General features: G+C 41.5%; 59 protein-coding genes and 5 pseudogenes. 24 read left to right on the top strand and 40 right to left on the bottom strand.

What is annotated here, in order from left to right; all coding sequences use genetic code 11:
* Positions 1-165: 165 nt before the first annotated feature.
* Genes PGU50_RS14810 through PGU50_RS14800 form a run of 3 tightly spaced genes read right to left on the bottom strand, consistent with a single transcriptional unit; the run spans position 166 to position 1,343 of the window.
* On the bottom strand, positions 166-369 hold the full coding sequence (locus tag PGU50_RS14810; RefSeq protein ID WP_270247294.1) for a hypothetical protein: 204 nt from the start codon (positions 367-369) through the stop codon (positions 166-168).
* Positions 370-403: 34 nt separating this feature from the next.
* Positions 404-961: a hypothetical protein gene (locus PGU50_RS14805; RefSeq protein WP_270247293.1), complete on the bottom strand. Its 558-nt coding sequence runs from the start codon at positions 959-961 to the stop codon at positions 404-406.
* Positions 933-1,343, bottom strand: a complete 411-nt coding sequence (locus PGU50_RS14800; RefSeq protein ID WP_270247292.1) for a hypothetical protein — start codon at positions 1,341-1,343, stop codon at positions 933-935. Before PGU50_RS14800 ends, PGU50_RS14805 begins: the two co-directional genes overlap by 29 nt.
* 774 nt (positions 1,344-2,117) lie before the next feature.
* Here PGU50_RS14800 and PGU50_RS14795 point away from each other — a divergent pair.
* Both PGU50_RS14795 and PGU50_RS14790 read left to right on the top strand, forming a co-directional pair.
* A complete protein-coding gene (locus PGU50_RS14795) occupies positions 2,118-2,627 on the top strand; it encodes a peptidylprolyl isomerase (protein WP_117836398.1) in 510 nt (169 codons plus the stop codon).
* A gap of 68 nt (positions 2,628-2,695) precedes the next feature.
* Positions 2,696-3,778 carry a P1 family peptidase gene (locus PGU50_RS14790; RefSeq protein WP_117836400.1) on the top strand — a complete coding sequence of 361 codons (1,083 nt, stop codon included), beginning with the start codon at positions 2,696-2,698 and terminating at the stop codon, positions 3,776-3,778.
* A gap of 592 nt (positions 3,779-4,370) precedes the next feature.
* On the opposite strand, the gene PGU50_RS14785 is transcribed toward PGU50_RS14790, so the two are convergent.
* The gene (locus PGU50_RS14785) at positions 4,371-4,802 is read right to left on the bottom strand and encodes a hypothetical protein (RefSeq protein WP_055297459.1); all 432 of its coding nucleotides are present in this window, start codon (positions 4,800-4,802) and stop codon (positions 4,371-4,373) included.
* A gap of 47 nt (positions 4,803-4,849) precedes the next feature.
* Positions 4,850-6,094, bottom strand: a complete 1,245-nt coding sequence (locus tag PGU50_RS14780; protein WP_270247291.1) for a BTAD domain-containing putative transcriptional regulator — start codon at positions 6,092-6,094, stop codon at positions 4,850-4,852.
* Between the two features lie 189 nt (positions 6,095-6,283).
* Here PGU50_RS14780 and PGU50_RS14775 point away from each other — a divergent pair, with 189 nt between their 5' ends.
* The 7 genes from PGU50_RS14775 to PGU50_RS14745 are packed head-to-tail and all read left to right on the top strand — an operon-like array spanning position 6,284 to position 11,161.
* The gene (locus PGU50_RS14775) at positions 6,284-7,255 is read left to right on the top strand and encodes a transglutaminase-like domain-containing protein (protein ID WP_270247290.1); all 972 of its coding nucleotides are present in this window, start codon (positions 6,284-6,286) and stop codon (positions 7,253-7,255) included.
* A 58-nt stretch (positions 7,256-7,313) separates the two neighbouring features.
* Positions 7,314-8,366 carry a type II secretion system F family protein gene (locus PGU50_RS14770; RefSeq protein WP_243263205.1) on the top strand — a complete coding sequence of 351 codons (1,053 nt, stop codon included), beginning with the start codon at positions 7,314-7,316 and terminating at the stop codon, positions 8,364-8,366.
* A 12-nt stretch (positions 8,367-8,378) separates the two neighbouring features.
* Positions 8,379-8,738 carry a hypothetical protein gene (locus PGU50_RS14765; RefSeq protein WP_270247289.1) on the top strand — a complete coding sequence of 120 codons (360 nt, stop codon included), beginning with the start codon at positions 8,379-8,381 and terminating at the stop codon, positions 8,736-8,738.
* Positions 8,728-9,216 carry a DUF4860 domain-containing protein gene (locus PGU50_RS14760; RefSeq protein ID WP_270247288.1) on the top strand — a complete coding sequence of 163 codons (489 nt, stop codon included), beginning with the start codon at positions 8,728-8,730 and terminating at the stop codon, positions 9,214-9,216. Before PGU50_RS14765 ends, PGU50_RS14760 begins: the two co-directional genes overlap by 11 nt.
* Positions 9,217-9,230: 14 nt before the next feature.
* Positions 9,231-9,629, top strand: a complete 399-nt coding sequence (locus PGU50_RS14755; protein WP_055261849.1) for a hypothetical protein — start codon at positions 9,231-9,233, stop codon at positions 9,627-9,629.
* A 4-nt stretch (positions 9,630-9,633) separates the two neighbouring features.
* A complete protein-coding gene (locus PGU50_RS14750; RefSeq protein ID WP_008371201.1) occupies positions 9,634-10,086 on the top strand; it encodes a hypothetical protein in 453 nt (150 codons plus the stop codon).
* A 19-nt stretch (positions 10,087-10,105) separates the two neighbouring features.
* Positions 10,106-11,161 (top strand): type IV pilus twitching motility protein PilT, encoded by a 1,056-nt coding sequence (locus PGU50_RS14745; RefSeq protein WP_055297463.1) that lies wholly within the window; start codon positions 10,106-10,108, stop codon positions 11,159-11,161.
* Positions 11,162-11,227: 66 nt separating this feature from the next.
* Here PGU50_RS14745 and PGU50_RS14740 read toward each other — a convergent pair whose 3' ends face one another.
* The 4 genes from PGU50_RS14740 to PGU50_RS14725 all read right to left on the bottom strand — a co-directional run bounded on the left by PGU50_RS14740 (position 11,228) and on the right by PGU50_RS14725 (position 14,480).
* Positions 11,228-11,575 (bottom strand): Hpt domain-containing protein, encoded by a 348-nt coding sequence (locus tag PGU50_RS14740; protein ID WP_195250141.1) that lies wholly within the window; start codon positions 11,573-11,575, stop codon positions 11,228-11,230.
* Positions 11,576-11,716: 141 nt separating this feature from the next.
* Positions 11,717-13,132: a hypothetical protein gene (locus PGU50_RS14735; protein ID WP_118199467.1), complete on the bottom strand. Its 1,416-nt coding sequence runs from the start codon at positions 13,130-13,132 to the stop codon at positions 11,717-11,719.
* Positions 13,129-13,521, bottom strand: coding sequence for a GntR family transcriptional regulator (locus tag PGU50_RS14730; protein ID WP_173699481.1), 393 nt, complete (start codon positions 13,519-13,521; stop codon positions 13,129-13,131). The genes PGU50_RS14735 and PGU50_RS14730 overlap by 4 nt, the downstream gene beginning before the upstream one ends.
* 179 nt (positions 13,522-13,700) lie before the next feature.
* On the bottom strand, positions 13,701-14,480 hold the full coding sequence (locus PGU50_RS14725) for an HD domain-containing protein (protein ID WP_270247287.1): 780 nt from the start codon (positions 14,478-14,480) through the stop codon (positions 13,701-13,703).
* A 316-nt stretch (positions 14,481-14,796) separates the two neighbouring features.
* On the opposite strand from PGU50_RS14725, the gene PGU50_RS14720 reads away from it, so the two are divergent.
* Entirely contained in the window at positions 14,797-15,492 is a 696-nt protein-coding gene (locus PGU50_RS14720; protein ID WP_195250144.1) for an Rpn family recombination-promoting nuclease/putative transposase, read from the top strand.
* A gap of 136 nt (positions 15,493-15,628) precedes the next feature.
* On the opposite strand, the gene PGU50_RS14715 is transcribed toward PGU50_RS14720, so the two are convergent.
* A complete protein-coding gene (locus tag PGU50_RS14715) occupies positions 15,629-15,790 on the bottom strand; it encodes a hypothetical protein (RefSeq protein ID WP_173826232.1) in 162 nt (53 codons plus the stop codon).
* A gap of 265 nt (positions 15,791-16,055) precedes the next feature.
* Positions 16,056-16,550 carry a GNAT family N-acetyltransferase gene (locus tag PGU50_RS14705; RefSeq protein ID WP_008371216.1) on the bottom strand — a complete coding sequence of 165 codons (495 nt, stop codon included), beginning with the start codon at positions 16,548-16,550 and terminating at the stop codon, positions 16,056-16,058.
* A gap of 166 nt (positions 16,551-16,716) precedes the next feature.
* Between PGU50_RS14705 and PGU50_RS14700 the strand changes: the two are divergent.
* Positions 16,717-18,315: pseudogene (locus tag PGU50_RS14700) on the top strand (AAA-like domain-containing protein).
* A gap of 117 nt (positions 18,316-18,432) precedes the next feature.
* Here PGU50_RS14700 and PGU50_RS14695 read toward each other — a convergent pair.
* From PGU50_RS14695 to PGU50_RS14680, 4 genes are all read right to left on the bottom strand, one after another.
* Entirely contained in the window at positions 18,433-19,857 is a 1,425-nt protein-coding gene (locus PGU50_RS14695; RefSeq protein ID WP_270247285.1) for a glycoside hydrolase family 32 protein, read from the bottom strand.
* Between the two features lie 111 nt (positions 19,858-19,968).
* Entirely contained in the window at positions 19,969-21,921 is a 1,953-nt protein-coding gene (locus PGU50_RS14690; RefSeq protein WP_270247284.1) for a PTS beta-glucoside transporter subunit IIBCA, read from the bottom strand.
* 175 nt (positions 21,922-22,096) lie between these two features.
* Positions 22,097-23,146 carry a LacI family DNA-binding transcriptional regulator gene (locus PGU50_RS14685; protein ID WP_055297474.1) on the bottom strand — a complete coding sequence of 350 codons (1,050 nt, stop codon included), beginning with the start codon at positions 23,144-23,146 and terminating at the stop codon, positions 22,097-22,099.
* A 175-nt stretch (positions 23,147-23,321) separates the two neighbouring features.
* Complete coding sequence (locus PGU50_RS14680; RefSeq protein ID WP_270247282.1) at positions 23,322-24,557, bottom strand: MFS transporter; 1,236 nt, start codon at positions 24,555-24,557, stop codon at positions 23,322-23,324.
* A 191-nt stretch (positions 24,558-24,748) separates the two neighbouring features.
* On the opposite strand from PGU50_RS14680, the gene glsA reads away from it, so the two are divergent.
* Complete coding sequence (glsA, locus tag PGU50_RS14675) at positions 24,749-25,699, top strand: glutaminase A (RefSeq protein WP_118218649.1); 951 nt, start codon at positions 24,749-24,751, stop codon at positions 25,697-25,699.
* Positions 25,700-25,764: 65 nt separating this feature from the next.
* On the opposite strand, the gene PGU50_RS14670 is transcribed toward glsA, so the two are convergent.
* Complete coding sequence (locus tag PGU50_RS14670) at positions 25,765-26,409, bottom strand: type IV pilin protein (protein WP_270247281.1); 645 nt, start codon at positions 26,407-26,409, stop codon at positions 25,765-25,767.
* A gap of 155 nt (positions 26,410-26,564) precedes the next feature.
* On the opposite strand from PGU50_RS14670, the gene PGU50_RS14665 reads away from it, so the two are divergent.
* Positions 26,565-27,899, top strand: a complete 1,335-nt coding sequence (locus tag PGU50_RS14665; protein ID WP_270247280.1) for a D-serine ammonia-lyase — start codon at positions 26,565-26,567, stop codon at positions 27,897-27,899.
* Positions 27,900-28,069: 170 nt separating this feature from the next.
* On the opposite strand, the gene PGU50_RS14660 is transcribed toward PGU50_RS14665, so the two are convergent.
* From PGU50_RS14660 to PGU50_RS14630, 7 genes are all read right to left on the bottom strand, one after another.
* Positions 28,070-28,300, bottom strand: a complete 231-nt coding sequence (locus tag PGU50_RS14660) for a hypothetical protein (protein WP_055155952.1) — start codon at positions 28,298-28,300, stop codon at positions 28,070-28,072.
* On the bottom strand, positions 28,288-28,854 hold the full coding sequence (locus PGU50_RS14655; RefSeq protein WP_195479580.1) for a DUF3990 domain-containing protein: 567 nt from the start codon (positions 28,852-28,854) through the stop codon (positions 28,288-28,290). Before PGU50_RS14655 ends, PGU50_RS14660 begins: the two co-directional genes overlap by 13 nt.
* Positions 28,847-29,071, bottom strand: coding sequence for a DUF3791 domain-containing protein (locus PGU50_RS14650; RefSeq protein ID WP_003864584.1), 225 nt, complete (start codon positions 29,069-29,071; stop codon positions 28,847-28,849). Before PGU50_RS14650 ends, PGU50_RS14655 begins: the two co-directional genes overlap by 8 nt.
* A 55-nt stretch (positions 29,072-29,126) precedes the next feature.
* Positions 29,127-29,555 carry a hypothetical protein gene (locus PGU50_RS14645; protein ID WP_117558053.1) on the bottom strand — a complete coding sequence of 143 codons (429 nt, stop codon included), beginning with the start codon at positions 29,553-29,555 and terminating at the stop codon, positions 29,127-29,129.
* A gap of 69 nt (positions 29,556-29,624) precedes the next feature.
* On the bottom strand, positions 29,625-29,831 hold the full coding sequence (locus tag PGU50_RS14640) for a helix-turn-helix domain-containing protein (protein ID WP_005341250.1): 207 nt from the start codon (positions 29,829-29,831) through the stop codon (positions 29,625-29,627).
* 346 nt (positions 29,832-30,177) lie between these two features.
* Positions 30,178-31,908: an ABC transporter ATP-binding protein gene (locus PGU50_RS14635; RefSeq protein ID WP_270247279.1), complete on the bottom strand. Its 1,731-nt coding sequence runs from the start codon at positions 31,906-31,908 to the stop codon at positions 30,178-30,180.
* 2 nt (positions 31,909-31,910) lie between these two features.
* Positions 31,911-33,659 carry an ABC transporter ATP-binding protein gene (locus PGU50_RS14630; protein ID WP_117824030.1) on the bottom strand — a complete coding sequence of 583 codons (1,749 nt, stop codon included), beginning with the start codon at positions 33,657-33,659 and terminating at the stop codon, positions 31,911-31,913.
* 352 nt (positions 33,660-34,011) lie between these two features.
* Between PGU50_RS14630 and PGU50_RS14625 the strand changes: the two genes are divergently transcribed.
* Complete coding sequence (locus PGU50_RS14625; protein WP_195250153.1) at positions 34,012-34,860, top strand: LysR family transcriptional regulator; 849 nt, start codon at positions 34,012-34,014, stop codon at positions 34,858-34,860.
* A gap of 133 nt (positions 34,861-34,993) precedes the next feature.
* Here the strand turns inward: PGU50_RS14625 and PGU50_RS14620 are convergent, their stop codons facing one another.
* Positions 34,994-36,178: a sensor histidine kinase gene (locus PGU50_RS14620; protein WP_270247278.1), complete on the bottom strand. Its 1,185-nt coding sequence runs from the start codon at positions 36,176-36,178 to the stop codon at positions 34,994-34,996.
* Positions 36,175-36,912, bottom strand: coding sequence for a response regulator transcription factor (locus PGU50_RS14615; protein ID WP_173826228.1), 738 nt, complete (start codon positions 36,910-36,912; stop codon positions 36,175-36,177). Before PGU50_RS14615 ends, PGU50_RS14620 begins: the two co-directional genes overlap by 4 nt.
* Before the next feature lie 45 nt (positions 36,913-36,957).
* On the opposite strand from PGU50_RS14615, the gene PGU50_RS14610 reads away from it, so the two are divergent.
* Genes PGU50_RS14610 through PGU50_RS14600 form a run of 3 tightly spaced genes read left to right on the top strand, consistent with a single transcriptional unit; the run spans position 36,958 to position 38,962 of the window.
* Positions 36,958-37,098 carry a CD1871A family CXXC motif-containing protein gene (locus PGU50_RS14610; RefSeq protein ID WP_020435933.1) on the top strand — a complete coding sequence of 47 codons (141 nt, stop codon included), beginning with the start codon at positions 36,958-36,960 and terminating at the stop codon, positions 37,096-37,098.
* Positions 37,091-37,978, top strand: coding sequence for a 4Fe-4S binding protein (locus tag PGU50_RS14605; RefSeq protein ID WP_117558043.1), 888 nt, complete (start codon positions 37,091-37,093; stop codon positions 37,976-37,978). The genes PGU50_RS14610 and PGU50_RS14605 overlap by 8 nt, the downstream gene beginning before the upstream one ends.
* A gap of 42 nt (positions 37,979-38,020) precedes the next feature.
* Entirely contained in the window at positions 38,021-38,962 is a 942-nt protein-coding gene (locus PGU50_RS14600) for a TlpA disulfide reductase family protein (RefSeq protein WP_117558041.1), read from the top strand.
* 180 nt (positions 38,963-39,142) lie between these two features.
* On the opposite strand, the gene PGU50_RS14595 is transcribed toward PGU50_RS14600, so the two are convergent.
* Both PGU50_RS14595 and PGU50_RS14590 read right to left on the bottom strand, forming a co-directional pair.
* Entirely contained in the window at positions 39,143-40,219 is a 1,077-nt protein-coding gene (locus tag PGU50_RS14595) for a M42 family metallopeptidase (protein ID WP_270247277.1), read from the bottom strand.
* Between the two features lie 12 nt (positions 40,220-40,231).
* Positions 40,232-40,993 (bottom strand): creatininase family protein, encoded by a 762-nt coding sequence (locus tag PGU50_RS14590; RefSeq protein WP_117824036.1) that lies wholly within the window; start codon positions 40,991-40,993, stop codon positions 40,232-40,234.
* A 416-nt stretch (positions 40,994-41,409) separates the two neighbouring features.
* Here PGU50_RS14590 and PGU50_RS14585 point away from each other — a divergent pair, with 416 nt between their 5' ends.
* The 3 genes from PGU50_RS14585 (at position 41,410) to PGU50_RS14575 (ending at position 44,542) form a co-directional block, all read left to right on the top strand.
* Positions 41,410-42,168: a GntR family transcriptional regulator gene (locus PGU50_RS14585; protein ID WP_270247276.1), complete on the top strand. Its 759-nt coding sequence runs from the start codon at positions 41,410-41,412 to the stop codon at positions 42,166-42,168.
* A gap of 202 nt (positions 42,169-42,370) precedes the next feature.
* Positions 42,371-44,131: a diguanylate cyclase domain-containing protein gene (locus PGU50_RS14580; protein WP_270247275.1), complete on the top strand. Its 1,761-nt coding sequence runs from the start codon at positions 42,371-42,373 to the stop codon at positions 44,129-44,131.
* A 279-nt stretch (positions 44,132-44,410) separates the two neighbouring features.
* A complete protein-coding gene (locus PGU50_RS14575; protein ID WP_270247274.1) occupies positions 44,411-44,542 on the top strand; it encodes a hypothetical protein in 132 nt (43 codons plus the stop codon).
* Between the two features lie 34 nt (positions 44,543-44,576).
* Here the strand turns inward: PGU50_RS14575 and PGU50_RS14570 are convergent, their stop codons facing one another.
* The 4 genes and pseudogenes from PGU50_RS14570 to PGU50_RS14555 all read right to left on the bottom strand — a co-directional run bounded on the left by PGU50_RS14570 (position 44,577) and on the right by PGU50_RS14555 (position 46,570).
* Positions 44,577-45,638: a Fic family protein gene (locus PGU50_RS14570; protein ID WP_270247272.1), complete on the bottom strand. Its 1,062-nt coding sequence runs from the start codon at positions 45,636-45,638 to the stop codon at positions 44,577-44,579.
* Positions 45,639-45,749: 111 nt separating this feature from the next.
* On the bottom strand, positions 45,750-45,875 hold the full coding sequence (locus PGU50_RS14565) for a hypothetical protein (protein WP_270247271.1): 126 nt from the start codon (positions 45,873-45,875) through the stop codon (positions 45,750-45,752).
* Between the two features lie 173 nt (positions 45,876-46,048).
* A pseudogene (locus tag PGU50_RS18200) lies at positions 46,049-46,192 on the bottom strand (ATP-binding protein); the annotation flags it as partial.
* Between the two features lie 165 nt (positions 46,193-46,357).
* Entirely contained in the window at positions 46,358-46,570 is a 213-nt protein-coding gene (locus tag PGU50_RS14555) for a helix-turn-helix domain-containing protein (protein ID WP_004846074.1), read from the bottom strand.
* Between the two features lie 110 nt (positions 46,571-46,680).
* Here PGU50_RS14555 and PGU50_RS14550 point away from each other — a divergent pair, with 110 nt between their 5' ends.
* The gene (locus PGU50_RS14550) at positions 46,681-47,058 is read left to right on the top strand and encodes a hypothetical protein (protein WP_117824040.1); all 378 of its coding nucleotides are present in this window, start codon (positions 46,681-46,683) and stop codon (positions 47,056-47,058) included.
* Between the two features lie 71 nt (positions 47,059-47,129).
* Positions 47,130-48,527, top strand: a complete 1,398-nt coding sequence (locus tag PGU50_RS14545; protein WP_118199486.1) for a hypothetical protein — start codon at positions 47,130-47,132, stop codon at positions 48,525-48,527.
* 113 nt (positions 48,528-48,640) lie between these two features.
* On the opposite strand, the pseudogene PGU50_RS14540 reads toward PGU50_RS14545, so the two are convergent.
* The 6 genes and pseudogenes from PGU50_RS14540 to PGU50_RS14515 all read right to left on the bottom strand — a co-directional run.
* Positions 48,641-49,132: pseudogene (locus tag PGU50_RS14540) on the bottom strand (site-specific integrase); the annotation flags it as partial.
* A 160-nt stretch (positions 49,133-49,292) separates the two neighbouring features.
* Positions 49,293-49,481, bottom strand: a pseudogene (locus PGU50_RS14535) (helix-turn-helix domain-containing protein); the annotation flags it as partial.
* A complete protein-coding gene (locus tag PGU50_RS14530) occupies positions 49,468-49,710 on the bottom strand; it encodes a hypothetical protein (protein WP_055262107.1) in 243 nt (80 codons plus the stop codon). The gene PGU50_RS14530 and the pseudogene PGU50_RS14535, both read right to left, overlap by 14 nt.
* Positions 49,711-49,985: 275 nt before the next feature.
* Positions 49,986-51,428: a glycoside hydrolase family 32 protein gene (locus tag PGU50_RS14525; protein ID WP_270247270.1), complete on the bottom strand. Its 1,443-nt coding sequence runs from the start codon at positions 51,426-51,428 to the stop codon at positions 49,986-49,988.
* A gap of 21 nt (positions 51,429-51,449) precedes the next feature.
* Entirely contained in the window at positions 51,450-53,369 is a 1,920-nt protein-coding gene (locus PGU50_RS14520; protein WP_270247269.1) for a PTS beta-glucoside transporter subunit IIBCA, read from the bottom strand.
* A gap of 193 nt (positions 53,370-53,562) precedes the next feature.
* Positions 53,563-54,552 carry a LacI family DNA-binding transcriptional regulator gene (locus PGU50_RS14515; protein WP_227084569.1) on the bottom strand — a complete coding sequence of 330 codons (990 nt, stop codon included), beginning with the start codon at positions 54,550-54,552 and terminating at the stop codon, positions 53,563-53,565.
* A gap of 303 nt (positions 54,553-54,855) precedes the next feature.
* Between PGU50_RS14515 and PGU50_RS14510 the strand changes: the two genes are divergently transcribed.
* Positions 54,856-55,092 (top strand): DUF6061 family protein, encoded by a 237-nt coding sequence (locus PGU50_RS14510; protein WP_117824044.1) that lies wholly within the window; start codon positions 54,856-54,858, stop codon positions 55,090-55,092.
* A gap of 159 nt (positions 55,093-55,251) precedes the next feature.
* On the opposite strand, the pseudogene PGU50_RS14505 reads toward PGU50_RS14510, so the two are convergent.
* Positions 55,252-55,617: pseudogene (locus tag PGU50_RS14505) on the bottom strand (FtsX-like permease family protein); the annotation flags it as partial.
* A 6-nt stretch (positions 55,618-55,623) separates the two neighbouring features.
* Between PGU50_RS14505 and PGU50_RS14500 the strand changes: the two are divergent.
* Positions 55,624-56,064, top strand: coding sequence for a CpXC domain-containing protein (locus tag PGU50_RS14500; protein WP_243014524.1), 441 nt, complete (start codon positions 55,624-55,626; stop codon positions 56,062-56,064).
* Positions 56,065-56,170: 106 nt separating this feature from the next.
* Here the strand turns inward: PGU50_RS14500 and PGU50_RS14495 are convergent, their stop codons facing one another.
* Positions 56,171-56,380, bottom strand: coding sequence for a DUF6219 family protein (locus tag PGU50_RS14495; protein WP_270247268.1), 210 nt, complete (start codon positions 56,378-56,380; stop codon positions 56,171-56,173).
* 70 nt (positions 56,381-56,450) lie between these two features.
* Entirely contained in the window at positions 56,451-57,053 is a 603-nt protein-coding gene (locus PGU50_RS14490; RefSeq protein ID WP_055271744.1) for a Type 1 glutamine amidotransferase-like domain-containing protein, read from the bottom strand.
* Positions 57,054-57,320 lie beyond the last annotated feature (267 nt).

Genomic DNA, 57,320 nt, shown 5'->3' with positions numbered 1-57,320 from the left:
ATGGATAATTCCTTACTGGCTGTAAGGGATATTAACCATAAATATATTGTAGTAGAAAGAATAAAATTTTTCTATAGAATTAAAAAGAAAAATCCCATGCCGGATGACAGGAAAAGATGAATTGCATCTTAGCTTGTGATCGGACATGGGATTTATGTTTTGGGATTATTCAATGCCGAATTCTTTTAATAGTTTCTTTTGGTATTCGATGTCTTCTGCGGCGCGTTCCAGATCGTTGTAGCGTTTGGCTTTTAGGAGATATTTGGTTAATTGGTTTAATTCTGCTATTATTTCAGCTCTACCTTCCTCTCTGGCATCTTCCTTCAAGGTTTTCTCATATAAGTCTTTATCATATGTCGTTAAGATCATATTTGTTACCTCCCTTTGGCATAACGTAGATAATTTACTTAGTATCATTCGATTCAATGCCAAATTCTTTTAATAGTTTCTTTTGATATTCGATATCTTCGGTAGCACGTTCGAGGTCATTGTAGCGCTTGGATTTTAAGAGATATTTGTTTAGCTGATTTAGATATTCCATACCTTCTTCTCTGCCTTCCACTTTGCCTTCTTCTCTGCCTCTAGCGCGTCCTTCCATAAGTCCTTCTTCTCTACCTTCTTCTCTGGCATCTTCCTTCAAGGTTTTCTCATATAAGTCTTTGTCATATGTCGTCAGGATCATATTTGTCACCTCCGCTCGATGTTTCTTGAGAAAATCTGCCAACACATCCTGGTGAATACAGGTATCAATTGCTTTTTCTAATGCATCTTCCACAGAAGGTTCCGACTGTATATATTCCCTGACACATTGGACAAATATGGAATATTCTTCAAGCCTTCTGCAGTGCTTCATCAGTTCCTGATTGTGACCATAGTTGATGTTCAACATGGTTGCGGTGCATTCCAGGCAAGGTGCATCGTTATCTGTATTTTCAAAGCAGTCTGAAAGCCTTAACTCCATGGAATCTGGCTGGTTTTTTGTACCATTGTAAAAGACAATATATTTCGGCTAGATTATTATCTGCAACATACCCTTCATATAACCGGGAGAAATAAAAGACTCCGCGAAGCGGCATGTTTGGATTAAAAGTGCTTTGATGTTCATACAGATTCATGGTTCCGCCGACCAGAAAGGACACATCATTTTTCATGGACAGATAAAGGACATCTTCCAATGTGTTTACTTCCAGGTCATCAGGATTCTGATAGTCTGTGTGGTTGATCGCATTATAAAGCTGCAGCAGATCTTCTTTGTTATTAAAGATCATTCTCCATAACCGGTCCTTATACTGCCGGTTGTGGGGGTGTTTGCTATGGCGAGATTTTTTCTTTTGTCTTCTCATTGCTTACCTCCATTATAATAGAAAACAGTTCATAAGTAAATTCGCCATATCTTTCTACAATCAAAGAAGTCATATATGATATATGATTCGATTTTCTACATACGCCTATTCAAATGGTACTGGAGTCTTTTGTGAAAAGCAATTAAGAAAGAATAAAATTTTCTATAGAATAAAAAAGAAAAATTCCATGCCGGATGACAGGAAAAGATGAATTGCATCTTAGTTTGTGATCGGACATGGGATTTATGTTTTGGGATTATTCAATGCCTAATTCTTTTAATAGTTTCTTTTGATATTCGATATCTTCGGTAGCACGTTCGAGGTCGCTGTAATATCGAAACAAGTTCTTTTTGACCTTTTAGCCTTACATTCCGAAATAATTTTGTACTCTTCATTCTGTATTCCTCTTTTTATTTTTGTTATGTTGTCATTTATTCTTTACGCACAAATCATAGTATCCGGTCAGAATACAGTCAATAAAATGCAAAATCACCATTTTTATTTTATTCTGGCGTACAAAAAAGTCAAATCACTTTGTTTGTTACACACAAACAGAAACCTGAAAGGTGTAAAAATCTCTTGCAAGTATATCGCAGTAAAATGATGGTAAATTCAATTATACCGGGAAAGAAGAACCAACCTGGTCGAAGTAGGATTTGGGCGGTAACTTCCACTTTGAGTATTTCAGCAAAAGCTGTATAATGAAATACAAAGAGGGACATACACGGGTGGGTTGACCCTCGAAAAAAATAATGAGATAAAGGAAATATGAAAATGAATCAAAAACCAATCATCGAAATAACTGTAAATGAGAATGCTGTGATACACTTTGAATTATGGCCGGAAATTGCACCGATTGCCTGCGCAAGTGTTATGCGACTCGCAGAGAAGAGAATATTTGACGGAAGAGCCATTGAACGTTTGGAACCGGGATTTGTCCTTCAGCCACTGTTTTTTGATGGTGTTGATCCACAAATCGATATCATGATCAAACCAGAATTTAAAACCAATCCTGAAAATGCCAAAATTACTTTTCATCGGGGGATTGTTGCCATGGCAGGAGATCCAGAGAACAGTTCCGGCAGCCAGTACTATATCACCCTTGCTGCCTCCGAGAGATTGAATGGTAATTTCACCGTAATCGGAAAAGTGATCGATGGCTGGGATGAGATTGAACGACTGGAACATGTAGAAGTAGAAGAAGCCATTGAACCGCAGTCAGGATTTGTCTATCACAGACCGGTAAAAACAGAGATGATCACGAAAGTCAGACTCATAAAATGAAATATTAAATCATTCAACGGAGAAAATGTGCTATACTGAAATCAGCATGTATTGAAAAATACAACAAAATCCAAGGAGGAAACCAAAATGGGGCAAAAAGGATTCGGGACTTTGGAATTGTACCCGGAAGAGTAAAAACAGGAGAAAGGAATGCAATTACGGACGTGCCTGGTATACGGGTAGGGCATTGTACGGTGAAGACAGAAGAAAATCATACTGGTGTAACCGTGATCGTTCCTGGACCGGACAATGCATTTGCCAAGCACTATACGGCAGCTGCATACATTCATAATGGATTCGGAAAAAGTGCCGGTGTTGTGCAGGTTGAGGAGCTGGGGACCCTCGAGACACCGATTGCTCTTACCAATACGTTAAATGTCGGAAAGGTTTTGGATGCAATGGTTGAGATCGTGATTGAACAGTGCCGGAAGGATGGAATAGAACCTCAGAGTATCAATCCGGTCGTAGGCGAGTGCAATGACTGTCGGATCAATCATATCCAGAAACGTGCAATTGGTGAAAAAGAAGTGCGCGAGGCTTTTGCATTAGCATCGGAAGAATTCGAAGAAGGTGATGTAGGTGCCGGTGCCGGTACGACCTGCTATGGCATGAAGGGTGGAATCGGTTCTGCATCCCGCGTGATCACGATTGGAGAAAAAGAATACACCATCGGTGTTCTGGTTCAGTCAAACTTTGGTGCAACGAAAGATTTTGTACTGAATGGCGAAGCTGTTGGTCCTAAAATTCTGGAATGGAAACAGGAAAAGAGTGATATGGCTGCATCTGAAGAAGATAAAGGTTCTATTATGAGTATTCTGGCTACAGACCTTCCATTGACAAGTCGTCAGCTCAAACGGATTCTGAAAAGAACCGGTGTTGGTATCGCACGAACCGGTGGTTATACAGGTCATGGCAGTGGGGAGATTATGATTGGATTTACGACTGCAAACAGAATCCCATCCGGCTATGAGGAGGAACTTGTGCAGATATCAGCAATTCCGGAAAACATAATCGACCGTGCTTTCCTTGCTGCGGCAGAAGCAGAGCAGGAGGCAATCTTGAATTCCATGACTGCCGCAAATCAGACACGTGGAATAGCAGGCGAACTGTATTACAGCCTTGCGGAATATCTTGAGGATAGAGAAAACTAAAGACTGGACGAAAGAATAAGTGCAATTAAAAAGAAAGGGGCTGTGAAATAAGTCCCTAAAAGAAATAGGACCATTCGTTCATGCGAAAGGTTCTATTTTTGTGGTAAAATTAACTTGCGATGAAAACTTTACACAATAATTATTGTAATTCAAAACAAGGATATTTCTTTTCTTATTATCTGTTACTTTTCTGCTATCTCAATCACTTATAAAAAGTTGCTCTACAATTCTCCATAACCGGTCCTTATACTGCCGGTTGTGGGTTTGTTTGCTATGGCGAGATTTCTTCTTTTGTTTTCTCATTGTTTACCTCCATTATAATAGAAAACAGTTCATAAGTAAATTCGCCATATCTCATGTTTCATGTAGATATATAATTTTTTCTACAATCAAAGAATTCATATATCATATATGATTCGATTTTCTACATACGCCTATTCAAATGGTACTGGAGTTTTTTGTGAAAAGCAATTAAGAAAGAATAAAATTATAAGATAATTAAAAGGCACCGTCCGATCACATCCCGTGATCAGACAATGCCTGTATAATTCTTATTCATTCATGTAATGATATCTCACACAATGCCATTCCTTTAAACTAATGCATTGCTGAGAATTTTAAGCAGTTCAAGTACGCTTACAAACTGTTGTGTAGAGTTACCTTCAATCCAGCGGACGATGCCCTGCCAGGATGAATTCTGGCGGTATCTGACATTGAGAAAGAAAGTCCCTTTTTGTCCACGATTCTCGATGAAATCTTCCGGTGACTGTACTTTATCAAGCCGGTCAACACCTGAAAACTGGGTTGAAGTGAAAGAACGTGCGCTGGTGGATGCCTGTGGAAATTCGAGTCTGTCGAAGAAATCATCAGCTAATTCGATCAGCTGAAGGATATTGGTGAATTTCCAGGGTTCTTTGCTGTAGCAGTGATAAATCCGACCGGACAGCTCTCCATCATTAATATTATCAATACACATGTTAATAAAGTTTGGTGCATACCAACTGATTTGATAGCTTTGTTCCATAAATTATCTCCATTTCTGCCCTGCTGCGAAGATAACATGATTGCAGCTTACCAGGTTTTATTCTCAGTATTGAACTGAATCGGTGAATCTTGCCGGTCTACTTCGGCTACAGAGGACACGAAGTAGTCCAGGTACTGCTTCCAGCTTTTATGCTCTCTGGAGAAGTATCTCTGGATTCTGTCGAAAATCATGCTGCAGTTCTCTTTATTCGTACCAACGAGAAGTATCAGAAACTGTGATGGGCTGTATTTGGTAAAGGAGTCCCCTTTACGCAGACACTGCTGGATCGTATTCTGAAGCTCACCTGAAAGAACTTCAAGCTTGTCCGGCTTGTCCATCGGCATTCCTTTTCCGTTGGTGATGCTACATAACATTAAGTATACGGACTGTCCGTTCCTCTCAATGATTCGGGAAACGAGACGGTAACTGTCACGGAAACTTGGCAGGCTGCAGTAAAAAGCACCGCCGCGTACATCGTCCTCTTTCAGACGGTCCTTGATGTCGCCGAGTTCCTGTGGTTTGTAGTTAAGGCGGCTGCTCATCTGCTCGAACTGCTGCATCATATGTTCAGAAGGGCGGATTCCAAGCTCTTCGAAAAATAATTTGGCAGTGTTCTCATATTCCTGTACAGCATCCTTATAGCGGTTCAATGCCATATAGCAGTCGATGCGGACGGATTGCCATTCATCGAACGGATATAACTGGCATGCCGGCTCACAGAAACGAAGTGTCTCTTCATAATCTCCGCGTTCAATCAGAAGCTTACAGAGCTCCTGAAGGGATTCGGAATAAATATTCTTATATTGGACGCTTTCAACAAGAACCCATTCATCTCCCGAAAGCTCCGGAAGAAATTCCCCACGGTACATCAGACAGATCTTCTTAAGAAGTGCCAGCTTTTTTACCTTATCGGTACACGTCTGCACGTCTTTTGACAGAACCTTAAACTGATGTGCATCAACTTCGGTCGGCATCGGAGCATCCCATCGATAAATACCTTTTTTGATGTTGATATAATCATGACTCGGAAGTCCGGCATCTACGATGATCTTTTTAAGACGGTGTGCGGTTACCCGAAGGTTGTTGGCAGCATCGGCAAGTTCTTCTCTTCCGTACAGTTCATCAAGAAGCTTATCTCTGGAGATACCGGTATCGCCATGGTAGAGTAATATCTGCAACAATTTCATTGCTTTTGTCGTTGTGTTGCGTCCGAATGATACGGGAATTTCTCCGTAGCTTGCTGAGAATCCTCCGAATAAACGAACCTTTAAGACAGGTAAATGATCACTCATAAATTAACCCCCAATTTTACTATTGTGATGGTTTATAACTGATTTCTATTGTAATGGTCTTTGATTTCTTTGTCAAATAAATTAAAGCATATTAGACCAAATAACTTCTTTTAATGTTTTGATTATGCTATAATTTTTCTAGTTGAGTTTTTGGGACTGTTTCACTGTGGAAAAGAAAGGAGGAATTCTGTGCGGCAGAACGATTTATATGAACAAAAAAGACGCTGGCAGAGGATTTTTCTTTTCTTTTTTCTGCTATTTCTGACAGGTGTACTGATACCTGGCGGATGTGCATCGGAGGGGAAAAAAAGCCAGTCCGGGAAAAAGGGGGATCCGAGAGATTCGTCGGCGCAGGTGCTTCAGACGGAGGCTTCCGGTGAAGTGACATATGGAAATGACCTGGTTGTACTGGATGCATCCCATACGGCAGATGGCTATGTGATGATCTGTTATAATGGAAGTAATGAAAAAGTCAAGCTCCAGGTGACATCCCCGGATGGCACAGAGTATACCTATTCGGTTACGGTTGTTGGTGATTATGCGGTTTATCCGCTTCCGGGCGGGAATGGTTCTTATAAGGTAACACTTCTGGAGAGTGTGTCTGTAGATGACAATCTGTATGCGGTAAGCTTTACCCAGGATCTGGACGTACAGATCACAGATGAATTTGCCCCGTTTTTGCATCCGAATTATTATGTGAATTTCACGGCAGATTCCAAGTGTGTAAAAAAGGGCGAGAGCCTTGCAGGAAAGGACTGCTATTCGGATCTGGATGTGGTAACGCAGATTTATAATTTTGTAATTAAAAATATTTCCTATGATAAAAAGAAAGCGGAGAATGTTCCGTATGGGTACACACCGAACCCGGACGAGACACTGGATACCGGGAAAGGAATCTGTTTTGATTATGCGGCGCTGATGTCGGCAATGCTCCGGTCGCAGCGGATCCCGACGAAGCTGGAGGTTGGCTATTCCGGTGATGTGTATCATGCATGGATCAGCTGTTATGTTGATGAGATCGGCTGGGTGGATAACATCATTGAATTTGACGGAAAGAACTGGTCGATCATGGATCCGACACTTGCTGCAAACAACAGTGCTTCGGATGTGAAGAAGTATGTGGGAAATGGAAAGAATTATGTCACAAAGTATACCTATTAGATAAAAGGAAGCTGAATAAGAAGAATGTGGCAGGAATATGAAAAGGAGGATGGCATATATGGAAAAGCGGACACAGCAGGGGAAGCTTACGAATCTGGAAATTGCTTCGTTCTGCAGTGAAATGGCAATGATCCTGAAGTCCGGGATTTCTTCCCTGGAGGGAGTTGATCTTCTTCGGGAGGATGCGCAGACGAAGGCAGAAAAAGAGCTGCTGGATGAGATTTATCAGTCAGTGATGGATACGGGCAGGCTGGATCAGGCGCTGGAAGAGACGAAAGTATTTCCGGAGTATCTGATCCGTATGACGCAGATCGGAGAAGAGACAGGAACTTTAGATGAAGTAATGGAATCTCTGGCGGAGCATTACGACCGTGAGGAAGCAATCAGGAGAAGTGTCCGGAGTGCCATCTCCTACCCTCTTCTGATGATCGGGATGATGCTGGTGATCATTATCATTTTGATGACAAAGGTTATGCCGGTATTTGATCAGGTGTTCCGCCAGTTTGGTCAGGAAATGACCGGATTTTCAAGAGGGATCTTGCTTGCAGGCAATGCTCTTTCCAGATATTCGGCGGTGTTTGCGGTACTTTTGGCGGTGATCGTCTGTGCGGGTATTTATTTTACAAAGACAGAGAGCGGCAGAAAGAAACTGTATCACATCGGATCCGGGTTTGCATTTTCAAGGGAGCTGAAGGATAAGCTGTCGGCATGCCGGTTTGCCGGAGGAATGTCACTGGCACTGAAAAGCGGACTGACTCCGGAACAGGGAATGGAATTTTCAGAGAACCTGATCGAGGATGATGATTTTCGGAAGAAAGTAGCAGAATGCAAAGCGGATATGGAAAATGGAACGGATATCGCAGAGGCACTGGTGAAAGCCGGAATCTTCACAGGTGTTTATGCGCGGATGACATCCATTGCCGGGAAAGCCGGAATGATGGATGAGATGATGGGAAGGATTGCCGATGAGTGTGAGGAGGAAGTGGATGAAAAGCTTTCTTCGATGATTGCAGTTCTGGAACCGACTCTGGTGATCATCCTGTCGGTGATCGTCGGAACGATCCTTCTGTCGGTTATGCTTCCGCTTCTTGGAATTATGTCAGGACTTTAGGAGGCATATGCTATGTGGAGAAAAGAACGGGAACGGTTTTATCACGGAAAACGGCAGCGTCCACTTCGGAATTTCTGTCTGTCCCTTCTGCTGTTTGTATGTATCTGCAGTGCTTTTTTCAGTGGTTTTGAAAGGCTTTCGGACACAGCAAGACGCAGGCAGAAAGAAAGTCTGGAAAATGCACTCTGGCGCGGTGTGACGCAGTACTATGCGCTGGAGGGACACTATCCGGAGACGCTTGATGATCTGACAGAAAACTGTGGGATCCAGTATGACAAGAAGCAGTTTTTTATTGATTATCAGATTGCCGGTGCCAATATTCTTCCGGACATTACGGTAATCGAACGAGGAGGAAACGGACATGAATCGTAGAAATGAAAAAAAGCATGTGATTGATTTCCTTTTTCCTCTTGCAGTCTTTTTTGTGCTGGCGGCATCATCGGTCGCAATTGTGGTTCTTGCATCGGGGTTTTACAGCCGGCAGGTGAAGGCCTCGTCGGATTCCTATTCGGGACGGACGGCACTTGCCTATGTGACGGAGAAAATGCACCAGAATGATGAAAATGGTGCGATAGCAGATGGAACTTTCGATGGGGAAAATGCTCTCGTGATCCGGCAGCGTTATGATGAGAAGGATTATGTGACATATCTGTATGCGTATGATGGATACTTAAGAGAGCTTTTTATCCGGGATGGAACGGAAGCAAAAGCATCCGATGGACGGAAGATCCTGGCAACAAAGGACTTCGAGGCTAAGGAAACTTCAGATGGGATTTTTCATCTGTATTGTGAAAATGAAGACGGGAAAAAGACAGATACATTTGTCAGTGTGAAGAGCGCTGCAAGATAGATTGGAGAAGATTTATGGAACGGACACCGGCAAAGCGTTCCAGCCTGTTTTTGCTGGAACTGATGATTGCAATTTTATTTTTCTGCCTTGCTTCGGCGGTGTGTGTGCAGATTTTTGTGAAGGCGCACACGACTAGCCGCGAGACACAGGAACTGAATACGGCGCTTGAGAAGGTTTCCGGGTATACAGAGCTTTTTCTTGCGGATGCGCTGACGGAGGACACGGAGGTCTTCTATGACGCAGACTGGCAGGAATGCAGTAAGGATGAGGCTTCGTATGAGATTGTGATCCGGGTGGAGCCGGATGGAAAGCTTTTGCATGGAACATTTACGGTGCAGCGCCTGTCCGGAGAACAGCCGGAAGAAATCTATTCGGTGGAAACAGACCGGATGACAGGCACGGAAAGGGAGTGACAGGATGAAGAGAAAGAAACGGGGATCATACCCGGGGATTCAGATCGGAACGTCGTACCTGCTTGTGATCTTTGTAATCCTGTGTCTGGTGACATTTGCCACACTCTCACTGTCAAGTGCAAAAAGGGATCAGAGTTATAGTCAGCAGCTTGCCGGCCGGGAAACGGCGTATTGTGAGGCAAATGCAAAAGCGGCGCAGATCATGGCGCAGATCGATGATGCATTTGCAAAAGAGGATCCTGTATTTGCGATTCGGCAGATTGAGGGCGTGACAGCTGAAGAAGACGGAGCGAATCTGGATATTTCCTATGTGGTTCCGGTCACGGACAGTCAGAATCTGGAAGTCGAGATCCTGGCAGATCCGGTAAAGGGAACGCAGAAGGTTGTAAAATGGAAAGAGTCAGCATCTGAGAAATGGGAAGAAAAGTCAACACTTCCGGTCCTTGGAAGTGACTGACGCGAAAGGAGTTTGAGCTATGGATATCATTGTACTGCTTCAGCAGGCAGTTTTAAATCATGCATCGGATATATTTGTTGTAGCAGGTCTTCCGGTTTCTTATCGGGCAAATGGAAGAATCTGCAGGGAGAAGGAAGAAAAGCTGATGCCGCCGCAGACGAAAGAATGCGTTGAGGAATTATATAAGCTGGCAGGAGGACGGGACATCCGGGTTCTTGAAGAAAAAGGAGATGATGATTTTTCTTTTGCTGTTCCGGGACTTTCGAGATTCCGTGTCAGTGCGTACAAACAGAGGGGGGCGCTCTCAGCCGTTATCCGTGTGATCACATTTGAACTGCCGGAGCCGAATGAGATCGGGATTCCGGACCCTGTGATGAGCTTTTATAATCTGTCAAAAGGACTGGTGCTTGTGACGGGCCCGGCGGGAAGTGGAAAATCTACTACGCTTGCCTGTCTGGTGGATAAAATCAATCATTCAATGGAAAAGCATATCATTACGCTGGAAGATCCGATCGAGTATCTGCACCGGCATGATAAAAGTATTGTAAGCCAGAGAGAGATCAATGTGGATACGGAAAGCTACGTCAATGCGCTACGTGCTTCGCTTCGGCAGAGCCCGGATGTGATCCTGCTTGGTGAAATGCGTGATTATGAGACGATCGATGTGGCAATGACAGCAGCGGAAACCGGGCATCTGGTATTTTCTACCCTGCATACGATCGGAGCAGCAAATACGGTTGACCGTATCATTGATGTATTTCCGGCAAACCAGCAAAGGCAGATTGCAGTTCAGCTGTCCATGGTATTGCAGGCTGTAATTTCACAGCAGCTTGTGCCGACAGTGGATGGAAAACAGGTCCCGGTATTTGAGATCATGACGATCACTCCGGCGATCCGCAATATGATCCGCGACAATAAGGTTCCGCAGATTGATGGAGTCGTGTATTCGTCTAATAAAGAAGAAATGCATTCGATGGATTTTGGTCTTCTGAATCTGTATAAAGATGGGAGGATCACGGCGGAGACGGCTCTCTCCTATGCATCAAATCCGGAAATGCTGAAGAAAAAGTTATAGAAAAACATAACAGGAAGGGGCTGCGGTGAAGCAGTCTCTTCCTGTTTATCGTCAGTGTTTTAAGATTTAGTCAAGGGCTGCAATTGCTTCGATCACGATATCATACTGTTTTTTGACATCGGCGATCAAACCGTCAAGGTTGTCGTATTCCTGGCTGCGGAGCTTTTCGGTCAGAGCACTGCTGACATTGTAAAGTGCAGTAAATCCAAGGTTTACGGCAACACCTTTTAAGGTATGCATTGCACGAAATGCGGTTTCGTAGTCCTTTTTAGCCCAGGATTCTTCAAATAAAGCCATATTGTTGTCCTGCGGAAATTTGAGGACAAATTTGCGTACCATATTTTCATTCATAAACCGGTGAAGAATATCATTATAATCGCCACCAATTTTTACATAACATTCTTGAAGTGTCATTGTCTACAGTCCTTTCTGAACTTTTTTATCTTTGTGAAATTCGTATATTTTTGCCCCCAACATTTTAACATGATTGTAGCATGACGCGTTACGCTTTACAAGATATTTCGTATTATGCATTGTCATGGTAATGAAAAAGGCTTATTTATTCGAAGAAATTGCATCATTTAACTGATTGTACCATTTTTTAGTCTGTGCTTCGTTGCTGCTGTTCAGAAAAATGGTGGTATCTGTTGTCTTTATCTGAAGAACCGGAGGATGTTCAATCCAGATATACATCTGGCAATGTCCGGTTTTGCTGCCACGGAAATTACCGAGAAGTTTGCTGTTATCTTCGGAGCCATCAGACCGGTAGAATTTTTCATCCGGCAGATTGTCCAGAAGAGTTACTGATTCCACATCGGCAAGAGCAAAGGTTGCTGTTTTGTAGCCGGATGTAATAGAATACTGGGCAGCATTTTCCGTCAGGCGGATCGGTGTAAAATCGATCCGGATACAGAGGATACACATCCAGAGGAGAAGAAGCCCGGTGCCGACGAGCATTCCTCCGGTGACATATTTTGCAGAAGGGTGTCCGTAGTTCAGAGAATAATTCATGCTGTTCACACGGTCCTGTACAAAATACCGTTTGTCATTTGGATTGTTGTACCAGCCTTTCCGCCAGTAATAGTCATCATCAATATAAAATGGTGTGCTGTCCTGGGAGAGAATCCGCTCTTTTTCCTTACGCAGCCAGAAAAACATGATCAATATGATGGCAGCCGGTATCAGTTCGAGGAAAATGTAGATGCCCATTCCAACTCCGCCAATCCAGTTGCTGGATGCAATATCCCGGATGATCCCGAGATAGGCGCCGGTATTGCAAATGTTGGAGACAAAAAGGAATATGGTGTATAAACGCTTTTCCAGTGCATTGATCTGCAGGTTGATCTGTGAATTTTCACTGTAAATTTTGTTTGGCATATGGGCGAATAAATAGCCGGTACCCATGTAAGCTGCCGCGACAAGAATTGTGCAGAGAAGCATGACTCTTCCATCACTTTCGGTCAGCAGATAAGTACGGACCTGCGGGAAAAACAGAGGGATCAGAATCACTGCAGCCGGGATCAGATGCAGCTTTGCCGGCAGTATCTTTTTCGCAATTTGTGAGGAAGTGCGGGTATCCACTGCAGCGGACACATCTGCATTTGCTGAGCTGATCCATCCATTTTTCTGCTTAATGTCGTATACTTTCTGGTGATAATGATAGACACGGAGGATGGTAAGAAGGCAGAATTCTACGAACCACAGTGTCCATACGGTAATAAAAATAGAAAAGTAAGTAAAGCAAAGCAGGCATACCGCAATTCCTGCAAGCATGTTCCACAAATAAAACTGGCGGTTGCGCTTTTTATAAAGCTGGAGAAGCTCTTTTACGTCGGGATGTTCAAGTTCAGATTTAGGAATATGGACTCCCATCAGCATTCCTTCCCGGTAGTTTGCAATATTTCCATAGACTCCGGCAAAGATGCCGACCATGGAAATGTCTGTAATTAAAAATATAATCAGCATCATCATTTCGCTGTTACCTCCATTTCGTTAAATGCTCTCTGGCAGAGTTCCAGGAAGTCTGCCAAAGTCATGCCGTGGAACTTTGCTTCTGCGCTTAAAAGTTCCAGTTCATCTGTCAGCTTTTCGTCAAAGCGGTTATCTTGTGGAGCAGAGGAAGTGGGATAACAGATGGTTGTTCCCTTACGGCGGTCTGTCTCGAGAAAGCCTTCTGTTTTCAAAAGCTGGTAAGCTTTGCTGACGGTCATGGTGTTGATACCGAGATCGGTTGCCATCTGGCGGACGGTCGGAAGCGATTCCCCCGGCTCAAATTCCCCTCGCCCGATCCCTTTGACAATCTCGTTGCGCAGCTGAAGGTAGATCGGGATTTCGGACTGCATGTTGATCTTGATGATCATATATCGGCATCTCCTTTCTGTGGGATTTGATTGTATTATATCACATAATACAAATAATACAATAGGAGGATGAAAAAAACAGGAAAATGATGTACACGCTTTCAAGGTGCAAATAAATCTTAGAATTTGTTTTCCTGAAAGCGCATATGTCAGTTCATTGATTTCGTGAACTAAGAAGGTTAAGATAACCGATTGCCTGTATGTGAGTTAATAAACTTCTGCATATAAGTCCGAATTTTTTCCATTTGCTTTTTTGTAGAAGGATTGCTATATGGAATCCTGTCAATAATGCGGTTTAAGTAGTCATTTTCCGCTATAATATCAAAGCTTTCTTTGAAGTTAATGTCAAAGAAATAGACGATATAAGATACCCAGTAATCCATCTGGGTGACGCGGTCTGCGGAAAGGATACATTTATTTTCAAACACTGTTTCGTATACCTTTTGGGTTATATTCTGTGTACCGAGTTCTCCTTCAGAAACGTTAATAAAGGTGCTTGTGGAGTCTACGAGCTTTACCCGGCAGTTGTCCAGCTTGTCCTCATCACGGATCAGTTTTGCGTGTAAAAGTGTCTGCGGATCTGAGATCTCAGGGAGTTCATAATCGCTGTGGTGGGCGATTGCAGTGTAAATGATGGAGTCCCATTTGTCATCCGGAAGAAAGCGGCGGATCATGCCTTCATCAAAAAGCACCTTTACACCGTAAGCAGCGTGATCCATTGTGCCAGGCTCAAAGCTGTCGTAGCGCTTTAACTGCTCAAAACGCCCGATGTCGTGAAGGAGTGCAATCAGCCTTGCAAGGTCGGTGTCTTCGGCTGAAAGATGCATCCTTCCGGCAAGCTCTTCTGCCTGCTTTACAACGCCGTAGGTGTGGATGATTTTTAATTTTATGCGGTCATTTTCGCGGTCGTATCCGTTAAGGTAAGATTCAAATTCTTGTTGTGCGAGTTGGTAGTACATGAAGTTAAACCTCCTGGAAATATATGGTTAGTGATTAAAAGATTTATGAATATGATAACACAAATTTTATTATTTTTTAATTGCTTCTGCCAAGAGAAACCAGTATTATTTGAAATAAGGCGAATGTAGAAAATTAAATCATATATATATATGAGTGTATTTATTGTAGATAAAATTTTATATCTACACGAAACATGAGTTATGACGAATTTACTTATTAACCTTTTTCGATTATAATGGAGGCAGAAATGAGAAAACAAAAGAAAAAGATTCGTCATAACAAACAAACTCATAACCGGCAATATAAAGACCGATTATGGAGAATGATGTATCCTTTCTGGTGGGTGGTACAATGAATCTGTATGAACATCAAAGTACCTTTAATCCCAATATGCCACTACGTGGCGTGTTCTATTTCGGAAGGCTATATCAGGGATATGTAGCAAAGAATGATCTGGATATATACGGAGAAAAAAGACTACGGCTCCCGATACCGAAGTACATTGTTTTTTATAATGGAACAAAGGATGAACCAGATTCAATGGAATTAAAGTTGTCTGATTGTTTTGAAGCGACAGATGATGAAAAATCGTGTCTGGAATGTACAGCGATTATGCTGAATATCAATTATGGTCACAATCAGGAGCTGATGCATCAGTGCAGACGGCTTGAGGAGTATGCAATATTTGTGCGATGTGTCAGGGAATATATGCAGTTGGAAGATACAATGGAAGATGCGGTTTCTAAAGCAATGGATGCCTGTATCAGGCAGAATGTGTTGACGGATTTTTTGAAGAAACATCGAGCGGAGGTGTTGGAAATGATTTTGACAACATATAATAAAAAATTGCATGAGAAGACGTTGAGAAGAGAAGGGCGTGATGAAGGGATACAAAATATCAATCGACTGAACGGATATCTGTTAGCAGATAAAAGATACAGTGATTTAGAACGCTCAACAAAAGATACCGAGTATCAGGAAAAACTCCTGAAAGAATATGGAATAGAGTAAAATAAGAATCCCGTGTCAGATGTCAGGAGAAACTGTAAGTTACTTTCTCCTGCGCCGGACACGGGAATTTTCTTTTTTATAATTGCGGATTTCTTCTGCAATCTGTGTATAGTCCCGCTCAAAAAGCTCCTTTTATTTATGAATGAAAAATAGATTCTACTTTTTTCTGGTAGTCGTATAATTTGTCAATGTAGACATGAATGATTGTCTGACAGCAATTTGTAACGATCGTACCATCGTAATCATGTGCCAGTGAATTTTTAAAGGATTCAAATCTTTTTGTAAATTTCTCGTCCATATTTTCTTATATCCTCCAATAATAACTGATTTCCACATTCATCAAGATTGACAAGGTCTATTGTGTATAAAGTGGGTAAATTATCAAGCTCTTCCCGTAGATTTTCTGCATCTGGAATACCGGATACGGCGATGTCAATATCACTTCATTCTGTCGCAGTCCCTTTGGCACGGGAACCAAAAAGAATAACGGTAGAAGCAGAATATTTTTTTGCCAGATTTATAATTTCTTCTAAAATACTATTGATTGTCATAAAAATACCCCTCTATTCAGATATCCTAATAAATTCATAAGCGATCCGCGGAGTCCCGTCACTGACGTAAATAATCCCACATTCTTCAAATCCATTCTGCTTAAAGCAAGCCTGCATTGGTTGATTATCCTTGTGGGTATCTACACGCAGATGTGAGATCTGTGTCTTGCAAAAATCAAAGCAAGCCCGTGCAATCCCTTTGGTTGTTCCGTCAGATGCAAGGCGGTGAACGGTTCCGTATGGAGCCTCGGAACGCCAGCTTCCATTTTCAATGAGTTGATAGTTCGGCTCGTCTCCGATGATAAGTGTAAAAGTGGCAACGACCTTATCATTTTCTACGCAGACATAACTGTTACCATTCTGGATATCCGGTTCGAGATCTTCGAGAGCCGGATAATTTGCATTCCATTGTGTCGGGTTTCCGGTTGCGTGCATGAACTGGCGTGCGGTGTCAAAAATATTTAAAATCGTGTCTACATCTTCTGGAAGTGTTTTTCTGATTAACATAGTGTTTCGTTACCTTTATCTGTTTTTTTGCTGTATATGAAGTATAACATTTGAAATAAAAAAAGAAAAGGTGGAGAAGAGAACTGAAAGATAGAATCCCTTGCCATTCCCCCACCGCAATGATAAAATCTAAGAAACAGTGGTGCGAAAAGGAGTTGAGAAGACGATGCCAAAAGTATTCAATACAACAGCAGTATGTATACCGGAAGAACATTATATGGTCGATATATCCGGACGGCTGGAGGAGATCAAAAGCCTCGTAGATGCCGGCAAATATTTTACGATCAACCGTGCGCGGCAATATGGAAAGACAACAACACTTCGTGCATTGTATCGCTATCTGCAAAAAGAATATTATGTTGTCCTTCTGGATTTTCAGACTTTTGACAATGATAAATTTGAAAATGGAAATGTTTTTTCAGCAGCATTTATCAATTCATTTTTGCGGTCGTTAAAAAGAAATACTCTTTCACCAGAACTGGAAGATGCGATAAAAAATATTTTGCATAGTACGGATTATACAGATAAGTATTTTTCCTTAAAAGAGCTGTTTGAACAGTTGAGTGATCTCTGTGCGGCAGCCGAAAAAAAGATTGTACTGATGATTGATGAGGTTGACAGTGCATCGAATAATCAGGTGTTTCTGGATTTTCTTGCTCAGCTTCGTGCTCAGTATATTGAAAGAGATATACAGCCGACATTTCGAGCTGTTATTTTGGCGGGTGTATATGACGTAAAGAATTTAAGGCGGAAAATCCGTCCGGATGAAGTTCATAAATATAACAGTCCGTGGAATATCGCAGCGGATTTTAAAGTGGATATGAGCTTTTCAAGAGAAGAAATTGCAGGAATGCTCGATGAGTATGAAAAAGATTATCATACAGGAATGGATGTGGAATTACTTGCCGGACTGATCAGAGAGTATACATCCGGATATCCATTCCTGGTGTCTAGGATATGTCAGCTTCTGGATGAGGAAATCAGTGTGAAGAAGGAGTATGGCGGTAAGAAAAGTGCGTGGACGAAGAAGGGATTTTTGGAAGCGGTAAGGATTTTGCTTTCAGAAAAAAATATGCTGTTTGAGTCGTTGCGTGAAAAACTGGAAAGCTATCCGGAACTGAATAGTATGCTCTATTCACTTCTATTTACGGGAAAAGCGATTGTGTATAATTATTATGAGACATCCATCAATATTGCGACCATGTTCGGGTTTGTGAAAAATGAAAATGGAGTGCTTGCAGTTTCCAATCGTATTTTTGAAACCTGGTTATATAATCTGTATTTGTCATCTGCGGAGATGCAGAAAAAGGAAATCTATGCGGCATCGTTGATTGACAAGAATTAGTTTATCACAAATGGTTATTTGAATATGAGATTGGTCCTTGAAAAATTTGTGCAGCATTTTCATGATTTATATGGCGACAGTGACGAGACATTTCTTGAAGATGAAGGTAGAAAATATTTTCTTTTGTATTTAAGACCGATTATCAATGGAACAGGCAATTATTATATAGAGACTCAAACCAGAGAGCAGAAACGGACAGATATTATTGTAGACTATTTGGGTGAACAGTATATTATAGAAATGAAGATCTGGCATGGAAAGGAATATAATAATCGTGTGGAAAATCAGTTGATAGAATATCTTAATGATTACCATGTGAAGAAAGGATATATGATCAGCTTTAATTTTAACAGGAAAAAAGAAACCGGTATCAAAGAAATTACAATTGGAGGAAAGACAATTATAGAAGCAATTGTGTAACAATCAGAATTAAAAATTGCCAGGCAGGATACAGCATGCAAAGGAGGAAAAGGGATTGCTGTACCCCGTCTGGCGTTTTCGTATACGGGAAGCTTGGGGGAATTTCCCATATACGATTTACTGAATTTTATCGAATGTAATGTGGGCACTTGGGGAATGCACCACAATCTTATAATCATTTGGATAATATCTTGTAGAGAATACGAATTCTCCGTCATTTACAAATACTTCAACGGAAGAAGTATCTGCAAGGATTTTTACATTTTCCAGAGTGCCGACTTCGGCGTAGCGAAGGCTTCTGCCTGCGGATACGGAAGTTTTACTTTTGGTTGTGAAATGCATCTGGAACCGTCCATTCTCATAGTCAAGGATCAGTTCATCTGAAAGGACAGCCTGGAAATGATTCTCCTTAATTCCATCTACATTTACTTCATATACCGGGCAGCCGCTCTGGGTAAGTTCATTCTGAACATCCTGAAGCTGTTGTTTTTTTGCATCCAGCTCGCGAACCGGTTTCTGGCAGACTTTGCCATCTTTTATGAAGACTTCTCTTGGAAATGTAAAGCAGTGCTGCCATCCGTCTTTGATGGTCGGATTGGTATATTCTTCGCAATCCGGCATTCCCATCCAGCTGATATGGATGCGTCTTCCATCTTCTGCTCCGAAGCTCTGCGGAGCGTAATAGTCAAAACCATAATCCCACAGATGATATGGGGATAATTTGTAGGAATCTAAAATGTCGCCGTCCACAAGGAAGTAACCGGACTGGTATACATTTCGGTCAGCCCACTCTTTACCTTCCAGGCCCTGAACGGAGGAAGAAAGGATTTTGATGCCGTCCGTTTCAAAATAGTCCGGGCATTCCCACATATAACCGAAAGGCTTTTCGGATTCTACACGGCTGCGGAAGTGCCAGTTTATTTTATCTGAGGATTCAAAAATCAGTGCCTGACCGACATCATTTTTAGTACGTGCGCCCTGGATCATGTAGTAGGTATCGTCCTTTTTCCAGACCTTCGGATCGCGCACATGGCAGGTCAGGTCAGAAGGATAATCGCTGTTGCGGAGCAGTTCTTTTTTGCTGCCAAAATGAATCCCGTCTTTGGTTGTGACGAGTACGGTATTTGCCTCACGGCCGGTGTTGATAAAATCAAAATCTCCATCTTCCAGCTTGACATTTCCGGTGTAGTAAAGATACATTGTACCGTCTTCGAGGAAGGCAGATCCGGAATATACACCGTGGCAGTCAAATGGCTGATCCGGGTAGAGGGATACACCTTTGTATTCCCAGTCGATCAGATTGGTGCTGGTGTAATGACCCCACATTTTCACACCGCCTTCGGCGTTAAATGGGGAGTACTGGAAAAATGCGTGGAACACACCATCCATCTGACAAAGACCGTTCGGATCGTTGAGCCAGCCAACCGGAGGCATCAGGTGCAGTTTCTCGCGGAACTGCGCGCCGGATGCCTGTTCTTTTGCTGTCTGGTTCTCTTCCGCTGTATTTACTAAGTTTACAAGATCTCTGGTTAATGCGTTCATATTGATTCACTCCTGGAAATAGTTCCGCAGGCAACAGTCCGGAAAACGTATTGATACGGATATCCGACACCCGCTGCGGGAGACAAATCTGATTATTTGTCATGAGTTATTTTATTTTGTAAGTTTCATAACAGATGATTTACCGGTTACAGTGCCGGGTGCGGCACATTCTACAGAATCATACAGATCTGTATTGGTAAGGATCATCATGGTTGTTGCCGGATGTCCGGCTTCTTTTATTGCATTTAAATCTGCTTCGATCAGCACGTCTCCGGCGTGTACTTTTGCGCCGTCAGATACTTTCTTTGTAAATCCATTTCCATCCATTTTTACAGTGTCGATTCCGACATGGATCAGGAGCTCTGCGCCGCCGTCAGTCAGGATGCATACTGCGTGACCGGTATCAAAAATGCTTACGATTTCGCCATCACAAGGTGCGGTGATGATGCCGTCAGCAGGTTCGATCGCTACGGTTTTTCCAAGGACTTCTGCTGCAAATGTATCGTCTGCGATCTGATCATTTGGAATGATTTTTCCATTTACCGGAGCATTTAACACTTCTTCGGAAGAAGTGGTTTTTGTATTGCCTGAAGCTGTTTTGGTTTCGGAAGCAGCAGATTCTTCGCTGTCTGTTTCCTCTACGGAAGCTGCAACAGTAACAGGAGCTTCTGCGACTGGTTCTTTCTTCTTGTCTTTGTAAAGTGCGAAGGATACTGCAAATGCAACACCGACTGCGATTGCCATCTCAATGACGTACTGAAGTGGCTGGTTCAGGCAGAGCAGGATTCCGAAGATACCGGTTACACCTGTTCCTTTTGCACCGAGGTGAACAAGGGAAGCATAAAGGGCTCCGCATCCTCCACCGATGCATCCGGCGATAAATGGTTTAAAGAATCTTAAGTTTACACCAAAGATTGCAGGTTCTGTAATTCCCATAAATGCACTGAGTGATGATGGAAGTGCAAGGGATTTGATCTTTTGGTCTTTTGATTTTACAGCAACGGCAAGTGCTGCTGCACCCTGTGCCACGTTTGCTGCACTTGCGAGTGGCAGCCAGTAGGTTACACTGTATTTTGCAAGCTGTCCGATATCGATGGCTGTGTACATCTGATGGATACCGGTAACAACGGTCGGTGCATATAAACTACCCATGATCAGACTTCCAAGTCCGAGTGGAAGTGTCAGCATCCACTGGATTGCTCCGAGAATCGCATTTTCAGCCCATACGAAGATCGGTCCGACGATGGAAAGTGTAAGGTATCCGGTTACGAATACGCTGACAAGCGGTGTGACAAAAAGGTCTAAAACTTCCGGTACGATCTTGTGAAGCTTTTTTTCAAGTACGGATAAGATCCATACAGCGATGACAACCGGAATAACGTGTCCCTGATAGCCGACCATGTCAATGTGATACAGTCCGAAGAACACGCTCTGTGTCTGCTGAACACCTTCTGTTGCAACTGTGTAGGCATTCTGCAGGGACGGATGGATCATGATCATACCGATAACTGCGCCAAGGTAAGGATTTGCGCCAAATGCTTTTGCAGCGGAGAATGCAATCAGGATCTGCAGGAATGTGTAAGCAATGTTACTGAAAAGGGTTGCAAATACATAGATCGAGCTGGTTGTGCTGATGTGTAAGAACCCGTTACTGTTCATGAAATCCAGTGCGTTCATGATTCCCATAAGGAAACCGCTGGCTACGATCGCCGGGATGATCGGTACGAAAATGTCTCCCAGAAGCTTGATGGCTTTCATAAACCAGTTCTGCTTTTCGGCAGCAGCTTCTTTTGCTTCTGCTTTCGTGCTGGCTGTGATGCCTGCGATTGCAATAAATTCATCAAATACTTTGTTGACGGTTCCTGTTCCGAGAATGATCTGGAGCTGTCCGGATGCTTCAAATACACCTTTTACCCCGTCTGCATTCTCAAGTGCTGTTTTATCCGCTTTCGAGTTGTCTGCAATGACAAGGCGAAGTCTGGTAGCACAATGGGCAGCAGATACGATGTTCTTACTTCCACCCACATGATTCAGAATTTCCTTTGCGGTTTTTCTGTAATCCATATTCTCTCCTCCTTTAGATACAATGTGTAATCGATTTCATATCTTATGCTTAAATAATATGAAAAAAAATGCCATTTGTAAATATGGCATTTTTACTGATAATTCATATTGCTTTTTGTGAAAAGTGTTGAAAGAAACTTTCGTTTCCTTAAGAAACTCCGGGAAATCAGGAAAATCAGGTAAGATTTTCGGAGTCTGAAGGGTCTGCTCCAACAAGACGGAAGCCGAGCTTCATCTCGATCGGGATCTGTTCTCCTCTTTCAATACTGTCAAGAAGTAGCTCTGCGCCGCGGATTCCACTGGTTTTGTAGCCGAAATGGATGGTTGGGATTCCTCCGGTGACGGCTTTTAACATCTGGTTATCTCCGAATCCGGTTACTCGAATGGACGTATTTTCAAGGATATAGCGCATTCTTGCACCTGCATCGGCTGCATTTGTCGGAATCTGCTTTTTTAAGTAGGTCTGAATGGCTTCGATTGCTCCCGCTGCTATGGTATCGGTTGCACATGATATGACATCGATATCACATTTGCTTTCCAAAAGATCCAGAGCAGACTCATATCCGGATTCCAGCGTGAAGGCTGAGGTTCGCTTATTTTCCTCGAAAAGCGTGACACCTGCATTTTTGAGTCCTGCGATAAATCCATCCTCTCTTGCGGCACCTGCAGCTTTGTCATCACGGGTAACGCCGATGTAAGCAACTCCTTTTTTACTGAATCCGGCAACGGCCTGTCCCATTGCCTTTCCTGCACCGTAATCGTCGTGGTAAATGCAGTTTGCGTGTGAGGTGCGCTGTCCGATCACGACAACAGGAACCTTTGTCTCTTTTAAAAATTTCCGGTGACCGGCGGTGAACATCGTACCGACAAGAATAATTCCGTCCACCGGATAATTTTCAAATAACCGGAGGTATTCTACTTCCTTTGCAGGGGTGTTGTCGGTTCCGGCAAGAAGCATCTGATAGCCTCTTTCGGCGAGAACACTTTCAATTCCGGCAGTGATCCGGCTGATGGATTCAGAATTGATCTTCGGGACGACCACGCCCACCAGGCTTGCCTTTTTGGTACGAAGCATACGCGCCTGTGCGGATGGCTGGTATCCGGTTTCTTCGATGACTTTACGGATCTGTTCTTTTTTCCCTTCACTGACGTAGCCGCCGTTTAGATATCTGGATACAGCTGCGCTGGAGACACCGGCGAGCTGTGCGATTTCTTTGATGGTCATAATCTGGTAAATGAAACTCCTTTGTATTTGATACTCTTATTATAGTGGAAAGCAAAATAACAGACAAGACCGGAGAAAGGAGAAAATCCAATCTTGGTCTTGCCTGTATTATTTTGGTTATAACTTTTTAAAATGATGTGAGTGTCAAAAGTAAATTTTGCCGTTCGCATCATTATTATAATCTGCGATACAGATTTTTATAGCGTTTTTTGTCCTCTTTCGTTAAGATAACAGCCAGAAGCATGAATGCGACTCCTGTCAGAAGAACGATGATCCAGGTAAAGATCGGCGTATGATTTTTGTAAATAAATCCGATCAAAAGCTGGTACAGACTCATAAATCCGATGCGGATGATCTCCATCAGCCCGTGGATTCTTCCGCGGTGGCTGGATGGAATACGCCTGGTCATGTACGGGCTTTCCGCCAGCATGTAAGAAATCTCACCCCATGTCAGTACGACCATTGCCGCATAATAGAACGGAATGTGTCCGGAAAAGAGGATGAACATCACGTAGCCGACCAGTGTCAGTAAAAATCCGTAGATTGTCTTTTTGGGTTCGGAGGATCGCTTCAGGATCTGGGTGATAAGTGGTGTGAAGAGAACAACGATAAAGCAGTTGATGCTTGTAACTGTTCCGAATATCACCGCACCGGTATCCCCGTGCAGACGGATCAGATCCATAGGAAAGAGATAATTATACATCTGGTAAAGTGCTGTGTACCCGCTGGTGATCAGAATGAACAGCAGAACAAGCCGGTTTTCTTTAAGAATCGTCAGCAGGCTTTCCCCGTGGCGTTCGGCCTGATAAATGGCGTTGCTATCATTTTCTTCTTTTTCCGGTGTGATATTCTGTACAAAGAAATAGATCAGCACAGAAGAAGTGCAGATGGAAATTCCACTGAGCAAAAATGCAAGCCATAAGTAATTGCGAAACATAAATCCGGCTACAGCAGAAGCCATCACGCCGCCGAGATTTGCTGTCAGATACTGGAGGGAATACCCTCTCTCTCTGTCCTTGCTGAGGGTGATATCCGCAGTAAGCGAATTGTAGGACGGATTTTCCATGTTCTGGCAGGTCGATGCGATAAACATCAGCACAATGGATTTTGTCGTCAGCGGGATCAGTCCGCAGATGATATAAGAAATGACGGAAATCATATCCAGGTAAACGATATTCATTTTCTTATTAAAACGATCGGCCATCTTTCCACCGATCAGATTTGCCGGGATCGTCAGGATCCCCATCAGTGCCGTGATCCAGGCAACTTGCACGGCATTCATCCCAAGCTTCTGGCTTAAGATCATCGTCAGCATCGGACGGACCATTGCCCCCATGGCCGTCACAAAGCGTCCGAAGCATAAGACATAGTTTTCTTTTCTAAGACCTTTGTATTGTGAAATTAGATTCATGATACGTTTTCCCCTTTGCATATTCCCCAGTTCCAAACTACTAATAATATACAATGCGGGCACTTTTTTGTCTATCTTATTCCGTCGGGTATCAACAAAAAATGGTGGTTGATTGAAGCCGGAAAATGATGTATGTTAGTACTTAGGAAATAGCAGTTGTAGGGGATTACGACTGAGCGAAAAAGGAGAATATGATGAAATCAGAAGAAGTTACGAGAATACTGGAAAATGCCATCCGTATCGGAAAAGGTGTGATCCGGTATGGAAGTGTCGCATCGTATATTCCGGAGCTTGCCAAGGCAGATAAGAATAAACTGGGGATCTGCCTTTACACAATAGACGGCAATCAATTTGAGACCGGAAATACAGAGGACAGATTTACGATACAGTCCATTTCCAAAGTAATGGCACTGTGTCTGGCGCTGGAAACGTTTGGAGCAGAGTTTGTGTTTGATCATGTGGGCGTAGAGCCGTCGGGAGAGGCTTTTAACTCACTGGTAGAACTGGATAACCGGAGCAACCGGCCCTTTAATCCGATGATCAATTCCGGAGCAATTACGGTTGCAAGTCTGCTAGTGAACCAATATTCCATCGAAGATATGCAGAAGTATATGCAGGAAGTATGCGAGGATCCGGAGATCGCGATAGACGAAGCCGTATTTCAGTCTGAGATGGCGACCTGCGCAAGAAATAAGGCGATTGCCTATCTTTTAAAAAGTAAGGACATCATTGATACCGATGTAGAAGAAAGTGTTACCTTTTATACCAAGATGTGTTCCATGTCGGTAAATGCAAGAAATCTGGCAAGGTTCGGTCTTCTGCTGGCAAATGACGGAGTGCAGCTTTCCACCGGAAAACGTCTGATCTCATCTCAGACTGTGCGGATGGTGCAGACCATTATGCTTACTTGCGGAATGTATGACGGATCGGGGGAATTTGCATTAAGAACAGGAATTCCGACTAAAAGTGGAGTAGGCGGAGGTCTCCTTAGCGTGTCGAAAAAGAAAATGGGAATCGGGATCTACGGACCGTCTCTTGACAAAAAAGGAAACTGTATCGCAGGCTGCGAATTGTTGGGATATATTTCAGAAGCACTGCATCTTCACATCTTTGATACCAGAGAGTGGAAGGTAGAAGAATAAAAAAAGACGATACTGCAGAACTCCCTTAGCATGTGGTTTTGCAGTGTCGCTTTTCTTTTATCCGCTTATTTTTCAGAGGATGGAAGACAATTTCCATCTTTAACAATGGTTGGTTCTTTTCCTGCGATCATGGTTACCATGTATCCATTTTTTCCAAAATTGAGTGCAACGACTTTCCCTTTTTTCGTATGGAAAATCTGAATAAGGATATCTTTTGAAGTCGGTTTGTCTTTAAAATAGTTGCTTGGTCTGCTGTTCCCGGTAGGAATCGCACCATTGCCGAATGTATAGCGCGGTTTTGCATTTTTATCTGCACTTTCCAGATAAATAAGTACTTGTCTTGCAACTCGCCGGCTGGATGTATTGACCTCGGTCTGATCTTTGGGATTCCTTTGAAGAGCATTTAATGCACCGTTTGATATTCTTCCGAGCTTTGTCATCTTTTCGCCGCCGATTGTGGAGGTAAACTTGCAAGATTCTTCAAAGCTTTCCGGGTACATAGCATAACATTCGGACAAAGCAGCCTGAGCAGCAGTCCAGACTTCTTTTGCCTCAGTTAAAACAGCCTGCTTTTTTGCTTTTTCAATATATCCTGTCAAAGACGGAATTAGCAGTGTTGCCAGTATTGTAAGAATAGATAGTACAACAATGAGTTCTACAAGTGTAAAGCCGTGTTTTTTATGAATTGTTTTTATGAAAATCACTCCCATTAAAAATATGTTAAAATGTGTATAGATGCAATTTTTTATAATGATATAATACATTCTGATTGAAGAATGGTCAAGACAAATATGGTAATCAGAATACAAGAAATAAGGTAATATATAGATATGAATTAAGTCATGGAAAGAGAGGTATGAAAGCGATGGTTGATTTGAAAATGCTGGAGGAAAAGACTCCGATTTTGAAGGAGATCTGTAGTGAAAAAGAGGTGTTCTGGAAAAATCCGGACAAAACAGCTTGTGGGGAAGCAATGGAACAGATCGAACTTGGTATGGAAGATGTAGAAGATGCGGAGCGCAGACTGGAGCGTTTTGCACCGTTCATTATGAAATGTTTCCCGGAAACAAAAGAGAGAAACGGAATCATCGAATCTGTTCTGACACCGGTTCCGAAGATGAAGGATTTGCTGAATGAGAAATACGACAGCAATCTGGAAGGGAACTTATTATTAAAGCAGGACAGCCATCTGGCGATCGCCGGTTCGATCAAGGCACGCGGCGGTATTTATGAGATTTTGAAGCACACAGAAGAACTTGCATTAGAGCATGGGATTTTGAGTCTGGAAGACAATTATGAGAAACTGGCGAGTGAAGAATGCAGAGAGTTTTTCAAAAAGTATACCATTCAGGTGGGTTCCACCGGAAACCTTGGACTGAGTATCGGAATCATGAGTGCAGCAGTTGGCTATCAGGTGATCGTACACATGTCAGCAGATGCGAAACAGTGGAAAAAAGACTTACTCAGAAGCCACGGGGTAACAGTAAAGGAATATGAGTCAGATTATAGTGAAGCGGTGAAAAACGGACGTGCTTTATCTGATGCAGATCCGAACAGCTACTTTGTGGATGATGAAAATTCAAAAACACTCTTTCTTGGTTATGCAGTAGCGGCAAAACGTCTGCAAAAGCAGTTGGAAGAAAAGAATGTTACAGTAGACGAAGAACATCCGCTCTTTGTATATATTCCCTGCGGAGTAGGCGGAGCACCGGGTGGTGTATGCTTTGGACTTAAGCTGCTGTTCGGAGATTATGTACACTGCTTTTTCATAGAACCGACACAGGCACCGTGTATGCTAGTCGGAATGGCAACCGGACTGAACCAGGAGATTTCCGTACAGGATATTGGGCTTACCGGACTTACCCATGCAGATGGGCTTGCCGTGGGACGTCCTTCTGGATTTGTAGGCAGAGTAATGAAGAATCTGCTTGGCGGCGAATTTACTATCCGCGATGGAAAATTATATGATTACATGAGAGACCTTCTCGGAACAGAGAACATTTTCCTTGAGCCAAGTGCTTGTGCTTCTTTTGAAGGACCAATACAGATTGAAAGGAATGAATCTGCACGCAAATATTTACAGGAGAATCATCTTGAAGAGAAAATGAAAAATGCAACACACATTGCATGGGCAACAGGCGGAAGTCTTGTGCCGGAAGCAATTCGTGAAGAATACAAAAACACGTATCTGGAGAAATAAAAAGAACCGGCTGATTCATGAATGCCGATTTCTGGTATAAAAAAACTGAGGTCATTGTTCCATGATTAGGAAATGCTGACCTCAGCGTTTTTGAAATATTTAATTGTTGCTCTATATGGAATAAAAGTTTTGCTCGCCATTGTTGTATAAATTTAAACTCACATTCCATATCAGGATTTCTTTAATTCTTCCCTATACAATTCGGTTATATATGCCGGACCATTGCACCACAGTTTTGTTTTCTCATCATACAGTGCTTTTCCTGTCTTTGAACATAGAAAATCTGTCAATACCTCTTTTCTGTCCTTGCCCGTCTCTTCTGCGATTTCTTCTGTCACCATAGCGATAAGAAGGTCGATTGTATAATCCAGTTTTTCTTTTGGAATTGTTACTTCAGCCATATCTTCTCACCTTTCACAAATTTCAGACACTCAATAGCGGATTCTGTTTTGAAGCAATATTGATCTTTTAGTTTATTGGGCAGCAACTGTCTGATGCAGAAATCGTCTGCTTCCTTATCGCCTGCTGTCCCGAAAGCCCCGGCAAGATAAGCAGTAAGGGTAGCGTTTGTTGCATCATCCGCAATCTTTCCTGCAATGATATCATACCTTGCCATTTCACGTTCAACTTCGATGAACATTTTTTTCTTTCGATGAGCGGCAATGCAATGTAACCAGTCTACATCTGCATTTTCAAAAATATGCGTTTCAAGATTTTTTGAAAGTTTGAATTCAAAAGTTGAAATATATCCAAACTTCTGCCCCTCTTCAATTGTTCCGGTTGCGATTGCTTTGGCTATTGAGGTTCTCAGAAAACTTTCTGCCTGCTCCTTTGATGTGGTTAAATAAAATCCCTGCCCAAAATCTTTTCTCTTTGCACATTTGGCAAGATCTGGCTCTTTTACTTCACAATAACTTCCATGATAGAGAACAAATCCATCTTTTAAATCAAGCACTAATCTCTATCCCCTTTCTTTGCAAAAATTCAGTAATATCTTCAAGCACAGCTTCATCACCTTCACAATGAAAAATCCCATAGCATTTTTCTATATATCCAAGAACATCGGCTTCTTTAAACAAGTGGATAATCTGTTCAACAGGTAAATGCCACTCTTCTGAAGCAAGCCGGATTAATCTTGTTTGCATGAAAGTAATCTCTGTTTTCTCACTCATAATGAATCCTCCTTAATTTCTTGGCCAATAATACTGGAATTTTTTTTTACTCTTATCAATAACCCCAAGTCATCAGATTCCATTCTCCGCCTTCACTCCGTGCAAGCCACCATGACCAAGTGTATTCTTCGTTAGCTTCCCATGCACCGCCACCTTTTTCCGGCGAACGGAAACTGCTTTCAAATGCAATACATTGCGTAAAGGCTTCTTTATTATCATCCGTTCTTAAATTGTTCATCCATTCAATGTTATCTGCATTGTTGCATTCTTCATCAGGCATATAAGAAAGGCTATGCAATTCACAGCCCTCAAACGAAGTGAACTGCTTTTTTATAATCTCAATGGCAGAGTCTATTTCTTCTTTTGAATAAACGGAAGATGTTCCATAATCAATTTCCACTTTTGATGTATCGCCGTCTTTTCCGCATCCGGCAAAGAGAAGAACCAGCACAATGCAAAGCATTACGGTTATAATCTTTTTCATAGTGAATACCTCCAAATACCGTTTTTTCGTTCTCTGCGACTTCCCGATAAACGGGAAGTTAACCTCCTGTTACTCATCATCTGTAAATTCCATCATCTCATCAACAGTGCAGTCTAGCTTCTTGCAGATCTTCTCAATCGTCTCCATTGATACATACTGATTTTTCCCCATCCGGGCAAGAATATTTCCACTGATTCCAGTGAGGTACTGCATCTCTATCCGCTTCATATTTTTATCTATGAGCATTTTCCACAATCTGTTATAACTTACGCCCATAAGCTACCTCCATATTTCTCATTCAAATATATTTTGGTTATATCATGATTCGCACCTTCGGTGCTTACCGTTGCTTCGCAACTATCATGATCCAATTCGCCGTTCGCCAATCATGCAAGCATGTTGGCTCTCTTGCACTCATTATATCACGATTTCGTTAGGTCGAATACCTGTAATTTTTGATTTCTTCTGTAAAATGGAAAAGAGGATGCCCCGGCAAAGGGCAGCCTCTCCAACCATTTATTCTGAATTAATCAAATGGAATCTCACCATCTGGTGCTTCCATGAATCCATCCTTAACTGTTTTGGATGTTTCCGACGAATCCGCTCTAGCACCGTTATCCTTTTATGACACTGCCTGGAACTGGCTGTTATACAGATGACTGTAGAAGCCGCCTTCTTTCAGCAGTTCTTCATGGGTTCCCTGCTCAATGATCTTACCGTCTTTCATGACGAGGATCAGGGAAGCGTTGCGGATCGTAGACAGACGGTGTGCAACGACAAAGCTTGTACGACCTTTCATCAGGTTATCAAATGCTTCCTGTACCTGCAGTTCGGTACGGGTATCGATACTTGAAGTCGCTTCGTCCAGGATCAGCATTGGCGGCAGACAGAGCATAACTCTTGTGATACACAGGAGCTGTTTCTGTCCCTGACTGATGCTGTCCTCATGCAGGACGGTATCAAGTCCCTGCGGAAGTCTGCGGATGAAATCCCAGCTTTTTGCTTCTTTTGCTGCCCGGATGATTTCTTCATCCGTGGCATCCGGTTTTCCGAAGCTGATATTTTCACGGACAGTACCGGATTTGATCCAGGTATCCTGAAGCACCATACCGAAGCTCTTTCTGAGCGAATGTCGGGAAATCTCATCGATCGGTTTACCGTCGATACAGATTTTTCCGGAATCCACGTCATAGAAGCGCATCAGGAGGTTGATAAATGTTGTTTTTCCGCATCCGGTAGGACCTACGATTGCAATACGCATACCAGGTTCAACCTGAAGGTTAAAGTCTTCAATCAGAGATTTACTCTTGTCATAGCTGAAATCTACGTGGTCGATATCCACATTTCCATCCACCTTTTCAAGTACTTCAGAAGAATCGTTTACTTCTTCTGGTTCTTCTAAGAGGTCAAAGATACGTGTTGCACATGCAAGGGCGTTCTGCATTTCCGTGATTACGGATGTAATGTCGTTGAATGGCTTCATGTACTGGTTCGCGTAAGAAAGCAGTACGGAAAGACCGCCGACAGTCAGGGCTCCAAGCGGGATCAGGAATGCACCTGCAAGCGCTACGGCAGCGTAAATAATGTTGTTTACGAAACGGGTGGACGGATTGGTAAGGCTGCTGTAAAATACGGCTTTCTGGCTGTATTCTTTGAGTTCTTTATTGATCTCATCAAAACGCTTTGAAGCCTTGTCCTCATATCCGAATGCCTTGACAACCTTCTGATTTCCGATCATTTCCTCGATCAGAGCAGTCTGTTTTCCACGGGTTTCACTCTGCTTTTTAAACATGGTAAAAGAGCGTGAGGAAATAAATTTTGCCACCAGGAAGCTGAGTGGTGTCAGAAGGATGACCATCAAAGTGATCCACACGTTCTTGGAAAACATGAAGATCAAGGTTACAACAACGGTCACAACGCCGGAAAATAACTGGGTAAATCCGAGCAGTAATCCGTCAGAAAGGATATCGGTATCGGCAATGATACGGCTCACAATATCGCCGGTGCTGTGCTGGTCCAGATAAGAAAGCGGAAGCTTCTGGATGTGGCGGATTGCCTGGGATCGGATATCCTGTACAATATGATAGGTCATGCGGTTATTGACAAGGTTCATGATCCAGATTGCGGCTGCAGCGATCACTACGAACAGAAGAATCTGCTTCAGATAGAGCCACATCTGGGTAAAGTTTACCTTGTGTGCTGCTACGATCTCATCAATCGCATTACCGAAGAGAACCGGCACATAAAGCTGAAGAACCACTGATATTCCGGCAAGGATGATGCTGAGGATCAGGAGAATCCAGTATTTTCCGATATATTTAAAAAGCTTTTTCATTATACTGTCTTTTTTCATACCTACATCTCCCCTCTTTCATATTTTGCACGGTCTTCCGGGAACTGTGAGAAATAGATCTCACGATAAACTTCGCAGGATTTCATAAGTTCATCATGTGTACCGGATCCGGCGAGTTCTCCATTATCTAATACTAAAATCTTGTCTGCCTGGCGGATGCCTGCAACCCTCTGGGATACCAGGAAGGTTGTTGTCTCTCCTTCCAGTCCTGCGAGGGCTTTCCGAAGTGCTGCGTCAGTTGCAAAATCAAGTGCGCTTAAGCTGTCGTCGAGGATCAGGATTTCCGGCTTTTTCACAAGAGCGCGGGCAATGGTAAGACGTTGACGCTGTCCACCGGAAAGGTTCTTTCCGTTCTGCTCGAGCATGAAATCAAGTTGTCCGTCTTTTCCTTCTACGACTTCTTTTGCCTGTGCAACTTTCAGTGCATCCCAGATCTCGGAGTCAGATGCATTTTCATTGCCCCATTTCATGTTATCGCGGATGCTGCCTTTGAAAAGGACGGAGCGCTGCTGTACGATTCCGACCTTGTCGTGGATTTCCTGATTGGTAAGCTCTTTTACATTGCGTCCATTCAGTTTAACGGTTCCGCAGGTTACATCATAGAAACGGGAGATCAGGCTGACCAGAGTGGATTTTCCGCATCCGGTACCACCGATGATACCGACTGTCTGCCCTTTTTTTACAGAGAAACTGATATCAGAAAGGCTTGATGCACCGGCACCTGCATAGGTGAAGGATACCTTGTCAAATTCAACTTCATTTGCAGAAGGATCTGCCTTTGCAGAAGGAGTTTCCGGATAATGCATGGTAGTCCTGATATCCAGGACACCGGCTACACGGTCTGCACATGCCATCGCCTTGTTCAGTGTAATGATCAGGGAAGCCAGCTTGATCAGTTCGACGATCATCTGTGCCATGTAGTTGTAAAGCGCGACAACCTGTCCCTGATGCATGGTTCCGAGATTGACCTGGAGTCCTGCTCTTGCAATCAGGATGACAGTTGCAATGTTGATCAACACGTAGGTAAATGGATTTAACAGGGCGGAAATTCTTCCGACAAATTCATTTAACCTGGTCAGTTCGGTGTTGCTCTTTTCAAATTCATTTACCGATTCTTCTTCGCGGCAAAATGCGCGGATCACGCGGACACCTGTCAGATTCTCACGGGTAAGTCCTGTGACGCGGTCCAGGGCAGCCTGCACTTTTTTGAAAAGCGGGATGCTGACCAGCATAATGAAAATGACGCCGACAAATAAAAGAGGGATCGCCACAACGAATACCAGCGCACATTTAAAGTTGATCGTAAATGCCATGATCATCGAACCGATTACGATAAACGGACTTCTCAGAAGAAGACGAAGTCCCATGTTGATGCCGTTCTGGACCTGGTTGATATCATCGGTCATCCGTGTGATCAGGGTGTCCGTACCGATCGTATCAAGTTCGGTAAATGAAAAGCCCTGAATGTGGTCAAATACGGCCTGTCTTAAATTGGTTGCACAGCCGACACTCGCTCTTGCAGCAAAATACTGTGCGGTAAAACTGCAGCTAAGACCGACTGCAGCCATGAGGATCAGCACCAGGAACATCTTTACGATGTAGCCGTGGTCATTGTTTGCAATACCAATATCAATGATCTTGGCGACAACCACCGGAACCAAAAGATCAAATACGACTTCCAGCAGTTTGAATAATGGTGCAAGAATACTTTCTGTCTTGTATTCTTTCAGATAAACCCAAAGTTTCTTCAAACACACTCACTCCTGTTCTTTACTTCTTAGTTTTTTCTTGACCTACTCATTATAATGCGCTACTATCAATATGAATAATATTGTTTTTATGACAGCTTAATATAAAAAAAGTATAACAATGTGAGTGGCAAAAGGTATTTTGACCTATTTGATACCAGATTGCTACGTGCTTTGCACTCTCGCAATCCTCAAAAACATTCGTAATCCGCTCATTTTTCTTTGAAAAATGGCTACTTACTCATGTTTTTGGCGGGTCAAGAGGTCAAAAATCCTCTTGCAAGCAAGCTTGCATCGGCTTTCTGACCTTTTGACCCTGGTATCATCATATAACTAAACGGAGGGAAAAAAGAAAATGGAACTCAGACAGCTGGAATATTTCCGGGAAATCGCGAATACGGGAAGCATCAATGAAGCGGCGAGAAAGCTCAATATGTCACAGCCGCCCCTCAGCTATCAGATCAGGCAGTTGGAAAATGAACTGAACGTGCAGCTGTTTGAGCGTACCCATAAAGGGGTGATCCTGACGGCGGCAGGTAAGCTTTTGTATGACCGTGCGGCGAGCCTTCTGGATTATGCCAGATCGACAGAGCTTGAGGTGTCCCAAACGGGTAAAAAAAGGGTTCTGAGAATCGGGATCACGCCGACGACGGTCGGCACAGTCATGCCGTTTATCGCAGAATTTTCAAAGAAAAATCCCGACGTGAATTTTGAGGTTCACGACGGGATCACGTATACGTTATATGATTATCTTCAGGAAGGGATCATCGATATTTCGGTTGTCCGCACGCCGCTTCGGCTGGATGATGTGGAGTCCGCAGTCCTGCATTCGGAGCCGATGATCGCTGTTTCCAATTCGGAGATGCCTTCAGAAAGGCGAAAATCACTCATTCTTGAAGAGTTAGTCCACAGACCGTTAATTCTCTACCGGCGCTATGAAAAGCTGATTATGGATGCATTTCACGCGCAGAATCTGGTTCCGGAGGTGTTCTGCCTGTGTGATGATGCCAGGGGCGCTACCCTCTGGGTGAAGGAAGGGCTTGCCACGGCGATCTTCCCGCAGTCCATGGAGCCGCTTTGCGAAGGGCTGGCTTGTCAGGTGCTTGATGAACCGGATCTGGTGACGAAGATCCTTCTGATCTGGCAGAAGGGGCGGAAGCCGACGGCGGTAGTGCAGGATTTTATGGATGTCTGTCTGAAATAATTTAAACCGTATCAAAAATAATAATCCTTGGTTTATTTTTGATACGGTAAGTGAATTGTAAGACGGATTCTCCATGTTCTGGCAGGTGGAAGCGATAAACATCAGTATGATCGATTTGCGAATTGTTTTTCGATTATACTGCTTTTTCAAAGTCTGCCCCTATACCCATTTTCACTTCAAATGTCGTTCCGCTATGCTTATTTGTATAAACTTCAATCGTTCCGTCATGAACCCGCACAACTTCTCGCACCATCGCAAGGCCAAGCCCCACACCTCCGAGTTCCCGGCTTCTTGACTTATCTACCCGGAAGAACGGTTCGAAGATCTGCTCCCTGAATGCTTCGTCAATTCCATTTCCTGTATCCGAAACCTTCAGAATAACTTTGTTCTTCTCCTTTATTGCCGATACCGTAACGGATCCATTTTCCCGATTATATTTAATCGCATTTTCCACAAGATTATATAGCATTCTGTAAATCAGAATATCACTCCCTGTCAAAAACAATTCTTCATCAGCCTTTGCTCCTGCTCCCTGTGACTTCTGTATCAGTTCAACCTTTTTTTCCTGTGCCAGCGGTTCCAGATCTGTCAGCACTTCCTCGATCAGACTATGGAGCTCAATTCTGTCATTTCGCGATACGGTCTGTAATTCGCTCATATCCAAAAGCGTTCGGACCAACTTGCTAAGACGTTCATTCTGCTCCGTTACCATCTGAATTGTCTCTTCTGCCACTGCGGTACTCTCCGGATGTTCTGTTGTATGGTATAGATCCAGTTGTGCCTGGATTAAAGCCAGTGGAGTACGTAACTCATGTGCTGCATTTCCTGTAAACTGACGCTGTGTCTCAAATGATTCCGAAAGTCGCAAAAGCATCTTGTTATAAGAAGTACGAAGTCGGTCTAATTCTGCGATTCTATTCTCTTCAATCGTATAATCCGCCAGATTCTGTGCCTGAACCTTTTCTACTGTCTCTGAAAATTCTTTGAGTGGTTTTAATGCCCTGCCGCTGACAAAAAATGTAACTGCGCCACCAATCAGTGCCACGACAACAGTAATCAGAAGACTTCTATTTCTATAATCTGATTTCGAATTATAAACCTTCGTAGCAAACTGCGCTGCAAAATCATCCCATTCATTATCCGGAATATCAATATACACTGCCTCCGGTGCGGCACTTTGATCCGTAACAGTCTCCTGAAGCGTGTCAATATAATAGACTCCGTTCTTATATAGGAAAAATGTAAGGCATCCACACAATACTGTGATCAGCACGGTCGTAAGAATCGTCAGTCTCCACTGGAGTGATATTTTTTTCATGCTTTACCACCTCCTATCTTATACCCCTCACCGATCTTATTCACGATCGGATCATAACCAAGCCCGGCTTTCAGTTTCTTTCTCAGAGAAGACATATGCACTCGGATCGAGCCGCTGAAACTATCCACAGAAGAATCCCAGACATGCTCGATCAGTTCTTCCTGACTGACCGGTCTTCCCTGATTCAAAAGAAGATACTCTAGAATCCCATTCTCTTTTCTTGTCAATGCAACCGGCTTGTCTTTTGCATATGCAGTCCGTTCTCTTGTATCAAAACGAAGATTGCCACATTCCAGACAGACATTTTTTTGTACAAACTTTCTTCTTGTCAGACTTCGCACACGGGCTTCCAGCTCTTGCAGATGAAAGGGTTTTTCCATATAATCATTTGCCCCCGCATCAAGACCGTCAACCTTATCAGCGATCTGACTTCTCGCAGACAGAATCAATACCTTTGTCTCTTCGTTTTCCTTTCGAAGTTCCCGGAGAATATCCATCCCATCCATCCCCGGAAGGTTAAGATCAAGCACGATCAAATCATACATTTCCGCATAGATCATATCCAGTGCTTCCTCTCCGTCGTTACACGTGTCTACCTCATATCCTGCCTGGTGCAGACTTTTCGCAATCATATCACATAATTTCTTCTCATCTTCAACAACTAATAATCTCAATTTATTTTTCTCCATTTTCTTAACAGGAATTTTACACCCTCTATTGTATAATGCAAACATCGAAAGGTCAATAAACGGACTTTGAACATTGAAAGGAGTATTTTAATGAAATCTGAAAAAGCAACACAGATTCTTTTACTTGCAGCCGGTCTGGTGTTTTTCCTTGTCGGGATCTTCCGCGGAGAAGCAGCGGTTGTACTTAGTAAGGCAATAAAATTATGTATGGAGTGTGTTGGAATTGGATAAGAAAATGAAATCAAACAAAAACTTTCTGGCCCGCTTCCGCGGATGGATTCAGGCAGCTGCTACACTGCTGACCAACATTCACATCCCGAATCTGTTTAAAGGGAAAATTTATCAGGGAAATGTAAAAACGATGTGCGTCCCAGGACTAAACTGTTACTCTTGTCCTGCCGCCACAGGTGCCTGCCCGATTGGAGCTTTTCAGGCCGTGGTCGGTTCTTCAAAATTCAAATTCACCTACTACATCACCGGATTTTTCATCCTGTTAGGTGTTCTGTTAGGACGGTTTATCTGTGGATTCCTCTGTCCGTTTGGATGGTTCCAGGATCTGCTGCATAAGATTCCGGGCAAGAAACTTTCCACGGCAAAACTGAAGCCTCTGCGGTATCTGAAATATGTGATTCTGGTCGTCTTTGTTATACTACTTCCGGCATTTGTAACCAATTCACTTGGTATGGGAGATCCTTTCTTCTGCAAATACATTTGCCCACAGGGCGTACTTGAAGGCGCAATTCCGCTGGCACTTGCCAACTCAGGAATCCGTGCCGCACTCGGACATTTATTTACATTTAAGTTCACAATCCTTGCGCTTTTCATCATCCTGAGCATCTTGTTTTACCGTCCATTTTGTAAATGGATCTGCCCGCTGGGTGCTATTTATTCACTGTTTAACAAGGTATCTTTTCTTAAGATTCAGGTTGATCATGAGAAATGTGTTGGCTGCCAGAAATGCAGCCGTGTCTGTAAGATGGATGTCAATGTAGTAGACACACCAAACCATCCGGAGTGTATCCGATGCGGAGAATGTATGAAAGCCTGTCCGACTGATGCAATCTGCTATCATTACGGATTTTCAAACAAAAAAAAGGCTGACAATAAATAAACTAAAACGAACAAAATAAAATTGAAAAGGAGATTTAAACTCATGAAAAACAAAACACTTAGAACAAACTCAATGAAATTAAAAAAGGTAATTGCTGCATCCCTTGCCATTTCTGTACTTTTTGCGTTTACAGGCTGCGGAAATTCCTCCTCAACAGACAATACAAACACAAAACAGGAATCTTCTTCCACAACAGAAACGGGCAGCGCAGACGAGCTGAACAAAAAACGGGATGACCTTTACCAGCAGGAAAACCAGCTTTTTGCTGATCACAAAGATGCATGGGACAAAGCCTTTGGTCTTATGAACAAGAACGCTGCCGGTGATGCCATGAGCGAAAACTATGCTGATTCCCTCGCAAACACAGTGGAATCTAACAAAGATTCTTTCTCTGAAGAAGAATATGAAACTCTGTGCAAAGACATCGAGACAATCCGCGGAATTGAAGAAGAAATTGCCAAGCTTGAGAAAGAGATTGCTGCATCCGATTCCTCTGACAGCTCTTCCTCCAAATCAGACGAATCCACAGCTGTATTCAAAGGTTTCAAAGGAAAAGATCTGGATGGAAACGATGTAGATGACAGTCTTTTCGCTAAAAACAAAGTTACAGTTGTAAACTTCTGGTTCAGCGGATGCAAGCCATGTGTCGGAGAGCTCTCTAAGCTGAATGAATTAAATGAGAAACTCAAAGAAATGGGTGGCGAAGTTGTTGGTATCAACACGGATACTTTAGACAACAATGAAGCCGGAATTAAAGAGGCAAAAGAAATCCTGAAAGCTCAAGGCGCTTCCTACAAGAACCTGACTTTCGATTCTAATTCAACAGTTGGAAAATATGCAGGAAACATTATGGCATTCCCGACAACAGTTCTCGTAGATAAAGACGGAAATATCATTGGCGAACCTTTCATGGGTGGCATTGACGATCAGTCAAACTACGATCAGCTGATGAAGCAGATTCAGTCCGTACTGGACCAGAAATAATTCATTTACTGAAGATGTATGCTAAATGAGGCTGACAAAGGTTGAGCACATTTGGGGCAGACCACCGATAGGTGTTATCTCACCCGAAATCTTTTCAACGAAGATAAAAAATGGATTTTATGCAGTTTCTGCTTATCTCAGCTCCTGCATAAAATCCAGAATTTTTTTAATGTATTGTATTTAAAAACTCATAATCTGCTCTTCGTCAAGTCTTTTAAGAATTTCACATGCCAGCTTAACCGCATTATCAAAATCAGCATAAGCTGAAATTCCGTAATGTGTATGTGCATAGCGAACCGGAACTCCGATAACGATAACCGGAACCGCTTTTTCAGACAAATGTATAGCTGCACCATTTGTTGAACCGGCACTACGAACTGCATCCTGAACCGGAATACCAAGCTTTTCTGCCAGATCCAGTGCATATCTTTGATAATGCGGATTGGTGATCATACGGGCATCAATGTGACGCAGCATCGGTCCTCGTTTGATAGCTGTCTGAACCATATACGACTCAACGCAGGTATCATCTGCCGGGCATCCCTCAAAAACAATTGCGATATCCGGTTTAATTACCTGTGTTGTCACGGTGGCACCGCGCACACCAACCTCTTCCTGTGCTGCACAAGCACCAACAATATCTACATTCAGATCCTGATCAGCCAGGGTATGCATGGTCTTAAGAATTGCCGCACATCCCAGACGGCAGTCAAAGCTCTTGCCCACCATCAGATCGGTGGTTTCTGAATATGTAAATGTCACATCCGGCACTACCGGTTCACCGATACGAATGCCGAATTTTTCAACCGCCTCTTCTTTAGAAACAGCGCCAACATCAACCGTGATATCTTTCATATCCAGAGGAGCTTTACGCTCCTGCTCTGTCATGAAATGCGGAGGCTTGCTGGCAGTAAGTCCCGGAATATATTCTCCGAACCGGTTGCGAACCAAGACTTTATGAGCCGGAATATTATGGTTAACCCAACCTCCGACCTGAATGATGCGGAGAGTTCCGTTCGGGCAGATAGCCTGCACCATAAACCCAACCTCATCACTATGTGCGTCAAGTTGAACAACCGGACGTTTGCCGTTATTTTCTTTACGGCGGATATACAGGTTGCGCATGCGATCTTCTGTAATTTCTCCGAGTCCTTCTGCGTAAGGACGAATTGCTGCAACCACTTCATCTTCGAAACCGGATGTACCGTTTGCATTTGAAATTGCTGCAATCATTTCAAGCGTTGTTTTTTTATCCATTCTGACACCTCTTTATGAAAGTTTTATTTTCTTGAATTCTTCCATGAAATCAACAATATAGTTTGCTGTGGTCTCAAGCATCTCCTTGCCCCACTCTTCTGTAGCGGTATTCGGATGATCCGGTCCGATCCAGCCGTTGTCTGTTACATGCGGAGTATTGCGTATAATATCAACGTTAACTCCCTTGAACTCAACAGAACAGAAACCGGTTGTCTTCAGATTTTCAGACAGGTGCTTAAACTGGAGTTCACCGCCTATCTCACTCTTATCAACTAAAGACGGATCAATTCCAAGAATCGCAGCTGTTTCCTCACCACCGCCGTGACCGCCTTTCCACGCCGGGTTCATATCCCATGCCATCAGCCACCAGTTAAGCATAGCCACCAGACAGCCCTTATCTTCGAATTCCATGCCAAGGCGTTCAATCATCTTGATGTTTCCACCATGTCCGTTCAGGAAAACGAATTTTCTTGCGCCGTGACGATACAGACTCAGAAAAATCTGACGGCAAAACTGATAGAGTACCTCATTGTCAATATCAATTGTACCCGGATACGGAGCTAAATACTGGCAGGAACCATACGGAATCGTCGGAGCAATCAAAACATCACTTTTCTTCTCGATTTTCTCCAACAAATGCTCCGGAATCAGTGTATCGGTTCCCAGTGGCATGTGACGGCCGTGACACTCAATACTGCCGATAGAAATAAGTACCATATCATTCTTTTCAAAATATTCCTGGGCTTTCGGCCAAGTCAAATTTGTAAGTCTCATAATTTCTCTCCTTCCTATAATAATTATTCTTCTCTGCTGAAAATCGGACTGTTCGGAAACCAGACAGTCCGACAACCATCAATTACTGCGTTGCCTCCTGTTCTTCTTTAGGATTTACTTTTTTCTGACAATGCAGAATTTCCGAGTCACTCTTGATAAAACAAGTATAGTCTAGGCTAATAGGATTGTCAACAATTTCGATTTAATGTTAACAACAAAAATAATACTTTCGTTTTTGTTAACAATCCACTATAATTATAATAAATTTTTTGCTAACGGACAAAAGACATCCGTATAATTTTTTCTATTAATTAGTAAGGAAATGAAACATGCGAGAAATTGGCGGTATGTTCTACTATGAACCAAGCGTACCTATCGAAAACGGATACTTATTCTGAAAATTTTATGAGGTAAATATGCAGAAACAACGAAAAACATCAAATACTACTACATCAGAAATTGTTCTTGAATCTCTGCGGGAGCAGATTATCAATGGAATCCTTCAGCCTCAAGAAAAACTGGTAGAGGCTGAAATTGCCCGGAAATTCGGACTCAGCCGAGGTCCTGTGCGCGAAGCACTCCGACAGCTCGCCGTCGAAGGTTTAGTCGATTACTGTCCTAACAAAGGATGTACAGTCGCACTGCTTTCTCCACAAGACGCTTATGAAGTCTTTTTTCTGCGCGGCAGCCTTGAAAAACTGGCAATCCAAAAAAGTAACTGCCTCCTTAGTGACTATAGTCTCATGATAATGGAAGCCAGTATTGAAGAATTTCGAAAGGCTATTCTCGAAGGCAATACTATGAAGGCTGTTCGTGCAGATGAGACATTCCACCTGCAGATCATTCGTTCTGCCCAGCTTAACCGACTGACCAAAATGTGGGAGCTGCTGAGTCCACTGAATGGTGCCATGTTCCTCTCGGTTCAAAATGCTAATCGCTTTGGACAGTTAAGCGGAGATGCTGAAACGCTTCAGAATGCCAAATGCTTAGAACCAAACACACCGGCTCAAAATACCTCTCATAACGGAAGCACTGCAGTATGGACACACCAATGTCTGTTGGAGGCCATCCGGATTAACGATCTCCAGACAACCTGTGATCTTCTGGATCAGCATTATGAAGAAACCGGCAGACGTGTATACAGACTTTCACTCATGAAAGAACAGAGTTTTTGATCCGTTTCATTAATAATGGTTTGAGGGGTTCATAATATGTTTCTTTTGTCTTTTGGATCGACTTCATCAGCAAGGATTTCTTTCATTTCATGTATAAGGATTATGCACAGTTCGTTTTTTCATAAAACTTATTCTGTTTTTCAACTTCTGTGATATAATGCTTTATTATAATAATTCCCATGGACAAAATGAGGTGAACCAAGTGAAAAAGAAAACACTTGTGCCTCTTATCATTTTTTTACTGGGCATATGCCTTATTAGTTTGATTGTATACAAAACAGACGCCCACGAAAAAGAGCAGAGACACATAACAGCACAATTAAACGTAGCCACCTATGGCGAACGAATAAAGAATGAAATTACAAATGGAATTGAGATCACAGATACCTTGAAGCAAATCTTAATAAGTGAAGATGGCGAAATCCATCAGTTTGAAACAATTGCAGGAAATCTTATGTCTGATTCTATTGAAAGTGTACAGCTCGCTCCTAATGGTGTTGTTACAGATATTTATCCGGCTAATGAAAAGGAGGCAGGTAAGATTGATTTGATCCATGATAAAGACCGCGGAAAAATTTCCTGTTACGCAAGAGACAACCATACAATCATTACGCAGGGCCCCTTCAAATTAAAACAGGAAGGATATGGAATTGCAGTCCGCAATCCCGTATATCTGAAAGATAAAAACGGACATGAGTATTTCTGGGGATTTACTATTGTTATCCTGCGTGTTCCGGATATTTTTTCAGATTCAATTAGTGCACTTTCAAATTTTGGATACGAATACAAAATTTCAAAAACAGACGCTCCATGGAGTGATACTTATAAAGTGGTTTATCAATCAGATGGGCAAATAAATCGTCCTGTTTCTTATACATTTACAATAGGAGATGAAAACTGGAAATTTGAAGTAACTCCTAAAAGTGGATGGAGAAATGCCACATTACTGATAATCATCATCGGAATATTTCTTACAATAAGCCTTCTCCTGTCAGTTCTTACCAGAGTATGGTTAGTAGCAAAAGAACATAAGAAAAAGTTTCAGATACTGGCGCGCACAGATTCTCTTACAAATATTTATAACCGCTATGGATTTGATGAATTTGCAGAAAAAATGATTCAAAAAAATCCAAAAGCACATTTTGTGGCTGTGCTCCTTGATATCGATGATTTCAAGTTTATTAATGATATCTATGGACATAATTACGGAGACAGGGCACTAAAGAATCTTGCAGACAGCATGAAGACTTTTTTCCCATCCGATGCATTACTTGGAAGAAATGGTGGTGACGAATTCTGCATTCTTTTACCAAATTGTACCTTTGCAGAAGCAGATATACAGCTGCAGAAATTCACCAAACTTCCTAAATCATTTTCATACCATGGTAAGGAACATGCATTTTATATTTCTCTAGGATATGCAGAATATCCAACATTTGCATCCAATCGTTCACAACTCATGCGCTGCGCAGATGCCGCTCTTTATGAAATAAAGCTTCATGGAAAAAATGGATGTATGGTCTACAGAGAAGGATTTCGGTCAGGTGCCCGCAAACAGCTTGGATTCGCATTCAAGGATATCGCGGAACATCTTCCAGGTGCATTCATCATATACAGAGCTGACAAAGAAGATGATGAACTATTTTTTGCAAATGATGAATTTCTTCATATGTCAGGATATAAAGATATAGATGAACTGTTCAGACTTACTAAGAAAAGTTTTCGCAACTTGATCCGGGAAGATGAACAGCAACAGATAGAATCAAGTATCTGGGAACAGATTGACAGTGGTAATGAAAATGACTATATTCACTTCCATCTTCGAAAAGCTGACGGAACTTATTTTTCTGTGCTTGATCATGGAAGAATTGTAGAGAACCCGCAATACGGAAAGGTATTTTACGTATTGTTCATGGATTGGAAAGATATGCATATTCGTTACAATGATAAATTCGCAAGATAATAAAATATTGCAAAAAAAGAGAGCGTATGATCTATTTTCATATTAATACTTGGTTTGAAAACTGATGGAAGAATAACACGATACTGTGATAGAATAAGGAAAACGGTTAGACTAACTATTGCTGAGTGAGCAACAGCAAAAGTAAGCATGACTGGAAAGTGCTTGTGATCTTAGGGATTAAGAGAGGATACAGATTATGGAAGATTCTTACGTATTACAACTGTTGAAACCAAAGTTTAAAGATTTTCATTTTGCTTGGAATGGGTGCTTGCGAAATAAATGAGCGAATTATTTGGTGAAAATGGAATGAAAACAGGAGCTCTCGTTATGGGGAATGCTATCATTCATTTAGCATCGCATCCTGACGAATTACAGGCCGTAAAAGAAGAACATGCTTCTTATCGAAATTAAAAGCAAAACAAGTAATTTATTTGAAAATAATTTTTCAAATACGGACATAACCGGTGGATGGACCTGCACCGACCTTTGCGATATACCCACTTTTAACTAAATTCGTCAGTGTTCTTTCAACGGTAACCTTACTTATGTCAGGGCATAGTTCCATAATTTCCTTCTTCGTTATCTTACCGACCTTATTATCAATCACCGCCTTAATTCTATCCGGCTTGGAAAGATTATGATACTTCAAATGTTCTACACGGTTTTCAAATTCATTGTATACTTTCAGCATAATACCTAAATAATACTTAACAAAAGGCTCATAACTGTTTTCATCCTCATGCCAACCGACAGAACTTGCTTGAAGAGCTTCATAATATGTTTCTTTCGTTTTTTCAATCAGCATTTCCATGCTGACATACTTTCCAACGATATATCCAGCCTTATAGAACAACAATAAAGTCAACAGACGGCTCATTCTACCATTTCCATCATTGAAAGGATGAATACACAGAAAATCCAGAATGAACATGGGGATTAAAATCAGTTTATCAATGAGATTTGCTTCCCATGCTTCAAGAAAATGAGCGCAAAGTTCGTCTATTGTTTCTGCAGCCTGAAAAGCTGGAACTGGAATAAAACGAGCTTTCTGGTGTCCCTCGGCATCGGTTTCTGCAATTACATTGTCTGAATTCTTATAGGTACCACCGATGTTTCCTTGGGAATAAGAATATAAATCACGATGTAACTGTAAAATAATGTCTGGTCTTGGAGTGATATATTCATAACTTTCGTGAATCGTAGCCAGCACTTCACGGTAGCCGGCAATTTCCTGTTCAGACCGATTACGTGGCTCTGCTTTCTGACTTACCAGTTCTTTCAAACGTTTATCACTTGTAAATATACCTTCAATTCGGTTAGATGCTCCCGTACTTTGAATTAAAGCAACTTCCAGAAGTGTTTTCAGTTCATCTATGTTTGCTTCCAGAAATAATTCCTGTTTACCTTTATGCTCATGAATACTGCCAACCATCTGAACAATTTCAGGTGTCAGCAACTTCGCAGGATTTGTAATATAATCAAAATTTTTCATTGAAATCTCCTTCATTTTGAATTTATCTCCATCATTTTAATGCTAAATAATGGAGATTTCAATAGATTTGATGGAGATAAATTCTCCATATGCACAATAAATATACTCATTTGGATATAGAATTTATTACTTCATCGTCTTTGCCGGCGAATTGAGCAACGCCCGCATCTCTGGATTTGCCAATACTTTTGCCAGAAGTTCCGGATCGACTTCATCAGCAACAGTAACCGTGCAGTTGGAGTATGTTCTCACTATCGGAATCGTACTCTGTCTGTTCTACATAATCTGCGGAACAGTCTCGTTTGTACGGATAAAAAAATAAACTGAGCCACGGCTGTTCCAACATGAAATCAGCCGTGGCCTTATTTATATCATTTTACTCTTTTTTGAAATAGAATAACACCACAGCAACAACTCAAATTGACTTAAAATTCCAGACTATTCGCATTCAGCAAGAAATACTTCATTCCCATGATGACAAAACCTTCATCATTTCTCCAAGGCTTTTTGCTGCCATTTACAATGACGATCTTCTTGAAAGAGTCCGGGATATTACGCAGAGAATTGAACCCTATGAGAAATACTCGCAATCCCCGTAAAATAAGCATTTTTTCAATTGAGTTTTGACTACATTTGACTACCTTTTGACAACATAGGTGGTAAAAATAAAAAACAAGAAAGGAGAAATCGTTCAGCATGGTATCATCTTTTTCATGCATCACTTCATATCTCCTCTAAAATACATTATCGTCTGGATAGTGTGTCATAATATCTTCCACATTACAATCCAATATATTACACAGCTTATCAATTGTATTTACTTCAACATTCTGATTATGTCTTAACCTGTTCAGCTGAGAACGGTTCATATGATAATGCGTATATAAATCATATTGTGAAATGCCTTTGGCTTTCATTGTCTCCCATAATTTATCGTATTTAATCATCTCATGAATTTTCCGCTTTCTTTCATAATTCCTTGCTATGTAATTATTATTAGCGTAAAATAGCGTTTATAACAGTGTTCGTATACGAACACTAGCTTGAGAGGTGTTGTATGAAAAAAAGCTATATTATTATGGGGATATTGATATGTATTATTGCTTTTCTGGGATATTTACAATACGGACATGAAGAACAAGCTGTTAACACTATGGTCAGCACGTCTGGTGCTTTTTATAAACAAGAATTCGATGTCATTGCTAATAAACTGTTTATCTTGGACAAAGAAAAATATGCAGAAGAACTCATTGAAAAGGCTGTTAAAAATAAGTATAGAAATGTTCGCTTTTCCTATGATATTACAGGGAAGCCGAATGAAATGATTATATCAGTATATAATACTGAATGGCATTATCAATATAATTGTATGGCATTACAAATTGTGTATACATCAGATGATGGAAAATTAGAAATAAAAAATTGTGGTGAATAATTTGTGGTGGTATACAGGAGATATTGTTAATATGTTACAATAGGCATATAAATTAAAGCAAGGAGTACATTATGAATTTTTTGGATTTATCTATAGAAGGATATGATGAAAGCACTCAAATACCAGCGTGCAGTTTAGATGAATTTTGGAACACTGAAAAATTATCAAATAGTAATATCGTTTATGTCGAATTTAAAAAAACTAAATCGAAATATTACGATGATATAATTGACAAAGCTAAAACATTACCTAATTATACGGAAAATAATGGATCTCATTCTTTTACTATAAATACCATTCAAGAATATATTGATAATACAATTTTTGTTGAATATATAATTTCTAAAATTCGAAAGTGGAAAAATGTCATTATACTATTAAATGGGAAAAAATTTGAAACTAAAACGGATTTGTGGCATTTTAAGAAGATTTTAGAAGCAAATGCAGGTGAATATAGTGAATTAATCAACCCCTATGCATTTTATGAGTATATTCCAAAAGAACCGTTAGAAGATTTGCCATTTCCTTATGTTTTATACCCCGATTTATATGGAGGATTTTTCGCTTTTAAAAAATCTAGAGAATCTAAGGATATTTATTTTTGTGATTGTGAAAAACAAGCTATACAAAACTATATAGCTCTAGAAAAGAAAAGACAAGAAATTTTTGGACATCAAGGCGAAAAAATAGTATTAAGAACGGATGAATTTCCAAAACTTATAGAAGAAATAACATCAAAAAATTCAGGAAATCCACTCTCTTTATTCAAATTTGAAAGCAAAATATGCCACAAATGCAATGGAAAATTACCACAAGAAGAATATTGTTCAGCAATGTATGGAACTGCGTTCAGAAGGCAATATGGTTGGTATATTCGACAACGGTATTTAGAATATGGCATTGACTATATGTTAGAAGGACATGTTAATATACAAAAACAATTAATACTTAGAGATAAATGTCCTCAAAATATACTAAAATATTGGGATAAGTTTATATTAGCCAGTGAACAAAGTGAAACTAATCCAAGCTCTGACATTTTGTATATACAAGCTAAAGAAGCAAGAAGAGAATTTGAGAAAAGTATTGAAAACACGGTGAGAAAAGAATTTGGTTTTAAAAATGTAGGTGAATCATGGGTTAGTGAAACAACTTTAGCTAATATTATTAAAACTATTTATTCTAACTATGAAGTTAAAACACATTATCGTCCTAAATGGTTAGAGGGATTAGAATTAGATATTTATATTGATGCAATTAAACTTGGAATAGAATATCAAGGACAGCAACACTATAATCCAATCAAACATTGGGGTGGTGAAAAACAGTTAAAAAAGCAAAAGGAACATGATTCCAGAAAAGCAAGAATATGTCGTGAAAAGGGAGTGACATTATTAACTGTTGATTTTGATGAACCATTAACTGAAATACATATTAGGGAACGATTGAAGGAAAAGTCTTTAATATAATCCTATTTTTGTTTCCAAGTGATGTCAAGGAACAAGGCGAAGCCGATACGCCGTAGGGCAGTCCTTGACAGAACGGACGGTATCAAATCCAACCATGCTATATAGAGGACTTGAAAGGTCACAAACCTTGCAAATACTGCAAAACGGAATGACTGCTGTAACACTGCGGAGAAAGAATGGATATAATCTTTACTGTATCCTTTTCGCACCTTTCCGTCTGGAAACTCGCCACCGAATGTAAGCAGGTCAAGGAAACTCTGTAAATGTTCTGCGGTAACTGTTTTCAGTTTGCGTTCTGCAATCGGGTGTTTCTTAATACATCGGATTGCACCAAGGTAATTTTCCACTGTGCCATTACTGAGTGTTCCGGTTTTCAGTTCTTCTTCCGCCCACATATCCAGAAGTTCCCCTACCGTAAGGCTGTCTGCCTTTGCGACAAACTTCTTGTTTTCATAATCTTCCAGTGCTTTGCGGAGAAGTTTTTCCGTCTCACTTTTACTTTCGGTTCCAGCATATTCTTTCTGAACCATTTTACCGCTTGCATCTTCTACATAGAAGCGATAGTACCATTTCTTTCCTTTTTTTCTAACAGATCCTTTTGCCATAATCGTATGTCTCCTTTCGATATCAGACAATCGGAACTGTTGAAATGCTTCTTGCGTGTAGGCATCTTATGGACAAGTCCATAAGCCAATTCGCCGCTCGTCAAATCTGTGAACAGCCTGACTCGCTTGTGCTCATTGTATCATAACTCCGGTTGTCTTACTATACCGATTCAGAATCCTCATACATAACTTCGGATAAAAGATTGGCAAGCCTTTGTTCTGCTGTTTCTGGTTTTTTAGAATAGAGTCTTATCACATCTGCCATATCGTTAAATGCGTTGACAGTATGCGTGATCTCCCTGAGAAACATAATCTCATTATATTCATCTTTCGATTCAAATCCCATTGAAAGAGGCTACCGATGCAATCATCTCATCCTGCGGTTCTTTTGCATCCTCCAGCTTGATGATCTGCTGGGTCTTTCCCCGGACCAGGCCAGCATAATTCACCACTCGCGCCGTCCCTTGTATCTTACTGACCAGAATCATGATCGTCAAAAACAGGGCGATCAGGATCACTGTTAAAAGCATCATCAGCATTCTTACTATTTTAGAAATCTTACTGTCTTTACTTTTCATAACCACCTTCACTCCATATATCCTGTTATCTGATATTTCACATCTTCCATAACAGATTCTTATTTTATAATAATATCTCTGTTTTATACATTTTGCAATTTTCTCTTTGCTAATATGCTAGTACAAAGTCAGATACAAAAAACTTGCCACTGACAGCATCTCTTGCATACTATGGTATAAAAAATGTGGACTGGCACCTCTTTTTTCAGGAACCTGTCCACATTTTTATTTTCTTTTCCGTATATTCACCTGTTATATCTTATGCAGTCCGGAATCTATTTTTTATATTCAACCTCGAATGATCCAAGTTCATATCCATGAACGCTTCCCTTTACCTCTCTGGATACAAGCTCTACTTTCTGTTCAAGATGTTCACTATATACTCTTGTTGTCAGAACTGTTTCCCCGTTATTAATGAATATCTCAATGGCTGATGTATCCGAAAAGATGGTAATATCCGAAAGCTCTTCCACCTTAGCAAAGCGCTGCTTTCTTCCACGTCCGCTTTCTCCCATCGATAAGGTAAAAAGCCCGTCCTTCCAGCTTATTGTAACATCTTCACGAAGCTTAAGCTCCAGATTTTTTGCTTCTTCCACGTCAAGTCTCAGTTCAAAACAGCAGTCCGCAGGCGCCCACTTTGTAAATGCTTCCAGCTCGCAGGTAAATGCATTTTTACGCAGATCTTTCATCTCCTTTAATGGATGCTGTAAGATCTTTCCATCTTTCCATTCCAGTTCTCTTGGCATGGTAAGTGCATGGATCCAGTCATATGCAACCGTTGTATCATTATCATAATCTGCATCCGGAATCCCCATCCAGCCAATCAGGATTCTTCTACCCGCTTCATCTGCAAATGTCTGTGTCGCATAGATGTCAAATCCTTTGTCAAATTCCTGAAATTTTCCAAAGCTGTATGATTTGTTCTTCAGGTCAAACTCTACCGGAAAATATCCACACTGGTACACATTCTGGTAATCATATCCCTTCTGATCTACTCCCTGTGGACAGCATGTCATAATCTGCTGGCCGTCAATCTCGAACAGATCCGGGCATTCCCACATATAACCAAATGGCTTTGCTGTCCGCACCGTATCGTACCATTTCCAGTGTTCCAGATCGTCGGAACAAAACAAAAGTGCACAGCCATCAGATTCCGCATCACGGCCTCCCTGGATCATATAATAACGGCCGTCTTTTTTATAGATTTTTGGATCTCTGACATGCTTGGACATATTCACCGGATAATCATCATTGGTCATTACAAGCTTCTTGTATGCAATATTCTTTCCATCCGGACTGAATACGTGAATCGTATTCTGTTCCCGTCCATTCATGATATAATCATAATCTTTATCCCAGAGTTTTACATTTCCTGTGTAAAAATAGTGAATTCCATCTTCACAGGTATAGGCTGATCCGCTATATACACCGTCTCTGTCCCATTCTTCGTCCGGATAAAGGAACGGCTCTTCTTCTTTATAATGAATCCAATCCTTTGTTGTGTAATGTCCCCAAAGCTTCGTTCCCCATCCGGCAAGAAATGGTGTATATTGGAAATAAATATGATTCACACCCTGAAATTCACACAGACCATTCGGATCATTCATCCAGCCTGTCGGCGGCATCATATGAAAGTGAAGTCTGTTTTTATCTTTTTTTACATTCTCCCTCATACTTTCATGCTTCGGATATTCTGTTAAATATGTCTCTTTGTTCATCTGTTCCTGTCCACCTTATCCTTACACGATTTCAGCCATCTTATCATTTTTTGCAATATGTTTTTCTTCTGTTTTGATGGTCTTTCCTTCCGGAAGCTCTGTGAAGATAACAAGAATCTCCGGAGAGTATCCATGCTTCTTCACCAGGTCGATGTCAAATCTGATAAGTGCTTCTTCTGCTGTTACTTCCTGTCCTTCTTTTACAAGTGTCTCAAATCCTTCACCGTTCATATTGACGGTATCTACCCCGCAGTGAATCAGGATCTCTGCTCCATCTGCAGTTGTAAGTCCGATTGCATGTCCGGTTGGATATACGAGTGATACGGTTGCCTTACATGGTGCCATAACGGTTCCGTCTTCCGGAAAGATAACGACACCGTCTCCAAGTACCTTGTTTGCAAATGTCGGATCTGTCGATGCTTCGATATCTTTTACTGTTCCCTCTGCTGCTGCATAGACTGCACCAGGCTCTTCTGTAATAACTGCCTTTGTTGTATCATTTTCTTTTGTATCGTTCTTTTTGTCATTTTTATTCTTATCCGGTGCTGACCACATTTTTCCAAAGATGACTGTACATACAAATCCAATCGTAATCGCGATTGCATGTGCAATGATGTAGTTAATGTACCCGTGATGTGCCGGATTAGAAATTGCCATTCCAGGAAGTGCAGTTGTACCGAATCCAAGAGCAGTAAGCTTTGAATAGTATACATATGCACCTGCAACTGCACCACCGATACATCCACCGATCAGTGGAAACTTGTAACGTAAGTTTACTCCGAAGATTGCCGGTTCACTGATACCAAATAATGTCGAGCAGAAACTTGGAATACAAAGCTCTCTGGCTTTTAAGTTCTTCCAGTTCAGGGAAAGATAACCAAGTACCGCACCACTTTGTCCAAATAAAGCTACAGACATCAGTGGATTTAAAAAGTTTGTTCCTGTCGATGCAATAAGCTGTGCTTCTACCGCACCGATAATGTGATGAAGACCTGTGATAACTACGATCTGCTGAACTCCGGCAAATAACGCATACCCGAATGCTCCCAGATGTTCTGTACTCCACATCAGTCCGTCTGTGATTCCATTAGAAAGAATTCGTCCTGCCGGACCTACAAGTGTAAAAAGTAATACCGTAGAGATAAATACTGTCAGCATTGGTGCAACCAGAAGCTTGATTACATCCGGAATTACCTTATTGAAGAATTTATCCAGTTTTGCAACTACAAATCCCATCATAAGCGCGATGATGATTCCTCCCTGGAATCCTACCATCTCAATCTTCAGTCCGAACAGACGGATAACTTCTATATCAACGGTTCCCTGTGCAGCCTGGTAAGCATTGGCAAGAGAACTGTCTAACATGATTGCTCCGATTACCATACCAAGAACTGGATTCCCGCCAAATCTTTTTACGGCTGAATAGCATACTGCCATTGGAAGGATTGCAAAGATACCTGTAGACGCAAGACTTACCAGCCGGTTGATCGCATATAAGGTATCATGTGTCTTTACTACTTCAAGTCCGCCAAGGACGCTTGTAATTCCCATCAGAAGGGCTGCTGCAAGAAGTGCCGGCATGATTCCGATAAATACATCAGATAACGCTTTGATCACTGCCTGAAGTGGATTCTGCCTCTTCGCACTTTCTTCCTTCAGATCTCCCAGTGACATATTCTGTGTATTCGTATACTCGGCAAATACCTCATATACATCATTCACTGTTCCAGCTCCCAGGATCAGCTGTAACTGATTACCTGCTATGAACGCACCTTTTACTTTGTCGATATCTTCCAGTTTTTCAATATCTGCAAGATCATTATCTTTCAATATGATCCTGAGTCTGGTTGCACAGTGTGCTGTTCCCTGGATATTATCCATTCCACCAATATTGGCTACGATCTGTTTTGATATTTCCAGATACTCATTGTTCTTTCCCATTTCTCTTCTCCTTGTATTGTTTTATTTTGGAACCGGTTCCGCTCCCATGTTTTTATTATATACATCAGCTTTTGTATGTCAACACAAAACGTCACTGCAATTTCATTTTTGGAAACGGTTCCAAAAATTGATATCTAAATTTGTCTATATTGCACAAAAGCGGGTCTGTCAAATTGACAGATCCGCCTGATTCTCAGTTCTCTTTTACACTTTTTCTTTCTATAATTTTATACGGGTTGACCTGAAGCGGGCTTACCGGCTTTCCTAAAATCATCTGGATCATCGACTCAGCACTGATCTCCCCCCAGTTCTTCCAGTCAAATTTTACCGTCGTAAGTGGCGGCTGTAACAGTTCTCCTGCTTCGTAATCGCCAAATCCTACCACGGATACTTCTTCCGGTATCCGTATACCTTTCTCTGACATTACTTTGTACACGCCAAATGCGATACGGTCTGTTGCGCATACGACTGCCGCCGGTGTCTTCATATGATCTACAAATTTCTGTACATTTTCAATTGCATTTTCATAAAAGAACGTTGTCTCTATGACTTCTTTTGGCTTTTTCTCACAGGACATAAGTCCATCGATCACTCCATGGCGTCGTTCTCCTCCTACTGCCGGGTCATCTTCAGGTACCCAGAGCATATAAATCTCCTTGAACTTACGTTGTCCGATATAATTACCCACCGCATATCCTGCATTGTAATCATCATTAATGACAGAATTCTCTCCCGGGAAGCGTTGTCCAAGAAACAGGATTGGAATTTTTAACTTCTTTACTGCTTCTTCGTATTCTTTTGTGCTTCCCGTCGCAAGAACCATAATTCCATCTACATTCATATTCTTCAGCCGTTCGATACAGCGTATTTCTTCTTCGATATCATTTTCCGTATGCATGATAAGAGGTGTATAATCATTTTTCTTAAGATAGGCAACGATTACTTCTACAAGTCTCGGTGTTGTTATCGAGTTAAATCCAGGTACCGTAAGTCCTATGATCCGGCTCTCTTTTGCATTCAGCCTTGCAAACAGATTCGGCTCATAATTATTTTCTTCGATGATTTTTTTTATCTTCTGGGCCGTTGCATCTTTGACGCTTCCCCCGTTCAGATATCTTGATACAGTACTTTTTGCCACACCGGACATCTGGGCTATATCATTTATTGTCAGTTTTTTTTCCAAATTATTTTCCCCCATAGCGTCTATTTCGAACCTGCTTATAATACAGAGAACCTGCCAGTGACAGCTTCTTCCGGACACATGCCGATTCAAAATGTCTTAATATGTATTATACTCTTCTTTGAAATTTCCTGTCAAATTATCTCTTGTCCGAAATAGAGGATTCACACAAAGAACCTGCCAGTGACAGCTTATCTTGCATCCTATGGCAGCTAAAAAACCGGAATCCTGTTCGTGAATTCCGGTTTTTCTTCATTCTCTGACCATATACTAATGATTGATTAAATGATAAGGAGATGGGATACGATGAGAACAATATTTGCAGAATACAATCCACAACGAAACAGCATTGACATTTATACAAATGTTGGCTATATGCTTCGCATTGACTGCTGGGAAGCCGAAAAGGATTTAAAAACCACACCCGGATCAGACTGTGCATTGACTTCACTTGCAGTCGATGAACCACTTGAATATGCGAGATTATATCTTGAGGGCAATTTACAGATGTGGGTAGATACAGAAGATTCATTAGAGTTATAAAATGCAAGCAGCCTGTATGCTTCATTACACACAGGCTGCTTAATCAAATTTATTATAATTGATGAAAAATCGGTTGCATTTTGTCAAAAGTACAAAACTTTTTGAAACCAAGTGCTTTTAATTCCTGTTATGATACTGAGGATATCCCAGCAATACTTGCTATCCCTGATACCTTATTCTTTCAACCAGCGTTTCTTTTTTCAGATTACTGCTTAGAACGAGGGAAAGCACAATCTGCAACAGACCGACCAGCAAAATCATAGCAAGAATTGGTGTAATTGGAACATGATAGACATTCATTCCAAATATTCCATTATGTTTTGCATAGGAAAAAAGTGCATAGCCGAGTGGCAGACCAACGATAAGTGCTACGCATATGGTGCCAACCGTAAAAATCAGTCCCTGTAGCTGCAGGCATAAATTTAATTGTTTATTTGTCATACCCACAGCCTGTAATACACCATATTCCTGCTTTTTTGTCGTAATATTCATGATCATGGTGTTTGCCATATTCATAAAACCGATCTTATCATGATTTATCTGGTTCCGGAATCAGAAGTGGAAAAGACATGTGAAATATTTTGTGAAAAAAATGCTTTAGCTGATTTTCATACTGAAAAGTACTTAAACCGAGTTGTAACGTCACCAAATCAGCTCGTTGAAAAGATCCAGATCTTTGATGCTGGTAAGGATGACAGGATAATGGAACTTGTCAAATTACTTGCGACAGATTCTATTCTCAAAAATGATCCTGATAAAGAATTTGATGAACTGCGCTTTGCTGTCGATGACGACGGAACAAATATTCTTGTAATCATTAATAAGAGTGAGATTACTGGTGCAGTTGACATTGACAATATGTATGAATTTGCTTCTTCACACTGCGATGATTTCAAGGATCTCCGCGATGATGAGGATGTTGTTATCAATAGGGAGTGGATCCTTAACAAACTTACCGAAGAAGAAAATTAAAAATATATTTGGTGGCTACACCCCCCAAGCCCCTGTAGAATAAATAACGCCAGTACTGGATATCAAAAATCCCGCACCGGCGTTATTTATTAAAATATTTTGTTTTTTAATCTTCAACACTCTCTACTGAAACTTCTTTTTTCTTCCTACTTTTACCAGAAATCATCTTGTGTCCTGTATAAATAGCTATAATCATGCAAAGCAAAGAACTTGCTGCAAAGTACTTATGGCCTTCTTTTGATCCCTTATAACCTGTATAAAAAGTTCCAAGCATTGTAATCAGTGCACCGATAGACCAATATTTATGTGATTTCATTCAGATACCTCCTGCCGTTTTTCTTAATCATATACCTTTTAAAAGATATATACAAACAAGAATTTTCAAATTAGTCTTTGCAAATAACCTTTGAACCTTCACCATCAATTACAATTCCCTGACGGTTGTTAATAGGGCATAGATTCAAATCCGAAAACTCAGTCATTATTTTCTCGGTAACTTTCTTAAATGGTGCTGTAAGATAATGCGGAAGAACATAGAAATCAATCAAATCAAGCCCTGCATCATCTTCTTGTGAGTAGTCCTCTGGCTTTTCATCCATTTGCTCGATATATTGGATGCTTGGAGCGCATATAATTGCGCCTGCCGACTCGCCGATCATCAATTTTCCATTTGCCAATTCCTTTTTCAGTAGCCCATCAGTTCCCGTTTTACGGAGCTGGTCCATAAGAAAGAAAGAATTTCCGCCGGTAAAATATATCACATCTGCTTCTTCAAAAACAGACTGTATCGTTGAATAAGCCTCCGTTGAAATATCAATTTCAGTTACGATTGCTCCCAACTTTTTGAATAATTTTCGAGCCGAGCCGACATAACCGGTGTAGCCTTCACGCAGTGAAGCTGTTGGAATAAATGCGACTTTCTTATTTTCAATTTCCTCCTTTATCAGACTTCCTACACTTGAAAAGTGCGAACATAAAAATAGTTTCATCAATATTCTCCTTTATAAATTCCGATTGAACAAAATCGCTGCGCGATGGCCTGCCAAGGCTGTGGCGCAGTTTTATTTTTATTACCACACGAAACAACTGAACTAAGAAAGCTCCACTGCCTATGATAAGAATAACATTTTCTAGCCTCTTCCGCAATCGGAATTATGACGCCAATGCACCTCCGAATAGGTAGATGTAATTATTAAGACTACTTATTCTGGAGGTTTTATTATGTATAAAGATATTTTTGAATCCATCCGCAATGA

The organism is Coprococcus sp. AM11-30B (genome assembly GCF_027674365.1).
Taxonomy (GTDB): domain Bacteria; phylum Bacillota; class Clostridia; order Lachnospirales; family Lachnospiraceae; genus Allocoprococcus; species Allocoprococcus comes.
Note: the sequence above shows the minus strand (reverse complement) of the source record. Positions and strands in the feature narration are given on the sequence as shown.

Coding starts and splice junctions, on each gene's coding strand:
- PGU50_RS14530 (WP_055262107.1), bottom strand. CDS start 49,710: ATGAAAAGTAAAGACAGTAAGATTTCTAAAATAGTAAGAATGCTGATG.
- PGU50_RS14740 (WP_195250141.1), bottom strand. CDS start 11,575: ATGACACTTCAAGAATGTTATGTAAAAATTGGTGGCGATTATAATGAT.
- PGU50_RS14545 (WP_118199486.1), top strand. CDS start 47,130: ATGAATTTTTTGGATTTATCTATAGAAGGATATGATGAAAGCACTCAA.
- PGU50_RS14490 (WP_055271744.1), bottom strand. CDS start 57,053: ATGAAACTATTTTTATGTTCGCACTTTTCAAGTGTAGGAAGTCTGATA.
- PGU50_RS14595 (WP_270247277.1), bottom strand. CDS start 40,219: ATGGATAAAAAAACAACGCTTGAAATGATTGCAGCAATTTCAAATGCA.
- PGU50_RS14795 (WP_117836398.1), top strand. CDS start 2,118: ATGAATCAAAAACCAATCATCGAAATAACTGTAAATGAGAATGCTGTG.
- PGU50_RS14620 (WP_270247278.1), bottom strand. CDS start 36,178: ATGAAAAAAATATCACTCCAGTGGAGACTGACGATTCTTACGACCGTG.
- PGU50_RS14610 (WP_020435933.1), top strand. CDS start 36,958: ATGAAATCTGAAAAAGCAACACAGATTCTTTTACTTGCAGCCGGTCTG.
- PGU50_RS14770 (WP_243263205.1), top strand. CDS start 7,314: ATGGAAAAGCGGACACAGCAGGGGAAGCTTACGAATCTGGAAATTGCT.
- PGU50_RS14640 (WP_005341250.1), bottom strand. CDS start 29,831: ATGGGCGTAAGTTATAACAGATTGTGGAAAATGCTCATAGATAAAAAT.
- PGU50_RS14690 (WP_270247284.1), bottom strand. CDS start 21,921: ATGGATTACAGAAAAACCGCAAAGGAAATTCTGAATCATGTGGGTGGA.
- PGU50_RS14520 (WP_270247269.1), bottom strand. CDS start 53,369: ATGGGAAAGAACAATGAGTATCTGGAAATATCAAAACAGATCGTAGCC.
- glsA (WP_118218649.1), top strand. CDS start 24,749: ATGATGAAATCAGAAGAAGTTACGAGAATACTGGAAAATGCCATCCGT.
- PGU50_RS14760 (WP_270247288.1), top strand. CDS start 8,728: ATGAATCGTAGAAATGAAAAAAAGCATGTGATTGATTTCCTTTTTCCT.
- PGU50_RS14500 (WP_243014524.1), top strand. CDS start 55,624: ATGATTTATCTGGTTCCGGAATCAGAAGTGGAAAAGACATGTGAAATA.
- PGU50_RS14550 (WP_117824040.1), top strand. CDS start 46,681: ATGAAAAAAAGCTATATTATTATGGGGATATTGATATGTATTATTGCT.
- PGU50_RS14650 (WP_003864584.1), bottom strand. CDS start 29,071: ATGAGTGAGAAAACAGAGATTACTTTCATGCAAACAAGATTAATCCGG.
- PGU50_RS14570 (WP_270247272.1), bottom strand. CDS start 45,638: ATGAAGGAGATTTCAATGAAAAATTTTGATTATATTACAAATCCTGCG.
- PGU50_RS14800 (WP_270247292.1), bottom strand. CDS start 1,343: ATGAGAAGACAAAAGAAAAAATCTCGCCATAGCAAACACCCCCACAAC.
- PGU50_RS14780 (WP_270247291.1), bottom strand. CDS start 6,094: ATGAGTGATCATTTACCTGTCTTAAAGGTTCGTTTATTCGGAGGATTC.
- PGU50_RS14555 (WP_004846074.1), bottom strand. CDS start 46,570: ATGATTAAATACGATAAATTATGGGAGACAATGAAAGCCAAAGGCATT.
- PGU50_RS14735 (WP_118199467.1), bottom strand. CDS start 13,132: ATGATGATGCTGATTATATTTTTAATTACAGACATTTCCATGGTCGGC.
- PGU50_RS14575 (WP_270247274.1), top strand. CDS start 44,411: ATGAGCGAATTATTTGGTGAAAATGGAATGAAAACAGGAGCTCTCGTT.
- PGU50_RS14685 (WP_055297474.1), bottom strand. CDS start 23,146: ATGACCATCAAAGAAATCGCACAGCTCGCCGGTGTCTCCAGCGCAGCT.
- PGU50_RS14750 (WP_008371201.1), top strand. CDS start 9,634: ATGAAGAGAAAGAAACGGGGATCATACCCGGGGATTCAGATCGGAACG.
- PGU50_RS14670 (WP_270247281.1), bottom strand. CDS start 26,409: ATGGGAGTGATTTTCATAAAAACAATTCATAAAAAACACGGCTTTACA.
- PGU50_RS14645 (WP_117558053.1), bottom strand. CDS start 29,555: ATGAAAAAGATTATAACCGTAATGCTTTGCATTGTGCTGGTTCTTCTC.
- PGU50_RS14635 (WP_270247279.1), bottom strand. CDS start 31,908: ATGAAAAAAGACAGTATAATGAAAAAGCTTTTTAAATATATCGGAAAA.
- PGU50_RS14510 (WP_117824044.1), top strand. CDS start 54,856: ATGAGAACAATATTTGCAGAATACAATCCACAACGAAACAGCATTGAC.
- PGU50_RS14715 (WP_173826232.1), bottom strand. CDS start 15,790: ATGGACGAGAAATTTACAAAAAGATTTGAATCCTTTAAAAATTCACTG.
- PGU50_RS14805 (WP_270247293.1), bottom strand. CDS start 961: ATGGAGTTAAGGCTTTCAGACTGCTTTGAAAATACAGATAACGATGCA.
- PGU50_RS14705 (WP_008371216.1), bottom strand. CDS start 16,550: ATGTTAATCAGAAAAACACTTCCAGAAGATGTAGACACGATTTTAAAT.
- PGU50_RS14725 (WP_270247287.1), bottom strand. CDS start 14,480: ATGTACTACCAACTCGCACAACAAGAATTTGAATCTTACCTTAACGGA.
- PGU50_RS14660 (WP_055155952.1), bottom strand. CDS start 28,300: ATGGCTGAAGTAACAATTCCAAAAGAAAAACTGGATTATACAATCGAC.
- PGU50_RS14585 (WP_270247276.1), top strand. CDS start 41,410: ATGCAGAAACAACGAAAAACATCAAATACTACTACATCAGAAATTGTT.
- PGU50_RS14720 (WP_195250144.1), top strand. CDS start 14,797: ATGGAGAATGATGTATCCTTTCTGGTGGGTGGTACAATGAATCTGTAT.
- PGU50_RS14745 (WP_055297463.1), top strand. CDS start 10,106: ATGGATATCATTGTACTGCTTCAGCAGGCAGTTTTAAATCATGCATCG.
- PGU50_RS14615 (WP_173826228.1), bottom strand. CDS start 36,912: ATGTTTGCATTATACAATAGAGGGTGTAAAATTCCTGTTAAGAAAATG.
- PGU50_RS14525 (WP_270247270.1), bottom strand. CDS start 51,428: ATGAACAAAGAGACATATTTAACAGAATATCCGAAGCATGAAAGTATG.
- PGU50_RS14625 (WP_195250153.1), top strand. CDS start 34,012: ATGGAACTCAGACAGCTGGAATATTTCCGGGAAATCGCGAATACGGGA.
- PGU50_RS14755 (WP_055261849.1), top strand. CDS start 9,231: ATGGAACGGACACCGGCAAAGCGTTCCAGCCTGTTTTTGCTGGAACTG.
- PGU50_RS14590 (WP_117824036.1), bottom strand. CDS start 40,993: ATGAGACTTACAAATTTGACTTGGCCGAAAGCCCAGGAATATTTTGAA.
- PGU50_RS14665 (WP_270247280.1), top strand. CDS start 26,565: ATGGTTGATTTGAAAATGCTGGAGGAAAAGACTCCGATTTTGAAGGAG.
- PGU50_RS14600 (WP_117558041.1), top strand. CDS start 38,021: ATGAAAAACAAAACACTTAGAACAAACTCAATGAAATTAAAAAAGGTA.
- PGU50_RS14495 (WP_270247268.1), bottom strand. CDS start 56,380: ATGAAATCACATAAATATTGGTCTATCGGTGCACTGATTACAATGCTT.
- PGU50_RS14810 (WP_270247294.1), bottom strand. CDS start 369: ATGATCTTAACGACATATGATAAAGACTTATATGAGAAAACCTTGAAG.
- PGU50_RS14680 (WP_270247282.1), bottom strand. CDS start 24,557: ATGAATCTAATTTCACAATACAAAGGTCTTAGAAAAGAAAACTATGTC.
- PGU50_RS14695 (WP_270247285.1), bottom strand. CDS start 19,857: ATGAACGCATTAACCAGAGATCTTGTAAACTTAGTAAATACAGCGGAA.
- PGU50_RS14785 (WP_055297459.1), bottom strand. CDS start 4,802: ATGGAACAAAGCTATCAAATCAGTTGGTATGCACCAAACTTTATTAAC.
- PGU50_RS14730 (WP_173699481.1), bottom strand. CDS start 13,521: ATGATCATCAAGATCAACATGCAGTCCGAAATCCCGATCTACCTTCAG.
- PGU50_RS14765 (WP_270247289.1), top strand. CDS start 8,379: ATGTGGAGAAAAGAACGGGAACGGTTTTATCACGGAAAACGGCAGCGT.